This window comes from Streptomyces sp. CA-243310 (assembly GCF_050936775.1).
GTDB lineage: Bacteria > Actinomycetota > Actinomycetes > Streptomycetales > Streptomycetaceae > Streptomyces.
Genome location: NZ_JBNJMF010000002.1, coordinates 1193415 through 1251085, shown reverse-complemented (window position 1 = coordinate 1251085; position 57671 = coordinate 1193415). Strand labels below are relative to the sequence as shown.

The 57671-nt window shown below is 70.1% G+C and carries 49 protein-coding genes, 3 rRNA genes, 2 pseudogenes and 1 riboswitch (2 of these 55 cut by a window edge); of the genes and pseudogenes, 37 read left to right on the top strand and 17 right to left on the bottom strand.

Annotation, left to right across the window (positions count from 1 at the left end; translation table 11 throughout):
* The 4 genes in view from ACQEVM_RS23145 to ACQEVM_RS23130 are tightly spaced (at most 10 nt apart) and all read left to right on the top strand, a layout consistent with a single transcriptional unit that may run on beyond the window.
* Positions 1-2643, top strand: partial view of a sensor histidine kinase gene (locus ACQEVM_RS23145; protein ID WP_433082002.1) — the 3' portion only. The gene continues 270 nt to the left of window position 1, outside the view; 2643 of the gene's 2913 nt are visible here — the last part of the coding sequence; its start codon lies beyond the left edge, outside the window; it ends in the stop codon at positions 2641-2643.
* Positions 2640-3077 carry a roadblock/LC7 domain-containing protein gene (locus tag ACQEVM_RS23140; protein ID WP_053681826.1) on the top strand — a complete coding sequence of 146 codons (438 nt, stop codon included), beginning with the start codon at positions 2640-2642 and terminating at the stop codon, positions 3075-3077. Before ACQEVM_RS23145 ends, ACQEVM_RS23140 begins: the two co-directional genes overlap by 4 nt.
* 10 nt (positions 3078-3087) lie before the next feature.
* Positions 3088-3528 (top strand): DUF742 domain-containing protein, encoded by a 441-nt coding sequence (locus ACQEVM_RS23135; protein ID WP_266951553.1) that lies wholly within the window; start codon positions 3088-3090, stop codon positions 3526-3528.
* Positions 3509-4135 carry a GTP-binding protein gene (locus ACQEVM_RS23130; protein WP_053681827.1) on the top strand — a complete coding sequence of 209 codons (627 nt, stop codon included), beginning with the start codon at positions 3509-3511 and terminating at the stop codon, positions 4133-4135. The genes ACQEVM_RS23135 and ACQEVM_RS23130 overlap by 20 nt, the downstream gene beginning before the upstream one ends.
* 211 nt (positions 4136-4346) lie before the next feature.
* Here the strand turns inward: ACQEVM_RS23130 and ACQEVM_RS23125 are convergent, their stop codons facing one another.
* The 4 genes from ACQEVM_RS23125 to ACQEVM_RS23110 form a co-directional block, all read right to left on the bottom strand.
* Positions 4347-5537 carry a lipid-transfer protein gene (locus ACQEVM_RS23125; protein WP_433081999.1) on the bottom strand — a complete coding sequence of 397 codons (1191 nt, stop codon included), beginning with the start codon at positions 5535-5537 and terminating at the stop codon, positions 4347-4349.
* Complete coding sequence (locus ACQEVM_RS23120; RefSeq protein WP_433081997.1) at positions 5534-5989, bottom strand: Zn-ribbon domain-containing OB-fold protein; 456 nt, start codon at positions 5987-5989, stop codon at positions 5534-5536. Before ACQEVM_RS23120 ends, ACQEVM_RS23125 begins: the two co-directional genes overlap by 4 nt.
* A 63-nt stretch (positions 5990-6052) precedes the next feature.
* A complete protein-coding gene (locus tag ACQEVM_RS23115; protein ID WP_351375017.1) occupies positions 6053-6391 on the bottom strand; it encodes a DUF962 domain-containing protein in 339 nt (112 codons plus the stop codon).
* Positions 6392-6404: 13 nt separating this feature from the next.
* A complete protein-coding gene (locus ACQEVM_RS23110) occupies positions 6405-7121 on the bottom strand; it encodes a M15 family metallopeptidase (protein ID WP_433081994.1) in 717 nt (238 codons plus the stop codon).
* A 23-nt stretch (positions 7122-7144) separates the two neighbouring features.
* Between ACQEVM_RS23110 and ACQEVM_RS23105 the strand changes: the two genes are divergently transcribed.
* Positions 7145-7654 carry an NUDIX domain-containing protein gene (locus tag ACQEVM_RS23105; RefSeq protein WP_433081992.1) on the top strand — a complete coding sequence of 170 codons (510 nt, stop codon included), beginning with the start codon at positions 7145-7147 and terminating at the stop codon, positions 7652-7654.
* A gap of 18 nt (positions 7655-7672) precedes the next feature.
* On the opposite strand, the gene ACQEVM_RS23100 is transcribed toward ACQEVM_RS23105, so the two are convergent.
* A complete protein-coding gene (locus ACQEVM_RS23100) occupies positions 7673-10030 on the bottom strand; it encodes a glycoside hydrolase family 31 protein (RefSeq protein WP_433081990.1) in 2358 nt (785 codons plus the stop codon).
* A 221-nt stretch (positions 10031-10251) separates the two neighbouring features.
* On the opposite strand from ACQEVM_RS23100, the gene ACQEVM_RS23095 reads away from it, so the two are divergent.
* Both ACQEVM_RS23095 and ACQEVM_RS23090 read left to right on the top strand, forming a co-directional pair.
* Positions 10252-12228 carry an acetoacetate--CoA ligase gene (locus tag ACQEVM_RS23095; RefSeq protein WP_433081988.1) on the top strand — a complete coding sequence of 659 codons (1977 nt, stop codon included), beginning with the start codon at positions 10252-10254 and terminating at the stop codon, positions 12226-12228.
* Between the two features lie 58 nt (positions 12229-12286).
* A pseudogene (locus ACQEVM_RS23090) lies at positions 12287-13208 on the top strand (hypothetical protein).
* An 88-nt stretch (positions 13209-13296) separates the two neighbouring features.
* Here ACQEVM_RS23090 and ptsP read toward each other — a convergent pair.
* Both ptsP and ACQEVM_RS23080 read right to left on the bottom strand, forming a co-directional pair.
* Positions 13297-14968 (bottom strand): annotated as a pseudogene (gene ptsP, locus ACQEVM_RS23085) (phosphoenolpyruvate--protein phosphotransferase).
* A gap of 73 nt (positions 14969-15041) precedes the next feature.
* Positions 15042-15491, bottom strand: coding sequence for a PTS sugar transporter subunit IIA (locus tag ACQEVM_RS23080; protein ID WP_433081986.1), 450 nt, complete (start codon positions 15489-15491; stop codon positions 15042-15044).
* A gap of 742 nt (positions 15492-16233) precedes the next feature.
* On the opposite strand from ACQEVM_RS23080, the gene ACQEVM_RS23075 reads away from it, so the two are divergent.
* From ACQEVM_RS23075 to ACQEVM_RS23015, 13 genes are all read left to right on the top strand, one after another.
* Positions 16234-17758: ribosomal RNA gene (locus ACQEVM_RS23075) — 16S ribosomal RNA — on the top strand.
* A gap of 286 nt (positions 17759-18044) precedes the next feature.
* Positions 18045-21167 (top strand): 23S ribosomal RNA (locus ACQEVM_RS23070).
* Positions 21168-21241: 74 nt separating this feature from the next.
* Positions 21242-21359, top strand: a 5S ribosomal RNA gene (gene rrf / locus ACQEVM_RS23065).
* The 16S, 23S and 5S rRNA genes sit together here, the layout of an rRNA operon.
* A gap of 131 nt (positions 21360-21490) precedes the next feature.
* Positions 21491-22081, top strand: a complete 591-nt coding sequence (locus ACQEVM_RS23060; RefSeq protein WP_053683747.1) for a CDP-alcohol phosphatidyltransferase family protein — start codon at positions 21491-21493, stop codon at positions 22079-22081.
* Between the two features lie 100 nt (positions 22082-22181).
* On the top strand, positions 22182-24680 hold the full coding sequence (locus tag ACQEVM_RS23055; protein ID WP_329446799.1) for a mannose-1-phosphate guanyltransferase: 2499 nt from the start codon (positions 22182-22184) through the stop codon (positions 24678-24680).
* Between the two features lie 103 nt (positions 24681-24783).
* Positions 24784-25689, top strand: coding sequence for a DUF881 domain-containing protein (locus ACQEVM_RS23050; protein ID WP_433081983.1), 906 nt, complete (start codon positions 24784-24786; stop codon positions 25687-25689).
* The gene (locus ACQEVM_RS23045) at positions 25686-26018 is read left to right on the top strand and encodes a small basic family protein (RefSeq protein WP_003970459.1); all 333 of its coding nucleotides are present in this window, start codon (positions 25686-25688) and stop codon (positions 26016-26018) included. Before ACQEVM_RS23050 ends, ACQEVM_RS23045 begins: the two co-directional genes overlap by 4 nt.
* Positions 26019-26023: 5 nt before the next feature.
* Complete coding sequence (locus ACQEVM_RS23040; RefSeq protein ID WP_433081981.1) at positions 26024-26833, top strand: DUF881 domain-containing protein; 810 nt, start codon at positions 26024-26026, stop codon at positions 26831-26833.
* Positions 26834-26915: 82 nt separating this feature from the next.
* Positions 26916-27860, top strand: coding sequence for an FHA domain-containing protein (locus ACQEVM_RS23035; RefSeq protein WP_433085328.1), 945 nt, complete (start codon positions 26916-26918; stop codon positions 27858-27860).
* 19 nt (positions 27861-27879) lie between these two features.
* On the top strand, positions 27880-28641 hold the full coding sequence (ftsR, locus tag ACQEVM_RS23030; protein WP_433081979.1) for a transcriptional regulator FtsR: 762 nt from the start codon (positions 27880-27882) through the stop codon (positions 28639-28641).
* A gap of 52 nt (positions 28642-28693) precedes the next feature.
* Positions 28694-29167 carry a bifunctional nuclease family protein gene (locus ACQEVM_RS23025; protein ID WP_007262890.1) on the top strand — a complete coding sequence of 158 codons (474 nt, stop codon included), beginning with the start codon at positions 28694-28696 and terminating at the stop codon, positions 29165-29167.
* A 183-nt stretch (positions 29168-29350) separates the two neighbouring features.
* Entirely contained in the window at positions 29351-29995 is a 645-nt protein-coding gene (locus tag ACQEVM_RS23020) for a MerR family transcriptional regulator (RefSeq protein WP_433081977.1), read from the top strand.
* Positions 29996-30051: 56 nt separating this feature from the next.
* Positions 30052-31578, top strand: a complete 1527-nt coding sequence (locus tag ACQEVM_RS23015; RefSeq protein ID WP_433081975.1) for a DNA polymerase IV — start codon at positions 30052-30054, stop codon at positions 31576-31578.
* Here ACQEVM_RS23015 and ACQEVM_RS23010 read toward each other — a convergent pair.
* The gene (locus ACQEVM_RS23010; RefSeq protein ID WP_433081973.1) at positions 31575-31967 is read right to left on the bottom strand and encodes a PRC-barrel domain-containing protein; all 393 of its coding nucleotides are present in this window, start codon (positions 31965-31967) and stop codon (positions 31575-31577) included. The genes ACQEVM_RS23015 and ACQEVM_RS23010 overlap by 4 nt on opposite strands.
* A gap of 113 nt (positions 31968-32080) precedes the next feature.
* Positions 32081-32179: riboswitch (glycine riboswitch) on the top strand.
* A 197-nt stretch (positions 32180-32376) separates the two neighbouring features.
* Here ACQEVM_RS23010 and gcvP point away from each other — a divergent pair.
* Positions 32377-35262 carry an aminomethyl-transferring glycine dehydrogenase gene (gcvP, locus tag ACQEVM_RS23005; RefSeq protein ID WP_433081971.1) on the top strand — a complete coding sequence of 962 codons (2886 nt, stop codon included), beginning with the start codon at positions 32377-32379 and terminating at the stop codon, positions 35260-35262.
* Positions 35263-35357: 95 nt separating this feature from the next.
* On the opposite strand, the gene ACQEVM_RS23000 is transcribed toward gcvP, so the two are convergent.
* Both ACQEVM_RS23000 and ACQEVM_RS22995 read right to left on the bottom strand, forming a co-directional pair.
* Entirely contained in the window at positions 35358-35546 is a 189-nt protein-coding gene (locus ACQEVM_RS23000) for a DUF5999 family protein (protein WP_053683766.1), read from the bottom strand.
* Between the two features lie 285 nt (positions 35547-35831).
* Complete coding sequence (locus ACQEVM_RS22995) at positions 35832-36452, bottom strand: hypothetical protein (RefSeq protein WP_433081968.1); 621 nt, start codon at positions 36450-36452, stop codon at positions 35832-35834.
* 495 nt (positions 36453-36947) lie between these two features.
* On the opposite strand from ACQEVM_RS22995, the gene ACQEVM_RS22990 reads away from it, so the two are divergent.
* Positions 36948-38483 carry a glutamate-cysteine ligase family protein gene (locus ACQEVM_RS22990; RefSeq protein ID WP_433081966.1) on the top strand — a complete coding sequence of 512 codons (1536 nt, stop codon included), beginning with the start codon at positions 36948-36950 and terminating at the stop codon, positions 38481-38483.
* A gap of 123 nt (positions 38484-38606) precedes the next feature.
* Entirely contained in the window at positions 38607-39383 is a 777-nt protein-coding gene (locus ACQEVM_RS22985) for a CPBP family intramembrane glutamic endopeptidase (RefSeq protein WP_433085326.1), read from the top strand.
* A 17-nt stretch (positions 39384-39400) separates the two neighbouring features.
* Here the strand turns inward: ACQEVM_RS22985 and ACQEVM_RS22980 are convergent, their stop codons facing one another.
* Complete coding sequence (locus tag ACQEVM_RS22980; protein WP_433081964.1) at positions 39401-40219, bottom strand: PhzF family phenazine biosynthesis protein; 819 nt, start codon at positions 40217-40219, stop codon at positions 39401-39403.
* Positions 40220-40404: 185 nt separating this feature from the next.
* Between ACQEVM_RS22980 and ACQEVM_RS22975 the strand changes: the two genes are divergently transcribed.
* Positions 40405-41025, top strand: coding sequence for a PadR family transcriptional regulator (locus tag ACQEVM_RS22975; RefSeq protein ID WP_433081962.1), 621 nt, complete (start codon positions 40405-40407; stop codon positions 41023-41025).
* Positions 41026-41113: 88 nt separating this feature from the next.
* On the opposite strand, the gene ACQEVM_RS22970 is transcribed toward ACQEVM_RS22975, so the two are convergent.
* Positions 41114-41542, bottom strand: coding sequence for a type II toxin-antitoxin system Rv0910 family toxin (locus tag ACQEVM_RS22970; RefSeq protein WP_433081960.1), 429 nt, complete (start codon positions 41540-41542; stop codon positions 41114-41116).
* 171 nt (positions 41543-41713) lie between these two features.
* Here ACQEVM_RS22970 and ACQEVM_RS22965 point away from each other — a divergent pair, with 171 nt between their 5' ends.
* On the top strand, positions 41714-42670 hold the full coding sequence (locus ACQEVM_RS22965) for an EamA family transporter (protein ID WP_433081958.1): 957 nt from the start codon (positions 41714-41716) through the stop codon (positions 42668-42670).
* Between the two features lie 162 nt (positions 42671-42832).
* Positions 42833-43789, top strand: coding sequence for a DMT family transporter (locus tag ACQEVM_RS22960; RefSeq protein WP_433081956.1), 957 nt, complete (start codon positions 42833-42835; stop codon positions 43787-43789).
* Here ACQEVM_RS22960 and ACQEVM_RS22955 read toward each other — a convergent pair.
* Positions 43771-44487, bottom strand: a complete 717-nt coding sequence (locus tag ACQEVM_RS22955) for a pyridoxamine 5'-phosphate oxidase family protein (RefSeq protein ID WP_433081954.1) — start codon at positions 44485-44487, stop codon at positions 43771-43773. The genes ACQEVM_RS22960 and ACQEVM_RS22955 overlap by 19 nt on opposite strands.
* Positions 44488-44524: 37 nt before the next feature.
* Between ACQEVM_RS22955 and ACQEVM_RS22950 the strand changes: the two genes are divergently transcribed.
* Entirely contained in the window at positions 44525-45856 is a 1332-nt protein-coding gene (locus tag ACQEVM_RS22950; protein ID WP_433081952.1) for an aminotransferase class I/II-fold pyridoxal phosphate-dependent enzyme, read from the top strand.
* A 189-nt stretch (positions 45857-46045) separates the two neighbouring features.
* On the opposite strand, the gene ACQEVM_RS22945 is transcribed toward ACQEVM_RS22950, so the two are convergent.
* Positions 46046-47083, bottom strand: coding sequence for a DMT family transporter (locus ACQEVM_RS22945; protein ID WP_433081950.1), 1038 nt, complete (start codon positions 47081-47083; stop codon positions 46046-46048).
* Positions 47084-47156: 73 nt separating this feature from the next.
* Here ACQEVM_RS22945 and ACQEVM_RS22940 point away from each other — a divergent pair, with 73 nt between their 5' ends.
* Positions 47157-48056 (top strand): LysR substrate-binding domain-containing protein, encoded by a 900-nt coding sequence (locus ACQEVM_RS22940; protein ID WP_433081948.1) that lies wholly within the window; start codon positions 47157-47159, stop codon positions 48054-48056.
* 29 nt (positions 48057-48085) lie between these two features.
* On the opposite strand, the gene ACQEVM_RS22935 is transcribed toward ACQEVM_RS22940, so the two are convergent.
* Entirely contained in the window at positions 48086-48544 is a 459-nt protein-coding gene (locus ACQEVM_RS22935) for a pyridoxamine 5'-phosphate oxidase family protein (protein WP_433085324.1), read from the bottom strand.
* 91 nt (positions 48545-48635) lie between these two features.
* Here ACQEVM_RS22935 and ACQEVM_RS22930 point away from each other — a divergent pair, with 91 nt between their 5' ends.
* The 8 genes from ACQEVM_RS22930 (at position 48636) to ACQEVM_RS22895 (ending at position 55707) form a co-directional block, all read left to right on the top strand.
* Positions 48636-49250 (top strand): cysteine hydrolase, encoded by a 615-nt coding sequence (locus ACQEVM_RS22930; protein WP_433081946.1) that lies wholly within the window; start codon positions 48636-48638, stop codon positions 49248-49250.
* 327 nt (positions 49251-49577) lie between these two features.
* Positions 49578-50432 (top strand): HipA family kinase, encoded by an 855-nt coding sequence (locus ACQEVM_RS22925; RefSeq protein WP_433081944.1) that lies wholly within the window; start codon positions 49578-49580, stop codon positions 50430-50432.
* Complete coding sequence (locus ACQEVM_RS22920) at positions 50429-50812, top strand: DUF3037 domain-containing protein (protein WP_433081942.1); 384 nt, start codon at positions 50429-50431, stop codon at positions 50810-50812. The genes ACQEVM_RS22925 and ACQEVM_RS22920 overlap by 4 nt, the downstream gene beginning before the upstream one ends.
* Positions 50813-50986: 174 nt before the next feature.
* Complete coding sequence (gene fabG, locus ACQEVM_RS22915; RefSeq protein ID WP_433081940.1) at positions 50987-51748, top strand: 3-oxoacyl-ACP reductase FabG; 762 nt, start codon at positions 50987-50989, stop codon at positions 51746-51748.
* A 34-nt stretch (positions 51749-51782) separates the two neighbouring features.
* Positions 51783-52544 (top strand): SDR family oxidoreductase, encoded by a 762-nt coding sequence (locus tag ACQEVM_RS22910; RefSeq protein WP_433081938.1) that lies wholly within the window; start codon positions 51783-51785, stop codon positions 52542-52544.
* A 152-nt stretch (positions 52545-52696) separates the two neighbouring features.
* Entirely contained in the window at positions 52697-54280 is a 1584-nt protein-coding gene (locus ACQEVM_RS22905) for an ABC transporter substrate-binding protein (RefSeq protein WP_433081936.1), read from the top strand.
* 112 nt (positions 54281-54392) lie between these two features.
* Positions 54393-55061, top strand: coding sequence for a uracil-DNA glycosylase (locus ACQEVM_RS22900; RefSeq protein ID WP_433085322.1), 669 nt, complete (start codon positions 54393-54395; stop codon positions 55059-55061).
* Between the two features lie 97 nt (positions 55062-55158).
* On the top strand, positions 55159-55707 hold the full coding sequence (locus tag ACQEVM_RS22895) for a hypothetical protein (protein WP_433081934.1): 549 nt from the start codon (positions 55159-55161) through the stop codon (positions 55705-55707).
* Between the two features lie 53 nt (positions 55708-55760).
* On the opposite strand, the gene ACQEVM_RS22890 is transcribed toward ACQEVM_RS22895, so the two are convergent.
* Together ACQEVM_RS22890 and ACQEVM_RS22885 are read right to left on the bottom strand one after the other, a co-directional pair.
* Complete coding sequence (locus tag ACQEVM_RS22890; protein WP_433081932.1) at positions 55761-56312, bottom strand: hypothetical protein; 552 nt, start codon at positions 56310-56312, stop codon at positions 55761-55763.
* 133 nt (positions 56313-56445) lie between these two features.
* The gene (locus ACQEVM_RS22885; protein WP_433081930.1) at positions 56446-56967 is read right to left on the bottom strand and encodes a DinB family protein; all 522 of its coding nucleotides are present in this window, start codon (positions 56965-56967) and stop codon (positions 56446-56448) included.
* Between the two features lie 84 nt (positions 56968-57051).
* Here ACQEVM_RS22885 and ACQEVM_RS22880 point away from each other — a divergent pair, with 84 nt between their 5' ends.
* On the top strand, positions 57052-57671 hold the 5' portion of the coding sequence (locus ACQEVM_RS22880; protein ID WP_433081928.1) for a Gfo/Idh/MocA family protein. 286 nt of this gene lie beyond the right edge of the window; only the first 620 of its 906 coding nucleotides appear in the window; its start codon is at positions 57052-57054; the stop codon falls past the right edge of the window.

The following is a 57671-nucleotide window of genomic DNA, read 5'->3' as shown; positions in this document are numbered from 1 at the left end:
GCCACCGACGCCGCCGTGCGGACCATCACCGAGAACGCGAAGGACCCGGAGGTGATGGACGAGCTCGCCCCCGAGACCGCCCAACGCCTGCGTTCCATCCTCGAAGCCTTCCGGGGCATCGAGGCGCTGCGCCGCTCCGTCGACCGCAACAGCCTCGACACGAACCAGGCCCTGGAGCTCTACAGCCGCCTCGTCGACCCCTGCCACGAGTTCCTCATGAATCTCCACGCCCTGGAGAACGTGGAGATGGACAAGCAGGGCCGCGCGCTCGTCGGCATCACCCGGGCCCGCGAGACGCTCTCCCGTGAGGACGCCGTCGTCGCCGCGGCCCTGGCCGCCAAGGTCGTCAGCCCCGTCGACGTCCGCGGCGTCTCGGACCTCGCCGCCAACCGCGCGCTGCTGTACGAGTTCAACCTGGCCATCCTCCCGGCCGAGGACCGCAGCCTCTTCGAGAACTACTGGAACGGCCCCGAGACCAAGGCCCTGCGCGACGCCGAGGAACGGTTCATCACCGACGGCGCCCGCCGCAACCCGCGCGCGTTCACCGCCGCCCAGTGGGACGAGGCCGCCGGCAAGGTACTCGACGGCCTCGCCACGATGGGCACCGAGGCCGGAGACCGCTACCAGCGGCGCGTCGAACCCGCCGCCATGAACGTCCTCGTCCAGGCCGCCGTCGCCGGCATCCTCGGCTTCATCGCCCTGCTCGTCTCCCTCGTCCTGTCCGTACGCATCGGCCGCGACCTGATCCGCGACCTGTCCCGGCTCCGCAAGGACGCCCACGAGGCCTCCGGCGTCCGCCTCCCCGGCGTCATGCGCCGGCTCGCCGCCGGCGAACACGTCGACGTGGAGACGGAAGCCCCCCGGCTGGAGTTCGAGAAGGACGAGGTCGGCCAGGTCGCCCTCGCGCTCAACAGCCTTCAGCGCGCCGCCGTGGAGGCGGCCGTCAAGCAGGCGGAACTGCGCCGGGGCGTCTCCGAGGTCTTCGTCAACCTCGCCCGCCGCAACCAGGTCCTCCTGCACCGCCAACTGACCCTGCTCGACACCATGGAACGGCGCACCGAGGACACCGAGGAACTCGCGGACCTCTTCCGCCTCGACCACATGACCACCCGCATGCGCCGCCACGCGGAGGGACTGGTGATCCTCTCCGGCGCCGCCCCCTCCCGCCAGTGGCGCAAGCCGGTGCAGCTGATGGACGTCGTGCGCGCCGCCGTCGCGGAGGTCGAGGACTACGAGCGCATCGAGGTGCGGCGCCTGCCGCGCATCGGCATCGAGGGCCCCGCCGTCGCCGACGTCACCCACCTCGTCGCGGAACTCCTGGAGAACGCCACCGTGTTCTCGCCGCCGCACACCGCGGTCCAGGTGCACGGCGAACGCGTCGCCAACGGCTTCACCCTGGAGATCCACGACCGCGGCCTCGGCATGAACCCGGAAGCGCTCCTCGACGCCAACCTCCGGCTCGCCGAGACCCCCGAGTTCGAACTGTCGGACACCGACCGGCTGGGCCTGTTCGTGGTCAGCCGGCTCGCCCGCCGCCACGGCATCCGGGTCGTCCTCCAGCACAGCCCGTACGGAGGCACCACCGCGGTGGTCTTCCTCCCGGTCGAACTGCTCACCGAGGCCCCCGACACCAACGGCACCGGCATCCGCCTCGACGGGCTCAAGCCCGCCGCCGCCGCGAAGCTCGGCAAGGGCGCGGGCCGGCCGGGATCCACCGCCATCGAGGGAGCGCCGGCCGGTCGGTCGCTGCCCCCCGGCGTCCTGAACGGCCCGGTCGAGCTGGAGAGCCCCCTCGGCCTCCTGGGACTGGACGGCATCGACGAACCCACCGCCCCCGACGAGGTCACCGCCGGGATCACCGGCCTGACCGGAGTCGTCGGCCGGCCGCCGATGGCCACCCTCGACGACGAGACCCCGCCCGGAGGCATATCGCGCAGCGCCCTGCTGGGCCTGCGCCCCGCCGGCCGCCCGAGCACCGACCGGCTCGCGGAGCGCGGCGCGGCCTGGAAGGGCGACCGGATCGGGGAGCGCGGCGCGGCCCGCCGGCCGGACCTCAACCGGGAGCTCGACGGCGACCGCGAGCCGTCGGCCCCGACCGGCCCCGTACGGCCCCCGCGTCCGCGCCCGGACACCGTGTCCGCGGCCCACCCGGACGTCCCGCGCGGATCGGGCACGGTACCCCTGCCCCGCCGTCGTCCCGCCCCGACCCTGGTGGCGGAGCACGGCCGTCGGGTGGAACCGCGCCCGGCGGCCCCGTTCCCGCCGGTCGGCAAGGCCGGCCGGCTCCCGTCCGAGGCGCCTCCCCGGCCCGAGAGCCCCCGGCCCGAGGCGTCCGGATCCCCCCAGGCCTCGGGGGCCGCCCGGGTCCCCAGGCCGGCCCAGGCCCCCGCCGGCCTGCCCCGCCGGGTGCGCCAGGCCAACCTGGCGCCCCAGCTCAAGAACTCCCCGGCCGCCGCCCCGGCCGAAGCCGCCGTCGAACCGGTCGAGGACCGGGACGCGGAGGAGGTACGCACCCGCATGTCCGCCCTCCAGCGCGGCTGGACCGCGGGACGCAATCAGCACGCATCGCAGCAGTCCGCGGCCGCGGCGGGCACCCCCGCCGCCGCGGATCCCGGATACGAGAACGAAGGGGACGGTCGATGACCGCACCGCAGACCGGCAACGACACCAGGGGCCGCGGCTCCGGCCCGCTGAACTGGCTCCTCGACGAGCTGGTCGACAAGGTCGGCAGCATCCGCAAGGCGGTGGTGCTCTCCGGTGACGGCCTGCCCACCGGCAGCTCCAAGGACCTGACGCGCGAGGACAGCGAGCACCTGGCCGCCGTGGCGTCCGGCTTCCACAGCCTGGCCAAGGGCGTGGGCCGGCACTTCGACTCCGGCCGGGTCCGCCAGACCGTGGTCGAGCTCGACGAGGCCTTCCTGTTCGTCATGGCCGCCGGTGACGGCAGTTGCCTGGCCGTGCTCGCCGACGCGGAGTCGGACGTCGGCCAGGTCGCCTACGAGATGACCCTGATGGTCAAGCGAGTGGGCGATCACCTGGCGACCACCCCGCGCACCGGGCTGCCAGCCGGAGGGTGAGTAGGACGGCATGAGCGATTCAGGTCAGGACCACCCCGCCGACACCCCCGGCAGCGGCCCCGAGACGGCGCCCGAACCCACGCACTGGTTCGACGCCGACGCGGGCCCGGTCGTCCGCCCGTACGCGATGACCCGCGGCCGGACCAGCCACTCGGGTCAGCACCGCCTCGACCTGATCGCGCTCGTGGTCGCCGAATCGGCGGCCGACGACCCGGTCTGGGACGTGACCCTGTCCCCGGAACACGCCCACATCCTCGGGCTCTGCCGGGGGCGCCCCCAGTCGGTGGCGGAACTCGCCGCCGATCTGGACCTGGCGATCGGGGTCGTCCGCGTCCTGATCGGCGATCTCGTGGACGACGAACTGGTCCACGTGACCCGGCCGGTGCCCCCGGCCGAACTGCCCGACGAATCCATTCTGCGTGAGGTGATCAATGGCCTTCGGGCGCTCTAGCCGCACCGGCGCGATGCATGCCGTGTCGCCGGTCGAGCCGCTGACCTTGAAGATCCTGGTCGCGGGCGGCTTCGGGGTGGGCAAGACCACCCTGGTCGGTGCGGTGAGTGAGATCAGACCGCTGCGGACGGAGGAACAACTCTCCGAACCCGGCGTCGGCATCGACGACATCGGGGGAGTGGAGGGCAAGACCACCACCACCGTGGCCATGGACTTCGGCCGCATCACCCTCCGCGAGGACCTGGTGCTCTACCTGTTCGGCACGCCCGGACAGGACCGCTTCTGGTTCCTCTGGGACGAGTTGGCCCAGGGGTCCCTCGGCGCGGTCGTCCTCGCCGACACCCGCCGGCTCGCCGACTGCTTCGCCGCCGTCGACTACTTCGAGCGACGCGGCATCCCCTTCGTGGTCGCGGTCAACTGCTTCGACGGCGCCGACCGGCACCCGGTGGTGACCGTCCGGGAGGCCCTCGACCTCGACGCCGGGGTACCGGTTCTGTTGTGTGACGCCCGCGACCGCGAGTCCGTCAAGGACGTGCTGGTGGGGGTCGTGGAGCACGCGATGTCACTGGCCCGGGCCCGCCGCCGGATGACGACCGCCGGCGCCTGAACGACCGTCCCGAGGGGACGTCGCGGACCGGATCCCCACCCGGGCCCTCCCCGTGCATGGAGGCGGCCCGTACCCCCGCCGACTGGGGTACGGGCCGCAGCTCTCATGGGGGGTCACGGGATCCCGGTCGCGGCGCGGGACCGTGCAGCGAGTGTGAACCTGCCACCAGGGGTCGTCAAGCCCCCGGACCACGCTCGTCGTCGTACGCGGTTCACCGTACGACGACGACGGCCGATCCGTGCCCGAAGAGCCCCTGGTTCGCCGTGATCCCGGCCCGCGCGCCCGGCACCTGCCGCTCCCCGGCCGTACCCCGCAACTGCCAGGTCAGCTCGCACACCTGGGCTATCGCCTGCGCCGGCACCGCCTCCCCGAAGGAGCACAGCCCGCCGCTCGTGTTGACCGGAATCCGGCCCCCGAGCGCGGTCGCGCCCTCCCGGACGAGCTTGGCGCCCTCGCCCTCACCGCAGAGGCCGATGTCCTCGTACCACTCCAACTCCAGGGCCGTGGACAGGTCGTACACCTCCGCGAGCGACAGGTCGTCCGGCCCCAGCCCCGCCTCCTCGTACGCGGCGCGCGCGATGGACGCCCGGAACGACCCGGTTGCCGGCCGTACGGCGGTCATCGAATCGGTGGCGATGTCCGGCAGGTCGAGGACGGTACGGGGATAGGTGGGCGTCACCGTCGACACCGCCCGGATCCGTACCGGGTCCGCGACCCCGCGCGAGCGGGCGTAGTCCATGCTGCTCAGCACCAACGCGGCGCCCCCGTCGGAGGTGGCGCAGATGTCCAGCAGCCGCAGCGGGTCCGCGACGACCGCGGAGGCCGCCACCTCCTCGGCGGTCACGGTCTCGCGGTAGCGGGCGTGCGGGTTGAGCGCGCCGGCGACGGAGTTCTTCACCTTGACCCGCGCGAAGTCCTCGCCGGTGTCCCCGTACAAGGCCATCCGCCGACGGGCGTACAGCGCGAAGTACGCCGGGTTGGTCGCGCCCAGCACCCGGAAGCGCAACCAGTCCGGATCGTCCGGCCGGTTCCCGCCGGCAGGGGCGAAGAACCCCTTGGGGGCGGCGTCCGCGCCCACCACCAGCACCACGTCGGCCAGTCCGGCCAGGATCTGCGCCCGGGCCGCCCCGATGGCCTGGGCGCCGGAGGCGCAGGCCGCGTACACGCTGGTCACGCGGGCGCCCTGCCAGCCGAGCGCCCGCGCGAAGGTCGCCCCGGCCACGTAGCCGGGATAGCCGGAGCGCACGGTGTCGGCCCCGACGATCGACTGCACGTCGGTCCAGTCCAGCCGTGCGTCGGCCAGCGCCGACCGGGCGGCGATCCGCCCGTACTCGACGAACCCCCGACCCCACTTGCCCCACGGATGCATCCCGGCACCGAGGACGGCCACGTCGGTACTCACGCGCCCACCTCCACCGGCCGGAACCGCCATGTGGTCCAGACGGTCTCGGCGTCCTCGTCCAGCACCCCGCCGACCACCTCGACCTCCATCCCGACCGCGAGGTCGGCGACGGTCACCCCGGGCGCCGCCTGGCCGAGCACGACCATCCCCTCGGCCTCCAGCTCGACCGCGACCAGCGTGTACGGCTCCCAGGGCTCGGCGGGGTCGGACACGTAGGGCGCGGGGGGCCGGTACCGCCCGTCCGTGTAGGACCAGACCCGCCCGCGCGGGGACAGCGGCACCTCCGCGAGCCGCCCGTCAGCCGGGCAGTGCGGGTTGCGGCAGCAGGTGTCCTCGCGCGGGAAGAACACGGCGGCGCAGGCGGAACACCGGGTGCCGAGCAGCCGGAAATCGCCGCCCGCCTCCGTGCCCGTGAACCATCCGCTCACGACGGGTGTGCGTGTGCGTTCCAAGACCCCTCCCCGAATCGACTCCTGACGGATCGTCAGAAAGTCTCGCACGGGGCCCGCTCCCGGTCACCGGTTCTCGGCGAGCCACTTCCGGGCGATCTCGTCCAACTCCGCGTCCCGCCCGGCGAGCATCATCCGGATCATCCGCGCGTCCCCGCGCAGCGACCAGCCCGGATGCCCGAAGGTGGCCGGGTTGTTCCCCTCGATGAGGAAGTGCGCCGGCCAGGCCGTCCCGTAACCGATCAGCGGCAGGGCGGCGAGGAAACGCCTGCGACCGCGCGCCACCCCGTACACGGACAGGGCGAGCCCGCCGAGCGTCCCCGTGAGGTGCACCCAGCGGGTCGCGGCCTTGGAGTGCATCGCGACGTAGTAGGGCCAGAATTCCTCGTACGAACCGAAAGTCATGCGGGCACCGTACTCAGGGCCGCACCGCCGCGACAGAGACCGGGAAGTCGAAGTACCGGTCGGGGAAGGCCTCGGGCCGGTACGTGAAGTGCCACCACTCCTGCGGAAGGTTAACGAAGCCCTGCCCGGCCAGCGCCCGCCCCAGCGCCTCCCGGTTCCCCCGCGCCGCACCGACCACCCGAGGATCGTCGGTGTGGGAGAGCGGATCGAAGAAGTCGAACGCCGTCCCCATGTCCACCGGCCCCCCGCCCGGCACCCGCACCAGCGTCACGTCCACCGTGCTCCCGCGACTGTGCCCCGACCTCGGGGCCACATAGCCCTCCGGGATCAGCCGCGACTTGTCCACCCGCGGATAGAACTCCTCCTTGGTCGACCGGTCCCCCTCGTCCCCGGCCCACCGCACGAACCGGTCCACGGCCCGCTGCGGCCGATAGCAGTCGTACACGAGCAGCGACAGACCCCTGCGCGACAGACCGGCCTGAGCCCGCCGCAAGGCCTCGGCCGCGGGGCGCGCGAGCAGACAGACGGGCTCCTCGTACCCCTCGACGGGCCGGCCCGTGAAGTTCCGCGCCGACGCGTACCGCACGTCCTGACCGATCGTCGGATCCACGTCCGCCAGCGCCACGAACCCCGGCGGCGCCACCTCGTCCACCGCGAACCCCGGCGGCGGGGGCCCCGTCGGACCCGTCACCAGCGCACCCGACAACGCCACGACCACCATCGTCCTCATACGCCCTGGCATACCATCACCGGATGCCGGAACAGCCGAGGAACGCCCACTGCTCCACCTGCGGAGCACCGTTCGACACCACCGCCTGGCCCCGCAGGTGCGCCACGTGCGGCGCCACCACCTACCGCAACCCCCTCCCGGTGGCCGTCACCCTCCTCCCCGTCGAGGACGCCGACGGCACCGGCCTGGTCGTCATCACCCGCACCATCGAACCGGCCCTGGGCGGCGTCGCCCTCCCCGGCGGCTTCATCGACTTCGGCGAGGACTGGCGGGAAGCGGTGGTCCGCGAACTGCGCGAGGAGACCGGCATCGAAGCCACCGCCTCCGACGTCACCCTGGCCGACGCCAAGAGCTCACCGGCGGGCCACCTGCTCCTCTTCGGCCTGCTGCCCCGCCGCCCCGCCGCCGCCCTCCCGAAATCCGTCGCCACCGACGAGACCACCGGCTGGCACCTCCTGCGCGAACCGACCGACCTGGCCTTCCCCCTGCACACCGAAGCGGTGGCCGCCTGGTTCGCCGGCTCCTACGCCTGACACCCCCGCCGACGGTCCTCAGAGCCCCCGCACCACGACCCCCTCCACCACCTCCCCGCCCTCGTCCTCCACGACGACCGACTCCCCGACCCACCGCACGGAGTACCGCTCCACCACCCCCGGCTCGAACCCCGGCCCCGGATCCCGGATCACCACCCCGCCGCCCGTGCGCCCCCGCGCCGGAGCCCACACCTCCAACACCACCGACCCGTCCCCGCTTCGCACCGGCACCACCGAACCCGCCCGCGCCAACACCGGCATCCGGCCCGGCGGAGCGTCCAACAGCACCTGCCCGGGCCCCTCGTGCACCACCTCCGTCACCGTGTCGTACCAGCGCCCGCGCGGCAGCCGCACCGCCCGCCGGTCCGCCCCGCACTCCAACACCGGCGCCACCAACAGCGCGTCCCCCAACAGGAACGCGTCCTCGCAGTCCCGCAACACCCGGTCCTCCGGCGCCCCCCACCACAACGGCCGCACGTACGGGGCGCCCGTCCGCCGCGCCAGATGGGCCAGCGACACCAGGTAGGGCCGCAGCCGCTCCCGCTCCGCCAACACCCCCCGCGCGTGCTCCACCACCTGCGGCCCGAACTCCCACGGCTCCCGCCGCCCCGCCCAGATCGCCGAGTGGGTCCGGAACAACGGCAGGTACGCACCCAACTGCAACCACCGCAGGTACAACTCGGGGGAGGGCGAGCCGCCGAACCCCCCCACGTCCGGCCCCGAGTACGGCACCCCGCACAAGCCGAGCCCCAACACCAGCGCCAACGAGGCCCGCAGTCCCTCCCACCCGCTCTCCACGTCCCCCGACCAGGTACCCCCGTACCGCTGCATCCCCGCCCACCCCGAACGGGAGAAGAGGAACGGCCGCTCCTCGGGCCGCAGCCGCACCAACCCCTCCCAACCCGCCCGCGCCATCCCGAGCGCGTACACGTTGTGGGCGGCCCGGTGATCCCCGCCGGCCCCCTCCAGCGAGTGCCGCGCCGACCTCGGCAGGGTCGCGTCCCCGAACGGGGCGAACGACACCGGCTCGTTCATGTCGTGCCACACCCCGGCGAAGCCCTGCTTCAGCCGTTCCTCGTACAACCCGCCCCACCACTCACGCACCGCCGGATCGGTGAAATCCGGATACACGCACTCACCCGGCCACACCTCGCCCCGGACCTCCTCACCCGCCGCGTCCCGGACGAAGGCCCCCCGCGGCCCCACCTCCCGACCCGCGTCGTGCAGCGCGTCCCCGGTCTTCACCGCCGGGTCCACGATCGACACCAGCCGCACCCCCTGATCCGACAACTCCCGCGCCAGGCCCGACAGATCCGGGAACCGCTCCCGGTCCACCGTGAACACCCGGTGCCCGTCGTAGTGGTCGATGTCCAGGTGCACGGCCGACAGCGGCAACCCCCGCGACACGTACCCCGCCACCACCCGCCGCACCTCCGCGGCGCTCCCGAACCCCCACCGCGCGTGCTGGTACCCCAACGCCCACTCCGGCGGCACCGCCGCGGACCCCGTCAGCCCCGCCCAGCCCTGCGCCACCCGGGCCGGCGTCCCCACCAACACCCAACAGCGCAACGGCCCGCCCTCCAGGCGCAGTTCGCTCGTACCGGGCCGATCCGCCCCCGACCCGGCCCCCTCCTGGCCCTCGCGCAGCAGCACCCGCCCGTCCCACGTGTTGTCGTGGAACGCCAGGTGCGTGCCCGCGTCCGCCACCACCCACTGCACCGGCATGGTGATGTACAGCGGATCGTCACCCGGCCCGAACCCACCCTTCGGATCGGTGTTCCACAGCCGGTACGACCCGTCCCGCAGCCGGGGCCCGCCCGCCCGACCACCCAGCCCGAAGAACCGGGCGTCCGCCGGCACCTCCGCCCGCACCTGCCACCGCGCCCCGCCGGCCCCCTGGCCCGCCGCCCCCTCCACCGGCTCCCACCAGCGCGGCGGCAGCTCCCGCCGCAACACCACCCCGCCCGGCGTACGCACCTCCACCGCCCCGAGCCGGGACACCGCCACCGTCACCCGCTCCGACACCACCCGCCGGCCACCCCCGGTGTCCGGCTCCAGCACCGCCCGCGGATCGGGCTCCGGCCCGCCGCCCAGCACCGCGTGCGACGGAGACGCCTCCGCCCCGTCCCAGCCCCAGAACACCGCCCCGCCCACGGTCACCCGCACCAACAGCTCCGCCCGCGCGAACCGCAGCACACCACCGCCCGGCCGAGGCTCCGAACCGGTCAGCACCCCCGGCACCCGCGCCCGCTCCGCGCCCCGGCGCGCAAGCCCCGCCGCGTCCGCGCGCCGGTGGCGCAACGCCGAACGCCAGGCGCGCCTCCCGCCCGCCGTACCGATCTCCATCACCGCACGCACCAGATCACGACCGTCCATGCCGCTCACCCTGCCACCGCCCCTCGGCCGCGCGGGCGGCGTTCAGCTGCCGTTCACCCGCCGGCGGGGCGACGCGGGGGAACAACGCGCCGCCCATGACGACCCTGGTGCTGATGTCGATCACATGGCATGGTCCCTGTGAGCCGCCGCGCGCGCACCGAACGCACGACGGCACCCACGCACACGAAGCGCGAACCACAGACTCGACCGGGAGCCGACCCATGACCTCAGCCACCCAGCCGGAACCCCTCTGGTCCCCGAGCCCCGACCGGATCGCCGCGGCCAGGATCACCGCCTTCCAGGCCTGGGCCGCCGAGCGCTTCGGAGCCCCCGCCGACGGCGGCTACCCGGCCCTGCACAGCTGGTCCGTCGACGCGCTCGACACCTTCTGGCAGGCCATCGCCGAATGGTTCGACGTACGGTTCACCACCCCGTACACCTCCGTGCTCGCCGACCGCTCCATGCCCGGCGCCCGCTGGTTCACCGGCTCCACCCTCAACTACGCCGAACACGCCCTGCGCGCCGGCGAGGACCCGGCCCGCGCCGACGACCCCGCCCTGATCAGCGTCGACGAGACCCACGAGCCCACCCCCGTCACCTGGGCCGAGCTCCGCCGCCAGGTCGGCTCGCTCGCCGCCGAACTGCGCACCGCGGGCGTACGCCCCGGCGACCGCGTCAGCGGCTACCTCCCCAACATCCCCGAAGCCGTCGTCGCCTTCCTCGCCACCGCCTCCGTCGGCGGGGTCTGGACCTCCTGCGCCCCCGACTTCGGCGCCCGCAGCGTCCTGGACCGCTTCCAGCAGGTCGAACCCGTCGTCCTGTTCACCGTCGACGGATACCGCTACGGCGGCAAGGAACACGACCGCCGCGAAACCGTCGCCGAGCTGCGCGCCGAGCTCCCCTCCCTGCGCGCCGTCGTGCACATCCCCCTCCTCGGCACCCCCGCCCCCGAGGGCACCCGCGCCTGGGCCGACCTCACCGCCGCCGACACCGAGCCCGTCTTCGAGCCGGTCCCCTTCGACCACCCGCTGTGGGTCCTCTACTCCTCCGGCACGACCGGGCTGCCCAAGGCCATCGTCCAGTCGCAGGGCGGCATCCTCCTCGAACACCTCAAGCAGATCGGCCTGCACTGCGAGCTGGGGCCCGAGGACCGGTTCTTCTGGTACACCTCCACCGGCTGGATGATGTGGAACTTCCTCGTCTCCGGCCTGCTCACCGGCACCACGGTCGTCCTCTACGACGGCAGCCCCGGTTTCCCCGACACCGGCGCCCAGTGGCGGATCGCGGAGCGGACCCGGGCCACCCTGTACGGCACCTCCGCCGCGTACGTGATGGCCTGCCGCAAGGCGGAGGTCCATCCCTCCCGGGACTTCGACCTCTCCTCCGTGAAGGCCGTGGCCACCACCGGCTCCCCGCTCCCGCCCGACGGCTTCCGCTGGCTGCACGACGAGGTGGCCGAGGACCTCTGGATCGTCTCCGTCAGCGGCGGCACCGACGTGTGCAGCTGCTTCGCCGGCGGCGTCGCCACCCTCCCCGTGTACATCGGCGAACTCCAGGCGCCCGGCCTCGGGACCGACCTCCAGGCCTGGGACCCCTCGGGCAAGCCGGTCATCGGCGAGGTCGGCGAGCTCGTCGTCACCAACCCCATGCCCTCCATGCCGATCCACTTCTGGAACGACCCCGACGGCAGCCGTTACCACGAGAGCTACTTCGAGATGTTCCCCGGCGTCTGGCGCCACGGGGACTGGATCACCCTCACCGACCGCGGATCGGTGATCATCCACGGCCGCTCCGACTCCACCCTCAACCGGCAGGGCGTCCGGATGGGTTCCGCCGACATCTACGAGGCCGTCGAACGCCTCCCGGAGATCAAGGAGTCCCTGGTCATCGGCCTTGAGGAACCAAACGGCGGCTACTGGATGCCGCTGTTCGTCCACCTCGCGCCCGGCGCCACCCTCGACGACGACCTGCGCGACCGCATCAAGGCGACGATCCGCGCCGAACTCTCCCCGCGACACGTCCCCGACGAGATCATCGAGGTCCCGGCGGTCCCGCACACCCTCACGGGCAAGCGCATCGAGGTCCCCGTCAAGCGCCTCCTCCAGGGCGCGCCCCTGGCCAAGGCGGTCAACATCGGCTCGGTCGACCGTCCGGAACTCCTCGACTTCTACGCGAAGCTGGCCCGCACCCGAAAGTGACTGTCAGTGGTCATGGTTACGCTGAGTGAGCGAATCGTCGCGTCACTCAGGGGGAGCCATGCCACCGAAGAACATCCGCTCGAAGGACACTCCGGGCACCCGGCACCGCCGGTCCCCGCGCCGCACCCTGCGTCGTGAAGTCCCCGGCACGGTCGGCCTCCTGGCCGACGCCGGGGACTTCGCGGCCATGCGCGGCTACCGGAGCTTCACCTTCGACGACCACCAGGACTACCTCCGCCACATGGACGCCCTGCTCCGCTCCCTCGCGGCCCAGGGCATCCACACCACGGTCGCCCTCTTCGATCCCGAGGAGTACGCCGACTACTGCGCGCACCACGGCCTGGACCCGGACACCGCCGACACCCGCACCCGCTACACCGCCGGGCTCGCCGGCAGCGGAGCCGGCCTGCCGTACCAGGGCCAACCCATCGACGAACTGGTCCCGCTCCTCCTCGACGAGGCCGTCCGGCAGGCCACGTGGGAGTACGCCGGCACCCTCCTCGCCGAGGCCGGCACCTGCGCGGACTGCGGCGAGGACATCGGCCGGGCCTCCTTCGAGCGGGCCGCCGACGCGGTGAAACGCCTGGTCGACGGAGCCGGCTCCGGCCACCACCACCTCGTGTGCAGCATCCCCACCGACACGGAACAGCTCGTCGCCGTGCTGCACGCGGACACCACCGCCGACCAGGACCGTCCACCCCGGATCGAGGGCCGCGAAGGCCTCGACTTCATGACCGTCCTGGCCGCCGGCATCGCCCTGGGCGGATCCGGGGGACTGGTCCTGCGCAGCACCACCGAGGAGTTCCGGGACCGGGTCCACGGCTGGCGCCTGGACCGGGGCCGACTGGTCCCCCTCTCCGCGGCGGCGGTGTTCAAACGCCTACTGCACCGACGCCGACACCGGTGAGCCGGTGGCTCCCGAACCGGGCGTCGAGTACTGCCCCGGCTACGAGGTGGACGATCCCGGCCCCCACCACTGACCCGGACGCGTGGGGGGAGACGACAGCGGAAACGACCGAGGGGCCCTCGCCACCGGCGAAGGCCCCTCCATCGAACGACATGCCCCGGCTACTCGCCGGACAGCACCGCCTGGGCGGCCGCGCGGGCCTCCTCGGCGGTGTCCGTCGCACGCGCCGCCGCGGCGGCCCGCTCACACTGCGCGAGCGTGTGCTTGGCGAGCGTCGCCCGCACGTAGGGAATGGAAGCAGCACCCATGGAAAGAGAGGTGACACCCAGACCCGTCAGCACACAGGCGAGCAACGGGTCCGAGGCGGCCTCGCCACAGACACCACAGCTCTTGCCCTCGGCCTTGGCGGCGTCGGCCGACATGGCGATCAGGTCGAGCAGCGCGGGCTGCCACGGGTCCTGCAAACCGCGACACGGCCCCGACCTGACGGTCGGCGGCGAAGGCGTACTGCGCCAGGTCGTTCGTGCCCAGCGACAGGAACTCGACCTCCTGGAGGATCGAGCGCGCCCGGAGCGCGGCGGAGGGGATCTCCACCATCGCCCCGAACTTCGCCCGCAGCCCGGCCTCGCGGCACGCGTCCGCGAACGCCTTGGCGTCGATCCGGTCGGCCACCATCGGGGCCATGACCTCAAGGTAGACCGGCAGCCCCGCGGAGGCCTTCGCCAGTGCGGTGAGCTGCGTGCGCAGCACGTCCGGGTGGTCCAGCAGCGACCGGAGCCCGCGCACACCCAGCGCCGGGTTCGGCTCGTCGCCCGGGGTCAGGAAGTCCAGCGGCTTGTCCGCGCCGGCGTCCAGGACACGGACGACGACCCGCCCCTCGGGGAAGGCCTCCAGCACCTTGCGGTACGACTCGACCTGCTTCTCCTCGGACGGCGCCTTCTTGCTGTCGTCCAGGAACAGGAACTCGGTGCGGAACAGGCCCACGCCCTCGGCCCCGGCCTCGACGGCCGCCGGCACGTCCGCCGGACCACCGACGTTGGCCAGCAGCGGCACCTTGTGACCGTCGGAGGTGGCGCCCGGACCGGACGAGGCGGCGAGAGCCGCCCTGCGCTCTGCTGCCGAGGCCTCCAGCTCGGCCCGCTTCTCGGCCGACGGCTCCACGAACAGGTCACCCGTGCTGCCGTCGACGGCGATCAGGGTGCCCTCGGCGATCTCACCGGCACCCGGCAGCGCCACGATCGCGGGTACGCCCAAGGCGCGCGCGAGGATGGCGCTGTGGCTGGTCGGCCCGCCCTCCTCGGTCACGAAACCGAGGACCAGCGCCGGGTCGAGCAGCGCGGTGTCGGCGGGAGCGAGGTCCCGGGCGATCAGCACGTACGGCTCGTCGCTGTCGGGCACGCCCGGCATCGGCACGCCGAGCAGGCGCGCCACGATGCGGTTGCGCACGTCGTCCAGGTCGGCCACACGCCCGGCCATGTACTCACCGGCCCCCGCGAGCAGGTCGCGGTAGGAGGCGAACGCGTCGTAGACGCCGCGCTCGGCCGTGCTGCCGACGGCGATCCGCCGGTCGACGTCCGCCATCAGCTCGGGGTCCGTCGCGATCATCGCCTGGGCCTCCAGCACGTGCTGGGCCTCGCCGCCGGCCAGTTGGCCGCGCGCGACGAGGTCGGCCGACACAGCCTCCACGGCCTGACGGGCGCGCCCCTGTTCGCGCTCCGCCTCGGCCGCGGTGATCTGCTTGGCCGGCGGTTCGAGAACGGCCGTGCCCATGTGCCGGACCTCGCCGATCGCCACCCCGTGGCTCACGCCGACGCCTCGCAGCGTTGTCTCCATTTCACCCGTCTCCGATTGAGCGACGGCCCCGCCGCCGCGATGAATGTCCGACCCACCTGTGAAGGCGGACACGTCACTGCCAGCTGAAGAGAACGTCCGAGGTCTTGACGTCACCGTCGTCGACGACGTCGGAGAGAGAGTCGGCAGTCGCCTCGAGCGCCACGACGGGGCAGACCGCGGACTTGCCGGCGGCCTCGACCGCGGCGGGGTTCCAACGGATGACGGCCTGGCCGCGCGTCACGGTGTCGCCCTTGTTCACGAGCAGCTCGAAGCCCTCGCCGTTGAGCTGAACGGTGTCGATGCCGAGGTGCACGAGCACCCCGTGGCCTTCGCCGTCGACGACCACGTACGCGTGCGGATGCAGGGAGACGACCACACCGTCGACGGGTGACACCGCCTCCGAGGGCTCGCGCACGGGGTCGATGGCGGTGCCCGGTCCCACCATCGCGCCGGAGAACACCGGATCGGGCACTGCCGCGAGTCCGATGGCGCGCCCGGCGAGTGGGGACGTCACGCTGGTCATGGAGGGCCTCCCAGGGGGTGGGGCTTCTTCGTGTCGCCGTCACAACCTGTCCTGGACGGCATACTTTGAGAAGGGTAAGTCATGAGATGTCCCGGTTCCGCACGAAGCGCACCCCTGGAAAGGGGCTGCGACGTGCGGCCGCGACACCAACGTAGTGGACTAGACCATACGCCTGAATCGATTTGCCTGGGCACTGGTCGACCTGTACTGTCGTGACTCCCGCCGGGACGCACCGCGTGAACATCTCGCGAACTGCTGATGGACGGGAACCCCCTCTCCAGTATCGATCTTCACTCTCTGCCCTTCCGTGTGCCTTTTGGCGAAACGGCAAGTGGTCGGAGTCGCGAAAATCCACTGGTAGAGTCGGAATCGCCGAAAAGGGAAAACGCGAAAGCGGCCCCCTGGAAGGCAAAAGCAAAACCCGCTTCGACCGGGAATCGGACACGAAAGAGTCTGATAGAGTCGGAAACGAAGGAAGCGCACGGAGGAAAGCCCGAGAGGGTGAGTACAAAGGAAGCGTCCGTTCCTTGAGAACTCAACAGCGTGCCAAAAATCAACGCCAAAAGTTGATACCCCGTCCATTTCGGTGGATGAGGTTCCTTTGAAAAAGACCTGTAAGGTCGCAATCTTCGGGTTGTGGTGCTTGCAGGCGGTTACACAGCGAGGACGCAGTGGTCGATCGGTCTTATTCCGACATGATCGGCCCGCTCTAAGTGCGTGTGCACCCGATTACGGGTAAACATTCATGGAGAGTTTGATCCTGGCTCAGGACGAACGCTGGCGGCGTGCTTAACACATGCAAGTCGAACGATGAAGCCCTTCGGGGTGGATTAGTGGCGAACGGGTGAGTAACACGTGGGCAATCTGCCCTTCACTCTGGGACAAGCCCTGGAAACGGGGTCTAATACCGGATAATACTCCTGCCTGCATGGGTGGGGGTTAAAAGCTCCGGCGGTGAAGGATGAGCCCGCGGCCTATCAGCTTGTTGGTGGGGTAATGGCCCACCAAGGCGACGACGGGTAGCCGGCCTGAGAGGGCGACCGGCCACACTGGGACTGAGACACGGCCCAGACTCCTACGGGAGGCAGCAGTGGGGAATATTGCACAATGGGCGAAAGCCTGATGCAGCGACGCCGCGTGAGGGATGACGGCCTTCGGGTTGTAAACCTCTTTCAGCAGGGAAGAAGCGAAAGTGACGGTACCTGCAGAAGAAGCGCCGGCTAACTACGTGCCAGCAGCCGCGGTAATACGTAGGGCGCAAGCGTTGTCCGGAATTATTGGGCGTAAAGAGCTCGTAGGCGGCTTGTCACGTCGGATGTGAAAGCCCGAGGCTTAACCTCGGGTCTGCATTCGATACGGGCTAGCTAGAGTGTGGTAGGGGAGATCGGAATTCCTGGTGTAGCGGTGAAATGCGCAGATATCAGGAGGAACACCGGTGGCGAAGGCGGATCTCTGGGCCATTACTGACGCTGAGGAGCGAAAGCGTGGGGAGCGAACAGGATTAGATACCCTGGTAGTCCACGCCGTAAACGTTGGGAACTAGGTGTTGGCGACATTCCACGTCGTCGGTGCCGCAGCTAACGCATTAAGTTCCCCGCCTGGGGAGTACGGCCGCAAGGCTAAAACTCAAAGGAATTGACGGGGGCCCGCACAAGCAGCGGAGCATGTGGCTTAATTCGACGCAACGCGAAGAACCTTACCAAGGCTTGACATATACCGGAAAGCATTAGAGATAGTGCCCCCCTTGTGGTCGGTATACAGGTGGTGCATGGCTGTCGTCAGCTCGTGTCGTGAGATGTTGGGTTAAGTCCCGCAACGAGCGCAACCCTTGTCCTGTGTTGCCAGCATGCCCTTCGGGGTGATGGGGACTCACAGGAGACCGCCGGGGTCAACTCGGAGGAAGGTGGGGACGACGTCAAGTCATCATGCCCCTTATGTCTTGGGCTGCACACGTGCTACAATGGCCGGTACAATGAGCTGCGATACCGTGAGGTGGAGCGAATCTCAAAAAGCCGGTCTCAGTTCGGATTGGGGTCTGCAACTCGACCCCATGAAGTCGGAGTTGCTAGTAATCGCAGATCAGCATTGCTGCGGTGAATACGTTCCCGGGCCTTGTACACACCGCCCGTCACGTCACGAAAGTCGGTAACACCCGAAGCCGGTGGCCCAACCCGTAAGGGAGGGAGCTGTCGAAGGTGGGACTGGCGATTGGGACGAAGTCGTAACAAGGTAGCCGTACCGGAAGGTGCGGCTGGATCACCTCCTTTCTAAGGAGCACAGTACCGATTGCAGACAAATGTTCTGCACGGTCAGCTCATGGGTGGAACGTTGATTATTTGGCACGGTCTTCCAGATGGATCACGAGTACTGCTTCGGCGTGGAAAGTGACTCACTGACGGAGGGTCGTGCCTGGCACGTTGTTGGGTATCTGAGGGTACGGCCGTAAGGTTGTATCTTCGCGATGCCGGCCCCAGTGAACTCGCCAGCTTGTCTGGTGGGGTGATGGGTGACTGGTCGTTGCTTGAGAACTACACAGTGGACGCGAGCATCTGTGGCCAAGTTTTTAAGGGCACACGGTGGATGCCTTGGCACCAGGAACCGATGAAGGACGTGAGAGGCCGCGATAGGCCCCGGGGAGCTGCCAACTGAGCTTTGATCCGGGGGTGTCCGAATGGGGAAACCCGGCAGTCGTCATGGGCTGTCACCCACTGCTGAACACATAGGCAGTGTGGAGGGAACGAGGGGAAGTGAAACATCTCAGTACCCTCAGGAAGAGAAAACAACCGTGATTCCGGGAGTAGTGGCGAGCGAAACCGGATGAGGCCAAACCGTATGCGTGTGATACCCGGCAGGGGTTGCGCATGCGGGGTTGTGGGAATTCTTTTGATCGGTCTGCCGGCCGGTCGGCGAGTCAGAAACCGTTGATGTAGTCGAAGGACATGCGAAAGGTCCGGCGTAGAGGGTAAGACCCCCGTAGACGAAACATCAGCGGCTTGCTTAAGAATCTCCCAAGTAGCACGGGGCCCGAGAAATCCCGTGTGAATCTGGCGGGACCACCCGCTAAGCCTAAATATTCCCTGGTGACCGATAGCGGATAGTACCGTGAGGGAATGGTGAAAAGTACCGCGGGAGCGGAGTGAAATAGTACCTGAAACCGTGTGCCTACAAGCCGTGGGAGCGTCGCTGTATGTGCTTGCACATACAGTCGTGACTGCGTGCCTTTTGAAGAATGAGCCTGCGAGTTAGCGGTGTGTAGCGAGGTTAACCCGTGTGGGGAAGCCGTAGCGAAAGCGAGTCCGAATAGGGCGATTGAGTTGCACGCTCTAGACCCGAAGCGGAGTGATCTAGCCATGGGCAGGTTGAAGCGGAGGTAAGACTTCGTGGAGGACCGAACCCACCAGGGTTGAAAACCTGGGGGATGACCTGTGGTTAGGGGTGAAAGGCCAATCAAACTCCGTGATAGCTGGTTCTCCCCGAAATGCATTTAGGTGCAGCGTCGTGTGTTTCTTGCCGGAGGTAGAGCACTGGATAGGCGATGGGCCCTACCGGGTTACTGACCTTAGCCAAACTCCGAATGCCGGTAAGTGAGAGCACGGCAGTGAGACTGTGGGGGATAAGCTCCATGGTCGAGAGGGAAACAGCCCAGAGCATCGACTAAGGCCCCCAAGCGTACGCTAAGTGGGAAAGGATGTGGAGTCGCAGAGACAACCAGGAGGTTGGCTTAGAAGCAGCCACCCTTGAAAGAGTGCGTAATAGCTCACTGGTCAAGTGATTCCGCGCCGACAATGTAGCGGGGCTCAAGCGTACCGCCGAAGTCGTGTCATTTCAGCAATAGGGCCAACGCCCGCTGGGATGGGTAGGGGAGCGTCGTGTGCCGGGTGAAGCAGCAGCGGAAGCTAGTTGTGGACGGTTCACGAGTGAGAATGCAGGCATGAGTAGCGATACACACGTGAGAAACGTGTGCGCCGATTGACTAAGGGTTCCTGGGTCAAGCTGATCTGCCCAGGGTAAGTCGGGACCTAAGGCGAGGCCGACAGGCGTAGTCGATGGACAACCGGTTGATATTCCGGTACCCGCTTTGAAACGCCCAATATCGAATCCTCTAATGCTAAGGCCGTGAAGCCGTTCCGGACCCTTCGGGGAAAGGAAAGTGGTGGAGCCGCCGATCCAAGGTGGTAGTAGGTAAGCGATGGGGTGACGCAGGAAGGTAGTCCAACCCGGGCGGTGGTAGTCCCGGGGTAAGGGTGTAGGCCGAGGGGTAGGCAAATCCGTCCCTCATTAAGGCTGAGACCTGATGCCGAGCCGATTGTGGTGAAGTGGATGATCCTATGCTGTCGAGAAAAGCCTCTAGCGAGTTTCATGGCGGCCCGTACCCTAAACCGACTCAGGTGGTCAGGTAGAGAATACCGAGGCGTTCGGGTGAACTATGGTTAAGGAACTCGGCAAAATGCCCCCGTAACTTCGGGAGAAGGGGGGCCATCACTGGTGATCGGATTTACTCCGTGAGCTGGGGGTGGCCGCAGAGACCAGCGAGAAGCGACTGTTTACTAAAAACACAGGTCCGTGCGAAGCCGTAAGGCGATGTATACGGACTGACGCCTGCCCGGTGCTGGAACGTTAAGGGGACCGGTTAGTGCGCTTTCGGGCGTGCGAAGCTGAGAACTTAAGCGCCAGTAAACGGCGGTGGTAACTATAACCATCCTAAGGTAGCGAAATTCCTTGTCGGGTAAGTTCCGACCTGCACGAATGGCGTAACGACTTCTCGACTGTCTCAACCATAGGCCCGGTGAAATTGCACTACGAGTAAAGATGCTCGTTTCGCGCAGCAGGACGGAAAGACCCCGGGACCTTTACTATAGTTTGATATTGGTGTTCGGTTCGGCTTGTGTAGGATAGGTGGGAGACTTTGAAGCAGCCACGCCAGTGGTTGTGGAGTCGCCGTTGAAATACCACTCTGGTCGTGCTGGATGTCTAACCTCGGTCCGTGATCCGGATCAGGGACAGTGTCTGATGGGTAGTTTAACTGGGGCGGTTGCCTCCCAAAGAGTAACGGAGGCGCCCAAAGGTTCCCTCAGCCTGGTTGGCAATCAGGTGTTGAGTGTAAGTGCACAAGGGAGCTTGACTGTGAGACCGACGGGTCGAGCAGGGACGAAAGTCGGGACTAGTGATCCGGCGGTGGCTTGTGGAAGCGCCGTCGCTCAACGGATAAAAGGTACCCCGGGGATAACAGGCTGATCTTCCCCAAGAGTCCATATCGACGGGATGGTTTGGCACCTCGATGTCGGCTCGTCGCATCCTGGGGCTGGAGTCGGTCCCAAGGGTTGGGCTGTTCGCCCATTAAAGCGGTACGCGAGCTGGGTTTAGAACGTCGTGAGACAGTTCGGTCCCTATCCGCTGTGCGCGTAGGAATATTGAGAAGGGCTGTCCCTAGTACGAGAGGACCGGGACGGACGAACCTCTGGTGTGCCAGTTGTCCTGCCAAGGGCATGGCTGGTTGGCTACGTTCGGGAGGGATAACCGCTGAAAGCATCTAAGCGGGAAGCCTGCTTCGAGATGAGTATTCCCACCTCCTTGAGAGGGTAAGGCTCCCAGTAGACGACTGGGTTGATAGGCCAGATGTGGAAGCCCGGTAACGGGTGGAGCTGACTGGTACTAATAGGCCGAGGGCTTGTCCTCAGTTGCTCGCGTCCACTGTGTTAGTTCTGAAGTAACGAACTGTGTTCATATCCGGTTGGTTAACTTCATAGTGTTTCGGTGGTCATAGCGTTAGGGAAACGCCCGGTTTACATTCCGAACCCGGAAGCTAAGCCTTTCAGCGCCGATGGTACTGCAGGGGGGACCCTGTGGGAGAGTAGGACGCCGCCGAACAATCATTGTGGGAAAGCCCCGCACCCTTCAGGGTGCGGGGCTTTTCTGCGTTCCGGGCCAGGTCGAGGTCTCCTGTAGGGTCAGGGGGCAATCGTCTTCAATATTTCTACAGTCACAGTGGAGGCCCCCGGGTGGAGGTCCAGGAGACTCGGGTTCAGACCGACCGAATTTTCACCATTCCCAACATCCTGAGCATGGCGCGCCTCGCGGGCGTGCCGTTGTTCCTCTGGTTGATCCTGGCGGGGCACGACGGCTGGGCCCTGGCTGTTCTCATGCTCAGCGGGATCACCGACTACCTGGACGGGAAACTCGCGCGTCGCTGGAATCAGATCAGCAATCTGGGCCGGCTGCTCGACCCGGCAGCGGACCGCCTGTACATCCTGACGACGCTGTTCGGCCTGACCTGGCGCGAGATCCTGCCCATCTGGCTCACCGCGGCCCTGCTCGCGCGAGAGCTGATGTTGCTGGTCATGGTGTGGATCCTGAGACGACACGGCTATCCGCCGCCCCAGGTCAACTTCCTGGGCAAGGCCGCGACCTTCAACCTGATGTACGCGTTCCCCTTGCTGCTGCTCAGTGACGGAACCGGCTGGTTGGCCTGGATGGCGTCAGTTTTCGGATGGGCGTTCGCCGGATGGGGTACAACCCTCTATTGGTGGGCAGGAATCCTTTACGTGGTGCAGGTCCGCCGTCTGGTCAAGGCGGATGCCACGGCCGATTGAACTTGCTCGACGCCGGTACTGACGCGGAGGAGTTGCGAAGTCACCGTCCGAGACGGGTGAGGTCGGCTGACCGTCATCTCTCAAGGAGGACTCTTCCGACATGAAGGCCGTCGTGATGGCCGGTGGCGAAGGTACGCGTCTTCGCCCGATGACCTCAAGCATGCCCAAGCCGCTCCTTCCGGTCGCCAACCGGCCGATCATGGAGCACGTGCTCAGGCTGCTCAAGCGGCATGGGCTCAGCGAGACCGTGGTTACCGTTCAGTTCCTGGCGTCCCTCGTCAAGAACTACTTCGGTGACGGCGAAGAGCTCGGAATGGAACTCACGTATGCCAACGAGGAGAAGCCACTCGGCACCGCCGGCAGCGTGAAGAATGCCGAGGAGGCCTTGAAGGACGACTCCTTCCTCGTCATTTCCGGCGACGCGCTCACCGACTTCGACCTCACCGACCTCATCAATTTCCACAAGGAGAAGGGCGCACTCGTCACGGTGTGCCTCACTCGCGTGCCGAATCCCCTGGAATTCGGCATCACCATCGTGGACGAGGAAGGAAAGGTCGAACGCTTCCTGGAGAAGCCGACGTGGGGACAGGTGTTCTCGGACACCGTCAACACCGGCATCTACGTCATGGAGCCCGAGGTCTTCAACTACGTCGACCCGGACGTATCGGTGGACTGGTCCGGCGACGTATTCCCTCAGCTCATGAAGGAAGGCCGGCCGATCTACGGCTACGTGGCCGAGGGCTACTGGGAGGACGTCGGCACCCACGAGAGCTACGTCAAGGCGCAGGCCGACGTACTCGAGGGCAAGGTCCAGGTGGACATGGACGGCTTCGAGATCTCTCCCGGGGTGTGGATCGCCGAAGGCGCGGAGGTGAGCCCGGACGCGGTACTGCGCGGGCCGCTGTACATCGGCGACTACGCGAAGGTCGAGGCCGGCGTCGAGATCCGCGAGCACACGGTCATCGGATCGAACGTGGTCGTCAAGAGCGGGGCCTTCCTCCACAGGGCCGTCATCCACGACAACGTGTACATCGGGCCCCACAGCAATCTGCGCGGCTGCGTGATCGGCAAGAACACCGACATCATGCGGGCCGCCCGGATCGAGGACGGGGCCGTCATCGGTGACGAGTGCCTCGTCGGTGAGGAATCCATCGTCCAGGGGAACGTACGCGTCTACCCCTTCAAGACGATCGAAGCAGGCGCCTTCGTCAACACGTCGGTGATCTGGGAGTCGCGAGGACAGGCACATCTGTTCGGCGCGCGCGGGGTCTCCGGCATCCTGAACGTCGAGATCACCCCCGAGCTGGTGGTACGGCTCGCCGGCGCCTATGCGACGACCCTGAAGAAGGGCGCGATCGTCACCACGGCCCGAGACCACTCCCGAGGCGCGAGAGCACTCAAACGCGCCGTGATCTCGGCGCTCCAGGCCAGCGCCATCAACGTCCGCGACCTGGAGAACGTGCCGCTGCCCGTGGCCCGCCAGCAGACCGCGCGAGGAAGCGCCGGCGGCATCGTGCTCCGTACCTCGCCCGGCGTGCCGGACTCGGTCGACATCATGTTCCTCGACGAGCGCGGAGCCGACCTGTCGCTCCAGCAACAGCGCAAGCTGGACCGGGTGTACGCACGTCAGGAGTACCGGCGCGCGTTCCCCGGCGAGATCGGCGACCTGCAGTTCCCGGGCAGCGTCTTCGACGCGTACACGGGCTCGCTGCTGAGACGTGTGGACATCACCGGCGTCGCGGACTCCGGGCTCAAGGTGGTCGTGGACGCCTCGAACGGCAGTGCGGGCCTGGTCCTGCCGAGCTTGCTCGGTCGGCTCGGTGTGGACGCGCTCACCGTGAACCCCGGCCTCGACGAATCCCGACCGACCGAGACGAGGGAATCCCGACGGGCCGGGCTGGTGCGGCTGGGCGAGATCGTGGCGTCCTCGCGGGCCGCCTTCGGCGTGCGCTTCGACCCGGTGGGTGAGCGGATCTCGCTCGTCGACGAGCGCGGGCGCATCATCGAGGACGACCGGGCCCTCCTGGTCCTCCTCGACCTGGTCGCGGCGGAGAAGCGCAGTGGCAAGGTGGCGCTGCCCGTCACCACGACCCGGGTCGCCGAGCAGGTGGCGGCGTACCACGGGACCCAGGTGGAGTGGACGACGACCTCGCCGGACGACCTGACGCGGGTGGGCCGGGCCGAGAACACCATCTTCGGCGGCGACGGCCGGGGCGGATTCATCGTTCCGGAGTTCAGCAGCGTCTTCGACGGTTCCGCGGCCTTCGTGCAGCTGATCGGGTTGGTGGCGCGCACGCAGCTCACCCTCAGCCAGATCGACGCCCGCATTCCGCGGGCGCACGTGCTCAAGCGCGACGTCCCGACGCCGTGGGCGGTCAAGGGGCTCGTCATGCGACGGGTCGTGGAAGCCGCCGGCGACCGTCAGGTGGACACCACCGACGGTGTGCGGGTGGTCGAGGCCGACGGGCGATGGGCACTGGTCCTTCCCGACCCGGCCGAAGCCGTCACGCACCTCTGGGCCGAGGGGCCCGACGACGCGTCCGCACAGGCACTGCTCGACGAGTGGGCGGCGGTCGTGGACGGTGCCGGCGATCACTGAGCGAAGCGTGTGAGACACCGGTCCGGCGGGCCGGCACGGGAAAGCCCTCCGTGCCGGCCCGCCGGACGCCCGCATTCGGTGGCAACGGTGGTGACATGCGACGATGTGGGGCATGTCGCAGCCGCCCAACAACCGGAGTTCGGCCACGCCGCCCGCGCGCCCGGACGCTTCCATGTCGCTGCTGACGCACGTGATGGACCACAGTCTCGACGAGGGCTATGCGGAAGCCTCGGCACGGCGCGCGGCGGACGGCACGGCGGGCCTTCCGCGCAGCCTCAAGGCCAAGCTGGGCCTCGCCGCCGGACTGGTGATCGCCGCCATGGTCGTCACCCTCGGAGCGGCCGAGGCGCGGATATCGGCGCCGGTGCTGGCCAAGGAGCGCCAAGAGCTCATCGACCGGGTGGAGCGGGCCGACGAGCACGCGACCACCGTGGAACGGGACATCGAGCGGTTGCGCACCGAGGTCGCGGACAGCCAGCGCGAGGCACTCAAGCAGCACGGCGGGGACCAGGGGCAACTCGTGGCCCTGCTGGCCGGCGCCACCGACGTGCGCGGGCCGGGTGTCAAACTCACCGTGGACGACGCCAAGGGGGCGTCCTCCGGAGGCGGCGGAGGGCCGCGCGAGAGCGCCGGGTTCGCGAACACCGGCCGGCTCCGCGACCGGGACATGCAGAAGATCGTCAACGGCCTCTGGCAGTCCGGTGCGGAGGCGATCTCGATCAACGGTCAGCGCCTCACGGCCCTCTCGGCGATCAGGGCGGCGGGTGACGCGATACTGGTCGACAACAAGCCGCTGGTACCGCCGTACGAAGTGCTCGCGGTGGGCGACAAGAAGAAACTCGGGGCCGCGTTCCAGGACTCCGTGGGCGGTCAGTACCTGCACGTGCTGCAGGAGAGCTACGGGATCCGCTCCAGCCTGGCGCCCGCTGACGACATCCGCCTGCAGGCCGCGTCGAGCCTGACCGTACGTACAGCTACAGCAGCAGAGCCGAAGAAGGGTGCATCGTGATCGCGGTACTGGGCCTCGTGGTCGGAGTGGTGGTCGGGCTTCTGGTCCGACCCGAAGTGCCGGCCGTGGTGGAGCCTTATCTGCCGATCGCCGTGGTGGCGGCGCTGGACGCGGTCTTCGGCGGTCTGCGGGCGATGCTGGACGGCATCTTCGTCGACAAGGTCTTCGTGGTGTCGTTCCTGTCCAACGTCGTGGTCGCCGCGCTGATCGTCTTCCTCGGGGACAAGCTGGGCGTCGGCGCGCAGTTGTCCACCGGTGTGGTCGTCGTCCTCGGCATCCGCATCTTCTCCAACGCCGCGGCCATCCGCCGCCACGTGTTCCGGGCGTGACGCCGATGACTACGGAGAACACCCCGCCGGAGGAACCGAACGTCCCCGAGCAGCCTCTTAAGGAGGGGTCGGCGCAGGCAGCCGAGCCCGAGGAGACCGGTCGGCAGCGCCTGGCGGCCGGTCTGTGGCCGCCGAGGGTGAGCCGCGCCCAACTGATCGTCGCGCTGTTGCTCTTCGTCCTCGGCCTGGGCCTGGCCATCCAGGTCCGTTCGAACAGCGACTCGGGCGCTCCGCTGCGCGGGGCCCGTCAGGAGGACCTCGTACGGATCCTCGACGAGCTCGACGGTCGTACCAAGCGCCTGGAGGACGAGAAACAGAGGCTGGAGGACCAACGCAAGGAGTTGGAGAACAGCTCCGATCAGGCCGAGGAGGCGCGCAGGCAGACCGTGGAGAAGGAACGCCAACTGGGCATTCTGGCCGGTACGGTGGCTGCCCAGGGACCGGGCATCACGCTGCGGATCACCGACCCCACGGGGCAGGTGCAGCCGGACCAGCTCCTGGACACGCTTCAGGAGCTGCGGGCGGCCGGGGCCGAGGCGATCCAGATCAACGGGGTGCGGGTGGTGGCCGGGTCGTTCTTCTCGGACGAGGGCGGTGGGGTCGGCATCGATGGGAAGAAGATCACACAACCCTATGAATTCAGGGTGATCGGCAAGCCGCAGGACCTGGAGCCCGCGCTGAACATCCCCGGCGGCGTTGTACAGACGTTGGAGAAGGAACAAGCCACGGTTGCCGTCACACGGTCGGCGAAGATCGTTGTGGACGCCTTGCGGGCTGCGAAGCAGCCTGACTACGCTCGGTCGTCATCACCGTGACACGGGGCGTAACGTGGAGCGGCTCACGCGGGTGGATGCCTGCGGGGGGTCGAGGCACCGAAGTCGCGGTGCGTGGTGGAAACTGTCTGGTGGTTACGGACGTTGTGAGAATGTCCGGATCGGCAGGTGTGTGCATTCGGAGTTCGTCCTGCCCCACGGGCGGGTCTGTTTCGGTCAAGGGGAATCGCCCGTGAAGTTGTTTGAGAAGTTGTTCGGCAAGAAGAACCGCGAGGAAGGCGGTGCCGCGAGGCATCGTGCGGGGCACGGAGACGGGGAAGGGCAGGGCGACCGGCCGCTCTTCCGCGACGAGGTCGCCGGCTCGGGTGATGTTTCGGGTGCGCAGGGCGCGTCGACTGTTGACCCTGCCGGTACCGGCCGCATAGGTTTCGGTGAACCATCAACCTCAAGTGCGGGTGGAGGGTTTGCCTCCGACCCGTATGCCACCAATGCCTCCGCGGGGCAGCCGCGGCGCGAGGAGCCGTCCATGTCGGCCGAGCAGATCTGCAGCAGGTGCGGGCACCGCAGCGATGCGGCCAGCCGGTTCTGCTCCAGCTGCGGCGCGCCGCTGCGGCCGGGTCTGACGCCGGAGCGTGCTTCGGAGACCACGTCCACGATCTCGATCTCGGGCCTCGAGGCCTACGAGGCCGAGGTCTCGGGGCAACAGCACGTGTCGTCCTCGCTCTCTCCCGAGGCCCAGGCCGCGGTGGAAGCGCTGCCCCCGGGTTCCGCTCTGCTGATCGTGCGGCGCGGCCCCAACTCCGGCAGCCGGTTCCTCTTGGACGGCGAACTGACCACGGCCGGCCGGCACCCGCAGAGCGACATCTTCCTGGACGACGTCACCGTCTCCCGGCGGCACGTCGACTTCCGCCGGGGCCAGGACGGTGGCTTCACCGTCTCGGACGTGGGCAGCCTCAACGGCACGTACGTGAACCGAGAGCCGATCGACTCCGTCGCCCTGCACAACGGCGACGAGGTGCAGATCGGCAAGTACCGGCTGGTCTTCTACGCGAGCCTGCGGGGCATCTGACCCGTCAAGGGAAGGTCCCATGCTGCGCACCCCGACAGGCGGTGCCGGAAACGGCACCGCCGCCTCGGCCGGGCGGCTGGTGAGCATCGGCACGGTGCTCACCATGCTGCGTGACGAGTTTCCCGACGTCACGATCTCGAAGATCCGCTTTCTGGAGGCGGAGGGGCTCGTCGAGCCCCGGCGCACACCTTCCGGATACCGCAAGTTCAGCACCGACGACGTCGATCGGCTGAGCCGGATCCTGCGCCTCCAGCGGGACCACTACATGCCGCTGAAGGTCATTCGCGAACAGCTCGACGCGCTCGACCGCGGCGAGCAGGTCCGCATCCCGTCGCCCACCATGCACGGGGACTCCGTCGACCCCGCGAGCCCCGCCGCCGTGTACGGCGAGGTGGGGCGAGAGCGCTCCACCGCGGCCCGGGTGGGCCGCGCCGAGCTGATCTCCGCCGCCGAGGTGGACGAGGTGCAGCTCGGCGAGTGGGAATCGTACGGGCTCATCACCGAGGCGCCGGACGGCGGATTCGACGCCGAGACGGTCACCGTGGCCCGGTTGATCGCGGGTCTCGGTCGATTCGGGCTTGAGCCCCGCCATCTGCGCGCCATGAAAGCGGCCGCGGATCGGGAGGCCGGTCTGGTCGAACAGCTCGTGGCCCCACTGCGCCGGCACCGCAACCCGCAGACCAGGGCCCATGCGGAGGCCACCATGAGGGAGCTCGCCGGGTTGTCCGTACGGCTCCACGAAGCCCTGGTACAGACCGCCCTCGGGGTCCGGCTCAACTGACCAGGGGGAGCCCGACTACCCAAACCTGCCGGGCAGGTCCTAGGGTTGCTGTGTGAACGAGCTCGACGTTGTGGGTGTCCGGGTGGAAATGCCCTCCAACCAACCGATCGTGCTCCTGCGTGAAGTGGGAGGCGATCGGTACCTCCCCATCTGGATCGGACCCGGGGAGGCGACCGCCATTGCCTTCGCTCAACAGGGCATGGCCCCTGCCCGTCCGCTGACGCACGACCTGTTCAAGGACGTGCTGGAAGCGGTCGGTGAGGAGCTCACCGAGGTTCGGATCACGGATCTGCGGGAGGGCGTCTTCTATGCGGAGCTTGTCTTCGCCAGCGGGGTCGAGGTGAGCGCGCGGCCCTCCGATGCCATAGCGCTGGCCCTGCGGACGGGAACGCCGATCTACGGCAGTGACGGCGTGCTCGACGACGCGGGCATCGCCATCCCCGATGAGCAGGAGGACGAGGTGGAGAAGTTCCGCGAGTTCCTCGACCAGATCTCGCCCGAGGACTTCGGCACCGGGCCACAGTGAGGCGGCGCGCGCCGTGTCACCCTCCGTGAAGATTCAGCCCATTCGAGTAGCCTTTCCCCGTAAAGGGACACGGGAAACCACTCTCAGGGTGATTATCACTCGGCGTGCCGAGTGTGGCGATCGTTGACGCACCCCTGGTGACTGCCTACCTTCGAGGAGGCAGGTCAAGGACGGAGGGTCGGCGTGAGGATCACGGGCGACGGTACGACCGGGGGCATCCCCGCACGGAGTGACGGCGGGCCGTACCCGCTGCACGGCGGTGCGGCGGGTTCCGCGCGCCGTCAGCCGGAGTCGGTTCCGACGCCGGTCGGACCGGTGAGCGAGGAGCAGGCGCCCGAGCAGATCGGCTACAGGGGGCCGACGGCGTGCGCCGCCGCCGGCATCACCTACCGGCAACTGGACTACTGGGCCCGGACCGGGCTGGTGGAGCCGAGCGTCCGACCCGCGTACGGCTCGGGCACGCAGCGGCTGTACAGCTTCCGGGACGTGGTGGTCCTCAAGATCGTCAAGCGCTTCCTGGACACCGGGGTGGCGCTGCAGAGCATCCGCACCGCCGTGCAGCACCTGCGCGAGCGGGGGTTCTCGGACCTGGAGCGCATGACGCTGATGAGCGACGGCGCCACCGTCTACGAATGCACCTCGCCAGATCAGGTGGTCAGCCTGCTCCAGGGTGGACAGGGCGTCTTCGGCATCGCGATCGGCGTGGTCTGGCGGGACGTGGAGAACGCGCTGTCCCAGCTCCACGGCGAGCGGATCGACACCGGCGAGACACTGGTCGGGCAGAACCCCGCGGACGAGCTGGCGGCGCGCCGCAACCGGGCGGTCTGAGGCGCCCCGGCGGGCTCCCGGCGGGATTGTCAGAGGCGTAGGGCAGCATCGGGGCTGTGAGAGCCGCGCCGACCATCCTGCATCTGGACATGGACGCCTTCTACGCATCTGTGGAGCAGGCGTCGAAGCCGAGTCTGCGCGGCAAGGCCGTGATCGTCGGCGGGCTCGGGCCGCGCGGGGTGGTGGCCACGGCCTCCTACGAGGCCAGGCGCTTCGGTGTGCACTCGGCGATGCCGACGGCGCAGGCCAGACGGCTCTGCCCGAACGGCGCCTACCTCACCCCCCGGTTCCGCCTCTACCAAGCGGTCAGCGAGCGCGTCATGGGGCTTCTGAGGGCCCTGTCGCCCCTCGTGGAGCCGCTCAGCCTGGACGAGGCCTTCGTGGACCTGGAGGCGGGCGGGATCGCCTTCGACGCCGCCGGTGCCCGGGCGGCGGGGGAGCGGCTGAGGGCCGACATCATGGCCGCGACGGGGCTCAGCGGGTCCGTGGGGCTCGCCGGATCCAAGATGCTGGCCAAGGTGGCCTCCGAGGAGGCCAAGCCGGCAGGGCTGCTGCTGATCGAGCCGGGGACCGAGCGCGCGCACCTCGCGCCGATGACCGTGCGGACCCTGCCCGGTGTGGGTCCGGTCACCGGGGAGCACCTGCGGCGTGCCGGGATCACCACCGTGGGGGAGCTGGCCGAGGCCGGCGAGGACGAGTTGATCCGGATGGTGGGGCGCTCGCACGGGCTGGGGCTGTACCGGATGGCGCTGGGACTGGACGACCGCCCCGTGGTCGCCGAACGCGACGCGAAGTCGGTCTCGGTGGAGGACACCTTCGACGTGGACCTGCACGACCGGGTCCGGATCCGCGGCGAGGTGCAGCGGCTCGCCGACCGGTGTGTGGGGCGGCTGCGGTCCTCCGGGCACTCGGGCCGCACGATCGTGCTGAAGGTACGGCGCTACGACTTCTCGACTCTGACGCGCTCGGAGACGCTGCGGGGGCCCACCGACGATCCGGGAGTGGTCCGGGAGGCTGCCGCGCGGCTGCTGGAGGGTGTGGACACCACGGGCGGGGTGCGGCTGCTGGGGGTCGGGGTGACGGGGCTCGCGGACTACACGCAGGAGGACCTGTTCGCCCAGGCGGAGGCCGAGGCCGAGGCGGAGGAGGGCGCGGAGGCGGTCGGGCCCGCCGGGGATCCGGTGGCGGAGGACCCGGAGCCGTCGGGTGGGGACGCGGCGGACGGTGCCGGGGCCCCGGACGGGGCTGCGGTCGATCCGGCGGGGGCAGGAGAGGCCCCACGGGGCACGGAGGGCGACGGGGCCGTCGGGACGCCGGGGGAGCCCGTGATCGCCCTCGGGCGGTTCTGGCCGGCCGGCAGCGACGTGCGGCACGCGGTGTACGGGCCGGGGTGGGTCCAGGGCAGCGGGGTCGGGCGGGTGACCGTACGGTTCGAGCGGCCGGGATCGCCGCCCGGGCGCGTGCGCACCTTCAAGGTGGACGATCCGGAGCTGGAGCCGTCCGATCCGTTGCCGCTGGTCGGGGGAGACGGAGGGGGAGTGGTGGGCGAGCGGGCGCGCCCGCGTGGCGCGGGGGCCCCTTAGCCCTCGCCCGCGAGCCGGCCGAAGTCGCGGGGGGTGTTCTTCGGCGGGGGCGGCGGGTGATGGAACTCCGTGGGCAGGGTCACGTCCAGTCCGTAGTGGTGGTAGAGCTGCAGCTCCTGCTCGGGAGAGAGGTGGCGACCGACGCCGAAGTCGGGTGCGTCCCTGATCAGGGATCGTTCGAAGGGGACCCGAAGGGTGTCCCCGACCATCTCGCTGGGCTCCAGGGGGACGAAGGCGTCCCGGCTGAACAGGCCCGTCCGGACCGCGGCCCATTCCGGTACGCCCGTGGCATCGTCGAGGTAGACCTCGTCCACGGTTCCGATCTTGGCTCCGTTGCGGTCGAATGCCTTGCGGCCGATCAGGCTGCGCGGATCGATGTCGGTCTGCACGGTCCCTCCACATGGTCGCAACTCCTCCGTATTCACTACAGAAGTGCATATTCGGAGAGGGGGCCACTCGAGGGAGGGTTCGGAACCTCGCTGGTAGGCTGGGTGACGGCTGTCGACCCTGTGCGGGAGAGTCCTCCGAGTGAACGTGACGGAGGCGCCGAAGGAGCAAATCCTCCCCGGAATCTCTCAGGCATACGTACCGCACGTGGTGAGGCCACTCTGGAAAGCAGGGGCGGGTACCGGATGATGTGTGCCGGTTCCTCTCCTCACCGACGGTGAAAGCCGGATCTCGTGGGCGAACCCCAGGAGACCCGGTGAAGCTCTCAGGTTGAGATGACAGAGGGGGAGGCCGTTCGGGTGCCCGCGCCGTGGTGCCCCTCGCAGGTCATACGACCAGGAGGCCTCCGTCATGACCGCCAACCGCATTCCGCTCTCCCAGCTGGAGCGAGGCATCCCCTTCGAGCAGCGCCACATCGGCCCGGATGCCGAGGCGCAGGCGAAGATGCTCGCCCACGTGGGCTACGGCTCCCTGGACGAACTGACCGCCGCAGCGGTCCCCGATGTGATCCGCAGCGCCGAGGCGCTGAACCTGCCCGAGGCGCGGACCGAGGCCGAGGTGCTCGCCGAGCTCCGTGAGCTCGCCGACCGCAACCAGGTCCTCTCGTCCATGATCGGTCTCGGCTACTACGGGACCTTCACGCCGCCGGTGATCCTGCGCAACGTCATGGAGAACCCGGCCTGGTACACGGCCTACACGCCGTACCAGCCCGAGATCTCGCAGGGCCGCCTCGAAGCGCTGCTGAACTTCCAGACCGTCGTCGCGGACCTGACCGGCCTGCCGACCTCCGGGGCCTCGCTGCTCGACGAGGGCACCGCCGCCGCCGAGGCCATGTCGCTGGCCCGCCGCGTCGGCAAGGTCAAGAACGGCGTCTTCCTGATCGACGCGGACGCGCTGCCGCAGACGATCGCCGTGATCGAGACCCGTGCCGAGCCGACGGGCGTCGAGGTCGTGGTCGCCGACCTGTCCGAGGGCATCCCCGCCGAGATCGCCGAGCGCGGCGTCTTCGGCGTACTGCTCCAGTACCCGGGCGCCTCCGGCGCCGTACGGGACATCAAGCCGGTCATCGACCAGGCGCACGAGCTCGGTGCCATCGTCACCGTCTCCGCGGACCTCCTCGCGCTGACCCTGCTCACCTCCCCGGGCGAGCTGGGCGCGGACATCGCCGTCGGCACCACCCAGCGCTTCGGCGTGCCGATGGGCTTCGGCGGACCGCACGCCGGCTACATGGCCGTCCAGGCCAAGCACGCCCGCTCGCTCCCCGGCCGCCTCGTCGGCGTCTCCGTGGACGCGGACGGCAACAAGGCGTACCGCCTCGCGCTCCAGACGCGTGAGCAGCACATCCGCCGCGAGAAGGCCACCAGCAACATCTGCACCGCGCAGGTGCTGCTCGCCGTCATGGCCGGCATGTACGCCGTCTACCACGGTCCGGACGGGCTGCGGACGATCGCCCGCCGGACCCACCGCTACGCGGGCGTGCTCGCCGCGGGGCTGGCGGCCGGCGGGGTCAAGGTCGTGCACGGCTCGTACTTCGACACCCTCACCGTCCGGGTGCCGGGCCGGGCCGGCGAGGTCGTCGCCGCCGCCCGCGCGGGCGGGGTCAACCTGTACCGCGTGGACGCCGACCTGGTGTCGATCTCCTGTGACGAGACCACGCTGCGCGCCGACGTCGAGGCCGTCTGGGCCGCCTTCGGCGTCACCGCGGACATCGAGGCGCTGGACGAGATCACCCCCGAGAGCCTGCCCGAGGGCCTGCTGCGCTCGGACGAGTACCTGGCCCACCCGGTCTTCCACCAGCACCGTTCCGAGACCGCGATGCTGCGCTACCTGCGCAGGCTCTCGGACAAGGACTACGCGCTGGACCGCGGCATGATCCCGCTGGGCTCCTGCACGATGAAGCTCAACGCGACCACCGAGATGGAGCCGGTCACCTGGCCCGAGTTCGGGCAGCTGCACCCCTTCGCGCCGATCGAGCAGGCCGAGGGGTACCTCACGCTCATCAACGAGCTGGAGGAACGTCTCTGCGAGGTCACCGGCTACGACAAGGTGTCGATCCAGCCGAACGCCGGCTCCCAGGGCGAGCTGGCCGGTCTGCTGGCCGTCCGCGCGTACCACCGGGCGAACGGCGACGAGCAGCGCACCATCTGTCTCATCCCGTCCTCCGCGCACGGCACGAACGCGGCCAGCGCCGTGATGGCCGGCATGAAGGTCGTCGTCGTCAAGACCGCCGACGACGGCGAGGTGGACGCGGACGACCTGCGCGCCAAGATCGAGCAGTACCGCGACGAACTCGCCGTGCTGATGATCACCTACCCGTCCACGCACGGTGTGTTCGAGGAGCACGTCGCGGACATCTGCGCCCAGGTGCACGACGCCGGCGGTCAGGTCTACGTGGACGGCGCGAACCTCAACGCCCTCGTCGGTCTGGCCAAGCCGGGTCACTTCGGCGGCGACGTCTCGCACCTGAACCTGCACAAGACCTTCTGCATCCCGCACGGTGGCGGCGGTCCGGGCGTCGGCCCGGTGGGTGTCCGGGCGCACCTGGCCCCGTACCTCCCCAACCACCCGCTCCAGCCGACCGCCGGTCCGGAGACGGGCGTCGGCCCGATCTCGGCCGCCCCGTGGGGATCGGCCGGCATCCTGCCGATCTCCTGGTCGTACGTGCGCCTGATGGGCGGCGAGGGCCTCAAGCGCGCCACCCAGGTGGCCGTGCTCGGCGCCAACTACATCGCCAAGCGTCTGGAGCCGCACTACCCGGTGCTCTACACCGGTCCCGGCAACCTGGTCGCCCACGAGTGCATCATCGACCTGCGTCCGCTGTCGAAGGCCACGGGCGTCAGCGTCGACGACATCGCCAAGCGCCTGATCGACTACGGCTTCCACGCGCCGACGATGTCGTTCCCGGTCGCCGGCACGCTGATGATCGAGCCGACGGAGTCCGAGGACCTCGCCGAGATCGACCGCTTCTGCGACGCGATGATCGCCATCCGTGCCGAGATCGAGCGGGTCGCCGGCGGCGAATGGCCGCTCGACGACAACCCGCTGGCCAACTCCCCGCACACCGCGGCGGCGCTGGGTGGCGAGTGGAACCACCCGTACACCCGCGACGAGGCCGTCTTCCCGGGCGGGGTCACGGCCGCCGAGAAGTACTGGCCGCCGGTGCGCCGGATCGACGGCGCCTTCGGCGACCGGAACCTGGTGTGCTCCTGCCCGCCGCTCGACGAGTACGACAACTGAGTCGTGATCGTGGCGGTGTGAGCCGATGAGGAAGGGGCCGGTCCCGGAGCGATGCTCCGGGACCGGCCCCTTCCCCGTGTCCCCTGTCGTCCCGTCTAGGCGACCGCGAGCGGCCGGTGCGGGGCGATGATCTGGCCGTCCGGCAACAGCTCCCCGGTGTCCTCGAAGAGCAGGACGCCGTTGCACAGCAGGCTCCAGCCCTGTTCCGGGTGGTTGGCCACCGGCAGCGCGGCCTCCCTGTCGGCGGAGTCTGACGTCGGGCAGGCTGGCTGGTGCTGGCACATGGATGCGTTCTTTCGCTGCGATGTGGTCTGTGTGCTACGGCTCGATGCGTGATTCATGGCCGTCCCCCTGGGTCATCCCCGCGCCTGCGGGGAGCATGTCCCTCAGTGTTCCCCCACGACGGCTGCTTCGTAGGTATTTCCCGGCAGCTGTCCTCATACATTGATGACGCATCACTCGTGCGGGCGGTTCAGGCCAACTCCCCTGTCATTTCGGGTGGTTCACCAGTGGTCCTAGCGGGCTAGGCCGAATGGGCAGCTTGGGCCATGCCGGTCGGGGAGCGCTGGTCAGGCCGCCGGTGCGGCCACCGCGGGCGGTGCCGGAGGGGCGGGCGGGGTGAGTCGACGGGTCAGCACGGGCAGCAGCTCGGACACGGTGTGCGGTCGGAAGGGCGCGATCCCGGGAGGCGCCGGCGCCAGGGGGATCAGCAGGTCGGCGGCGTCCGGCAGGCCCGCCGAGGCGTCGGCGTTGACCGCTCCGTGCAGCCAGAGGGTCAGCATGTACAGCTCCGGTACGGACAGGAGTCTCGGCTGGTGGTTCCTGCCGAGCGACTCGGCCTGACGCAGGGCGCGTTCGGTCGCCGTCACGTAGGGGCCCTCGAAGAAGTGGGAGAAGGCCCAGCCGTCCGCGGTGAGCCGGGTGTCGGCCGCGGCGACGAAACGGTCCCCGCTGCGGATCATGAACCGCCAGCCGGTCAGCCGCGTGCGGGGCGGCCGGCCGCCGGTCGTGAGCGGCGAGGCCTGCAACCGGTCGAGGACGTGGACCGGCAGGGGGAGTTCGGCGGTCAGGGGGCCCTGGATCTTGCGCAGGGCCGGGGTGTGCGCCTCGTGCACGGCGGTGGGGGAGCGGAGTGCCGCGAGGACGCAGCGCAGGGCGGGCGCGGGAGCCGGAGGGACGTGCAGCGGCATGGTGGGTCGCCTCTCACTTGGGAGACCTGGGGTGCGGGGGAAGGTGCGGACGGCGCTGTCGCATTCTGGGGCCAGAGGGGGGCTGAGGGGCAATGGCCGCGCGCCAACTCTCTGCCTCGTTTGCGGAGTTTATACGACATGTGTTCACGCAGTGTTTCGGCTAGCCGTCCCGTCCATTGCCGACAAGGCGCTTACCGGTCCCTCTGGCATGGCTTTCATGCCGGTTGCGCGCGAACATGCCGCGCTGACCTCGGAGGTTACCGGACGGGGGCTCGGCTGGAAAGCGTCGGTTATGTGGAATAGGCAAAGTCGAGGCGGAATTTGCGCTTTCAGGCTTGCCAGGTGAATGTGCCGAAGCGCCCTTCGGGCCAAACCGGCGCGCGCTGTCCGCCAGGGGCGTCCCCGCCGCGTTATCGATCACTCCGCCGGGGCATCATCGACCGTAACGCGCGCCTGGGTGCACCGGGCCAGGCCCATTCGAGGAGGGACGCTTCGATGGGGGAGAAGGTCGTGGCAGGCGGATTCGACCTGTCCGATCGGCATCGGTATCGAAGGAAGCTCCACGAGTGCCTGGAGGGGCTGGAGCGCCTTCTGGCGGAGAAGAGGTTCGATCGGCCCAAGAACATGATGGGACTGGAGATCGAACTGAATCTCGCGGGTGCCGACGGGTTGCCGAGAATGGTGAATGCCGAGGTTCTGGAGCGTATAGCGAGCCCCGATTTCCAAACCGAACTCGGAATGTTCAACCTGGAGGTGAACGTACTCCCGCACCGCCTCGGCGGACGGGTATTCGACCAGCTCGCCGAAGAACTCGGGGCCGGGTTGAACTATGCCCACCGGCAGGCCGCCGCGATCGACGCCGGGGTGGTGATGATCGGCATCCTGCCGACGATCACCCGCTCCGACCTGGCTCTGGCCAACCTCTCCGCCGTGGACCGGTACTCGCTGCTCAACGAGCAGATCCTGATGATGCGCGGCGAGGACTTCATCCTCGACATCGACGGCGTCGAGCGGCTGACCTGGACCTCCGGATCGATCGTGCCCGAGGCCGCCTGCACCTCCGTGCAACTGCACCTCCAGGTGACCCCGGCCCGGTTCGCGGACGTGTGGAACGCGGCCCAGGCGGTGTCCGCCGTACAGACGGCGGTCGGCGCCAACTCGCCGTTCCTGTTCGGGCACGAGCTGTGGCGGGAATCGCGGCCGCCGCTCTTCACCCAGGCCACCGACACGCGCCCGCCCGAACTCCAGTCGCAGGGCGTGCGGCCGCGGACCTGGTTCGGGGAGCGGTGGGTGGACTCGGCGTACGAACTCTTCGCGGAGAACGTCCGCTTCTTCCCGTCGCTGCTGCCGATCTGTGACGAGGAGGAGCCGCTGCGGGTGCTCGCCGAGGGAGGCGTGCCGAGCCTGCAGGAGCTGGTGCTGCACAACGGCACGGTCTACCGCTGGAACCGGCCCGTGTACGGGGTCGCCGACGGGGTGCCGCACCTGCGGGTGGAGAACCGGGTGCTGCCGGCCGGGCCCACCGTGGCCGACGTGGTCGCCAACGCCGCCTTCTACTACGGGCTGGTGCGCACGCTCGCGGACGAGCAGCGGCCGGTCTGGACGAGGCTGCCGTTCGCGGAGGCCGAGGCCAACTTCGACGCGGCCTGTCGGTACGGGATCGACGCGCGGCTGCGCTGGCCGCGTCGGGGCAGGGGCGGAGGTCTGGCGAGCGTGCCGGCGGTACGGCTGGTGCTCGACGAGCTGCTTCCGCTGGCGGCGGCCGGGCTGGACGCCTGGGGGATCGCGCCGGCGGACCGGGACCACTACCTGGGAATCATCGAACAGCGCTGTCGGCTCCGGGTGAACGGTGCGACCTGGCAGGTGGACACCTTCCACCGGGCCGTCGCGGCCGGCCTGGGACGCGACGACGCGCTGGCGGCCACCACCCGGCGCTACAGCGAGCTGTCGCACCGGGGCGAGCCCGTGCACACCTGGCCGGTCGGGCTCGCCGGGCAGGAGGTGGACGCCGCCGCGGCGGCCCGTCTCTGACCCCGATCGAGTCCGGTGATCCCGTTCCCCCGCCGAGGAGGCAGTATGGGGGTGTCGTGACGGCACGTCGCGACACCGATCGCGGCGGGACGGGAGTCGGGCGTGCGGGTGGAGCCGGAGCCGATGGTCAAGGACCTGCGGGAAGAGAGCCGCGGATACCTGCGGACCGAGACGCTGCTCGTCCTCGCGCTGTCGCTGGGGGCGAGCGGGGTCTCGGCCCTGATCAGCTTCGTCGGTTCGCTGACCAAGCCGGGTGGGCTCAAGGACCAGGCGGCCACGCTGAACGGGTCGTACGCGCCCGGGCGGCCCTGGCTGGACCTGGCCTGGCAGCTCTTCGGGATCGCGAGTGCGCTCGTCCCCGTACTGCTCGTCGCGCACCTGCTGACCCGCGAAGGCGCGCCGGGGCTGCGTGCGCTGGGCTTCGACCGGACCAGGCCGCTGTTCGACCTGAGTCGCGGCGCTCTGGTCGCCGCCGGCATCGGCAGCGCCGGCCTCGCCTTCTACCTGGCGGCCCGCGCCACCGGCTTCAACCTGACCGTGGTGCCGGAGGCACTGCCGGACGTGTGGTGGAAGTTCCCCGTACTGATCCTCTCCGCGCTGCAGAACTCCGTGGTCGAGGAGGTCATCGTGCTGGCCTACCTGCTGCGCCGGCTCGACCAACTGGGCTGGTCCCCGACGGCGTCGCTGCTGGCGAGCGCGGCACTGCGCGGTTCCTACCACCTCTACCAGGGCATCGGCGGCTTCATCGGCAACATGGTGATGGGCGTGGTGTTCGTGCTGGCCTACCGCCGTTGGGGGCGGGTCGGACCGCTCGTCGTCGCGCACGCGCTGCTCGACATCGTGGCCTTCGGCGGCTACGCCCTGCTCGCGGGCAAGGTGGGCTGGCTGCCGACTCCCTGAGGCCTCTTCGGGGGTCCTCAGGGGCGGGTGAGGAGCTCCCCGTCCAGGACCGTGACGGCGTGACCGGTCAGCAGGGTGCGCTCACCGGCGAGGGTGACGCGGACCAGCCCCGTGCGCGATCCGCCCTGGAGGCCCGTCAGCGTGGTGCTGCCCAGGCGACGCGCCCAGAAGGGGGCGAGCGCGGTGTGGGCGCTGCCCGTGACGGGGTCCTCGTCGATGCCGAACGCCGGGAAGAAGCCGCGGGAGACGAAGTCGTGGCCGCGTGAGGGGTCCTCGGCGGCCGCGGTGACGATCACCCCGCGGCGGGCGTAGCCGCGCAGGGCGGCGATGTCGGGGGTGAGTTCCCGTACGGTCCGCTCGTCCGCGAGTTCCACCACCAGGTCGCCGACGTGGGCGGACGTGTCGTGCACCGAGACGATCGCGGCGCCCAGCGCGCGCTCCACCTCGGGCACGGGCTCGACCTCCGTCAGCGAGGAGGTCGGGAAGTCCATGGTGATCGTGCCGTCCTCGGCGGTCCGCGCCGTGAGGATCCCGCAGCGGGCGGCGAAGCGGATCAGCCCGCTCGCCCGACCGGTCGTCGCGAGGACGTGGGCGGTCGCGAGGGTGGCGTGGCCGCACATGTCCACCTCGGCGGCCGGGGTGAACCAGCGCAGCTCCCAGTCGGCCTCCCCGCCCGTCGGCAGCGGCCGGGCGAAGGCGGTCTCGGAGAGGTTGACCTCGGCGGCGACCTGCTGGAGCCAGGAGTCCGGGGGGAACGCGCCGTCCAGCAGCAGGACCCCGGCGGGGTTCCCGTGGAACGGGCGGTCGGTGAAGGCGTCGACGATTCGGATGCGCATGACCTCGACCGTAGGGCGGGGCGTGGAACGGCGCCAAAGGCCAATCCGGGGTGCCTGGCTCTATCGTCGAGAAGTTTCCGATATATCGTTGACGCATCGCGAGCGATCAGTGATAGTGGAGACATCGAAGCCGTCGGACACCGGGTCGGACGGCGAGGACACTCGATGACGAAAGGAGCGCAGTCATGCGTTCACACGGACAGCACGGACACGACCACGGCCACGAGCACGGACGGGGTCACGGCCACTGCGGGCCGGACCGTCGGGAGGAGTTCGGCGGGCGCCGCGCCGCCTTCGGCCCGTTCGGACCGCCCTTCGGCGGTGGACCCTTCGGAGGGCGCGGCGGACGCGGCGGACCGCGCGGCCGGGCCCGGCGGGGTGACGTGCGCGCCTCCATCCTGGCGCTGCTCGCGGACCGGCCGATGCACGGCTACGAGATGATCCAGGAGATCGGGGAGCGCAGCGGAGGGGCCTGGAAGCCCAGTCCCGGCTCGGTCTACCCGACCCTGCAACTGCTGGAGGACGAGGGCCTCATCACGAACGAGAGCGAGGGCGGCAAGAAGCTGTTCACGCTCACCGACGCCGGCCGCACCGAGGCCGAGTCGGGGCCGGACGCCCCTTGGGCGGACGCCGGGCGGGGCTTCGACTTCGAGGCGATGCACGAGGTCCGGACGGCCGGAATCGGCCTGATGGAAGCCTTCGGGCAGGTCTTCAAGACCGGCACGCCCGAGCAGCGCGAGAAGGCGCTCGGGGTCATCAACGACGCGCGCAAGAAGCTCTACCTGATCCTGGCCGACGAACACTGAGCCGGCCGACAACACGCGAGGGCGCGCCCCGCAGGAATCCTCCCGCGGGGCGCGCCCTCGCGCGTACCGGCGTGCGGGGCGGCGCGGGTCAGGTGACCAGGCCCGCCAGCTTGCGCAGCGACTCGTTCAATGCGGCCGTGGCCGAGTCCTTGAGCTTGCCGGCCATCAGCGACACGGCGGCTCCGGTGAACTCGCCGTCGATCTTGACGGTGGTGGCCCCGCCGTCCGGGATCAGGGTGTACCGGGTGAGGACGGCCACGCCCATCGGGCCCTTGCCGGTGATGGCGAAGAGACGTTCGTCCTCCAGCTCCGAGACGGTCCAGAGGACCTCGGCCGGGAAGCCCATCATCTTCATGTTCTCCGCGAAGGTCGATCCGACCGCCAGGGTCTCCGGTCCGCCCTTCGGGAAGTTGGTGTGGGTCATGCTCCACCGGCCGTACGCGTCCCAGTCCGTCAGCTGCGCCCAGAGCTTCGCGGCGGGCGCCTCGATGCGTGATTCCGCGGTGACTTCGGCCATGCGACCACCCCTTCTCGTCGGGTACGTGCGGCGGAAGGTAGCCCCGGCGGGCGGAACATTCAATACTGACGACCTGTCAGATTCGGTGGGTCGGACCAGGGTGGGTGTCGGGTGCGTCTCAACAGGTGTCATGACGATGACGGTCCTGACGCCTCCTGCCATCATGTGGCCATGCAAGCGTCAGGGAAGAACGCCGGACTGGGCCTCGCCCTCGTCTCGGCGTGTGCGTTCGGTGGTTCGGGCGTCGCGGCGAAGCCGCTGATCGAGGCGGGTCTGGACCCGTTGCACGTGGTGTGGTTGAGGGTGGCGGGTGCGGCGCTCGTGCTGTCGCCCCTGGCCTGGCGCCATCGCGACCTGGTGCGCCGCAAACCGTTCCTGCTGGCCGGCTTCGGACTCGTCGCCGTCGCCGGTGTGCAGGCCTTCTACTTCGCCTCCCTGTCCCGGATCCCCGTCGGCGTGGCACTCCTGCTGGAGTACCTGGGGCCCGCCCTGCTGCTGGGCTGGATCCGCTTCGTGCAGCGCAAGCCGGTGACCCGGGCGGCTGCCGCCGGGGCGACGGTGGCCGTCGTCGGGCTGGCATGCGTCGTGGAGATCTGGGCCGGGCTGAGCCTGGACCCGCTCGGGGTGCTGCTCGGCCTCGCCGCCGCCTGCTGCCAGGCGTTCTACTTCGTGTTCGCGGACCAGGGGACCGACGGGGACGACGTCCCCGACCCGCTGGGCGTGATCGCGTTCGGCATGATCGTCGGCGCCCTGGTCATGACCGTGATCGCCCGGCCCTGGCGGATGGACTGGGCCGTGCTGGGCTCCGAGGCGGCGCTCGGCGACACGGCGGTGCCGGCGGTGGTGCTGCTCGGCTGGGTCGTGCTGATCGCGACCGTGTTCGCGTACCTGACCGGGGTCGTCTCGGTGCGCCGGCTCTCGCCGCAGGTGGCGGGCGTGGTGGCCTGCCTGGAAGCGGTCATCGCGACCGTGCTGGCCTGGGTTCTGCTGGGCGAGCACCTCTCCTCCTGGCAGATCGCGGGCGGTGCGCTGGTCCTGGGCGGGGCCTTCATCGCGCAATCCGCGCGGCCCACCCCGCCGGGGGCGGCCGACCCGGCCGTGTTGGACCTCGAACCGGCCAAGGCTTAGGGTTTCGAGCATGCCTTCGACCGTGCTTCCGCCTCCCGCCGCCTAGCGCGGGCGGCCTTCGAGCGAACGAGTACCCGCACCGGGGAGATCCCGGGCGGATTCGCGCTGCCCGCGAAGCGATGACCCCTTTCCCTCATCCTTCACGCATGCGCGGAGTCACACGTGTCGAACCATTCGCCCGCTACCGGGCGCAGTCTCCTCTCCCTCGTCGTCGCCGGAGCCGCCTGGGGAACCGCCGGGGCGGCCGCCTCGCTGTTGTTCCTCGCCAGTGACCTCGGACCGCTGGCCCTGTCGTTCTGGCGGTGCGCGGGCGGATTGGCGGTCCTGCTCGCCGTCCTCGCGGTCCGTCGCCCCGCTGCCGCCCTCCCGCGGCCCTCGGCCGGCTCGCTGATCGCCACCGGGCTGATGTTCACCTTGTTCCAGGCCGCGTACTTCGCCGCGGTGCGTGAGACCGGTCTGGCCGTCGGGACCGTGGTCACCCTGGGGGCGGGGCCCGTCCTGATCACCGTCGGCGCCCGGTACTGGATGGGCGAGCGGCTCGGACGCGGCGGGATCGTCGCCGTCGGCGGGGCGCTGGCCGGGCTGGCGGTGCTGGTACTGGGCAGCGGTGGCGGCGAGGTGCGGCCGATCGGCGTCGGCTGGGCGCTGTTGTCGGCCGCCGGTTACGCCGCCATGACCCTGCGGGCCCGCCTGCTGGGGCAGCGCGGGGCCGGCGGGGACCCGCTGGTCACCACGGCGTGGTCGGTGGCGGTGGGCACGGTGTGCCTGCTGCCGCTCGCCGCGGTGGAGGGCCTGCTTCCGCACACCGCCGAACTCGGGCGGGTGCTCTGGCTGCTCGTGTACGTGGCCACCGTGCCGACGGCCCTGGCGTACGCGCTCTACTTCCACGGCGCCGCCGCGGTACGGGCCGCCACGGTGTCGGTGATCATGCTGATCGAGCCGGTGAGCGCGGCGGTGATCGCCGTCCTGCTGCTCGGAGAACGGCTGACCGGCGCCGTGATCCTCGGCACCGTCCTGCTGCTGACGGCCGTCGGGGCGCTGATCTTCGCCGAGGCGCGGAGGCCGGCGGGCGGGCCGGTGGCCAGGCCCGCCCCGGTGGCTCAGAGCGCGGCGAGGTAGTCCGGGACGGCGACGCCGGGGGACAGGTCGGCGGCCGGGATCGGCGTCCCGTACGTCGGGGCGACCGGGACCACGCCCGACCAGAAGGGCAGGCCCAGGTCCTCGGCGTCGTCGCTCGGCCCGCCCGTGCGCAGCTTGGCGGACACCTCGGTCAGGTCCAGTCGGATCACGGCGGTCGCCGCGAGTTCCCTGGCCGTGGGGGGCCGGCAGTCGGCGGACCGGCCGGGCACGACCTGGTCGACGAGGGCGTCGAGCGCCGTCCGGCACTCCTGCTCGTCGGTGACCTGGTGGGCGGTGCCGTGGATGACCACCGAGCGGTAGTTCAGGGAGTGGTGGAAGGCCGACCGGGCCAGCACCAGGCCGTCGACGTGCGTCACGGTCACGCAGACCGGCAGGCCCGGATCGGTCCTGCCCGCCGCGAGCAGGGGGCGGGACCCGGTCGAGCCGTGGAGGTACAGGGCCTCGCCGATCCGGCCGAACAGCGTCGGCAGGACCACCGGCGCGCCGTCGCGCACGAAGCCGAGGTGGCAGACGAAGGCCTGGTCGAGTATCGCGTGCACGGTCTCGCGGTCGTAGCGTGCCCGGTCCCGGGAACGGGTCGGGACGGTGCGGTCGGTGGGTTCGTACGCGGAGGTCGTCCGCGCGGCCGGCTGCGCGGTGGTCGGCGTGGTCGGCTCGGTGGCGGGCGTGGCGGTCATGGTGCGAACTCCGTTGCACTAGTGCATACTGTGGTTTGTGCTAGGAGACTATCGGATCGCAGGGCGTCGCGCATCGGACATCGCGGCCAGTGTCGAAGCGGGGATCGGATCGGGCGCGCTCGCCCCGGGAGCGCTGTTGCCGCCGATGCGGGAGCTGGCCGGAGTGCTCGGGGTGAACCCGAACACCGTGGCCGCCGCCTACCGGACCCTGCGCGAGCGCGGGGTCATCGAGACGGACGGCCGGCGCGGCAGCCGCGTCAGGTCGCGGCCGGCGAGCGCGCCCCGCGACGCGCTGCGGATGGACATCCCGCCCGGCGTGCGCGACGTCGCCTCGGGCAACCCGGACGTCTCGCTGCTGCCCTCGCTGGACGGGGCCCTGGCCGCCGCCGCCCGACGGTACGCGCGGACGCCCACCCTGTACGGAGCCGACCCGGTCGCCCCGGAGTTGGCGGCCCTCGCCCGCGCCGGCTTCGACGCCGACGGGGTGCCGGCCGGGCCCGTCGGGCTCACCTCGGGGGCCCTCGACGGCATCGAACGCGTACTGGCCGCCCACCTGCGCCCCGGCGACGCCGTGGCCGTGGAGGACCCGGGCTGGGGGAGCGTGCTGGACCTGGCGCCCGCGCTGGGGCTGCGGGTGCTGCCGGTCGCCGTGGACGACGAGGGGCCGCGGCCGGAGGCGGTGGCGCGGGCCCTGGCGGACGGGGCGCGGGCGCTGGTGGTCACGGCCAGGGCGCAGAACCCGACGGGCGCGGTGGTGAGCGCGCGCCGGGCCGGGGAGCTGCGGGAGTCGCTGGCCCGGCACCCGGAGGTGCTGGTCCTCGACGACGACCACGGACACGGGATCGTGGACCTGCCGTTGCAGAGCCTGGGCGGGGTCACCCGACACTGGGCGCTGGTCCGGTCCACCGCCAAGGCCTACGGGCCGGACCTGCGACTCGCGGTGCTGACGGGAGACACGGTCACGATGGACCGGGTGCGCGGGCGGCAGCGCCTGGGGCCGGGTTGGGTGAGCCGGCTGCTCCAGTACGCGGTGGTCGAACTGTGGACCACGGGCGCGGTGGACGCGGCAGCGGTGGCGCGGTCGTACGGGGAACGGCGGGACGGGCTCGTCGCGGCCCTGGAGCGGCGCGGGGTGCGGGCGTACGGGCGCAGCGGGATGAACGTGTGGGTGCCGGTCGCCGACGAGACGGGAGCGGTGGCGCGGCTGCTGGGTGCGGGCTGGGCGGTGGCGCCGGGGGCACGGTTCCGGGTGGACAGCGGGCCCGGGGTGCGGATCACCGTGTCCGGGCTCGGGGCGCAGGAGGTGGCGGGGCTCGCGGACGCGGTGGCCGACGGGGTGCGGCCGGCGGTGGGAGGGCGCTTCGGTTGAGGCCCCGGCGTGGGGGTGCTCCGCGGTGGGATCGGTGGGTGTGCGGGCCGGGTCAAGCGGGGGCCGGGGCGGTGGTCGGCCCGGCCCCGCTGTTGCGACGTCCGGCTGGTGGGCGGGTGCGGCGCCGTTGCCGGGGGCTCCGCACCCGGACCCGCCTTGCCGGGGGCTCCGCACCCGGACCCCCGCGCCTCAAACGCCTGCGGGGCTGGATGGGGCGGGGTCGGAGACGGCGGGGGCCGAGGTGGTGGGCTTCGGGGGGCGGGTCTGGGTGAGGGCCGCGCCGGCCAGGACGATCGCCGCGCCGACCGGGGTGTTCCAGTGGAGCTGCTCGCCCAGGACCAGGACGCCCGCCGTGGTGGCGATGACGGGGATGAAGTAGGTGACCATCTGTGCGGTGGTCGGGCCGACCTCCGTCACGAGTCCGTACTGCATCTGCAGGGCCAATCCCGTGCCGAGGGCGCCCAGGGCGATCACCGACAGGGTCGGCCAGAGCGGGAAGGAGTGCGGCGCCGAGGTGAACAGGGCGCTGACCAGCAGCAGTTGAACCGTCGAGATGCCGAGCTGCGCGCCGGTCAGGGCCACCGGCGAGCCGGGCGTGCCGGCCAGGGTGCGGCGGACGTAGATCCAGCCGATGGGGTAGCACAGCGAGGCCAGCAGGGCGAGCGCGGTGCCCCTGGCGTCGACCCCCGAGAAGCCCTGCCAGGCTCCGAGGACGGTGAGCACGCCGAGGAAGCCGAGACCAAGGCCGGCGAACCGGCGGCGGGTGGGGCGGTCCTCGGACAGGGCGACCAGGGAAAGGGCCATGCCCCACAGGGGGGAGGTCGCGTTGCAGATGCCGGCCAGGCTGGAGGGGATGCTCAGCTCGGCGTACGCGAAGAGCGAGAACGGCGCGGTGTTGAGCAGGAGCGCCGCCACCGTCAGGTGGGCCCAGGTCCGCCGACCCCGGGGCAGCCGCTCACGGCGCAGCAACAGGACCGTGAGCAGCGCGAGGGCGCCGAAGGCGACCCGACCGAGAGCGACCTGGAACGGGGCGTAGGCCTCCGTTCCCACCTTGATCAGCAGGAAGCTGAAGCCCCAGATCACCGAGAGGACGGCGAAACGGATCCGCCAGTCGAGGCCGGCCCGGCGAGGGACGGGCGGTGTGGTGACGGTCGCAGCGGCGGCGGCGGTCGGCTGGGGATCGGGGAGGGCCTCGGTTGTCGGTCTCGGGGCGGTGGGTGCGCTCATGGGTTTACTCTGTGGCGTCCGACGCATTAGAACAAGCGAGAATATGTGGCGCTCTCGTCGTAGCATTGCTTACATGTTGAACCTGGAGCGCCTGCGCACCCTCGACGCCTTCGCCCGCCACGGCTCGGTCGGCGGCGCGGCGGACGGGCTGCACGTCACCACCTCCGCGGTCTCCCAGCAGATGGCCAAGTTGGAGCGGGAGGTGGGCCAGCCGCTGCTGGCCAAGAACGGGCGCGGAGTCCGGCTGACCGACGCCGGGCGTCTGCTCGCCGACCACGCGGCCCGGATCCTCTCCCAGGTGGAACTCGCACAGGCCGACGTGGAGGCCCAACGTGGTTGCGCGGTGGGGGAGTTGCAGATCGCCGCCTTCCCCACCGCCATGCGCGGACTGTTGCCCGGGGCGCTGACGGCGCTGCGCACCGGGCATCCCGATCTCCGCACCCGGGTGCGGGAGCAGGAGCCGGGGGAGAGCATGGCCGCGGTGGTGCGCGGCGATCTCGACCTGGCCCTGGCCATCGACTGGCACAACAAGCGGATGCCGGTGCCCGTCGAACTCACCCGCTGCCATCTGCTGGAGGACTCCGTCGACATCGCGGTGCCGGCCGGTCACCGGCACGCGGGGCGCTCCCTGGTGTCACTGGCCGACTTCGCCGACGAGGAGTGGATCTCCTGGAATGAGGGCCAGTTCTGTCACGAGTGGCTGGTGTTCACCCTGCGCGGCATCGGCATCGAGCCCCGCATCGCGCACATCGCCGAGGAGCACCACACCCAACTGGCCTTCGTCGAAGCGGGACTGGGCGTGTGCGTGACCCCCCGGCTGGGACGTGGGCCCGTCCCGTCCGGGGTGCGACTGCTGCCGGTGAGCGACGCCGTCCGCCGGCACGTGTACGTCGTCTGGCGGGCGGACGCCGACCGGCGGCCCTCCGTCCGGGCCGCCGTCGACGCCCTCAAGGCGACCGCCTCGACGCTGTAGGGCCGCCGCGTGCGGCCCGGAGCACGGTTCTAGAGCTTGCGGAAGTCCCACGAGACGATCGACTCCGGGGTGAGTCGGATCCAGGCGTGGCGCCCGTCGTGCGGCATCTCGTCGATCCCGAAGTTCTTCACCGGGAAGAGGCGTTCGGCTTCCGCCAGTTCCGGGCACGGCTCTCCCGTGCGGGGGGCCTCGCCGACGAAGACCGCGCTGCCGGACAGTTCGACCCCGCGCAGTTCGTCGTACGCCTCGCCCGCGTCCACGACCACCGAGATCCGAGGGTCCTTGCGCAGGTCGGACCAGCGGCGGCTGCGCGTGATCGAGTAAAGCCACAGGGAACTCCCGTCCCACGCGAACCACAGGGCCCCCACGTGGGGGCGTCCGTCCGGGGAGACGGTGGCCACCCGGCAGGTGCGCTGCTCGCGCAGGAAGGCGTCCACCTCCTCGTCGGTCATCATGATGCGGCGGCCCCGCCGTTGCGTCCGATCCACGCGTGCCTCGTCCATCCGTCCCGCGCCCCTTCACATCTGACTGTGTGTCAGGAATCATGCGGGCTCTTCGGCCGTCACGCCAGGGGGAGCCATGCCGGAACTCGATCCCGCCACCACCGCCCTGCTCACCGTCGAATGCCAGAACGGCGTCGTCGGCGAGGAGAGCGCCCTGCCCGAGCTGGCCAAGGAGGCCCGCGACTCGGGGATGCTGGACCGGGTGGCCGCGCTGGTCGACGCCGCCCGGGGAGCGGGCGTACAGGTGCTGCACGCCGTCGCGGAGCGGCGGGCGGACGGACTCGGCGCCAACGCCAACGCGCGGCTGTTCCGGGCCGCAGGGAAGCTCCCGGTGCGTCAACTCAGCGGGAGTCGCGCGGTCGAGGTCGCCGCCCCCATCGTGGTGGCCGAGCGGGACCTGGTCGTGCGCCGGCTCCACGGCCTCTCCCCGATGGCCGGTACGGATCTGGACCCCCTGCTGCGCAACCTCGGTGTCCGCACCCTCGTCGTCACCGGTGTCTCCTCGAACATCGCGATCCCCAACACCGTCTTCGACGCGGTGAACCTCGGCTACCGGGTGGTGGTCCCGTCCGATGCGATCACCGGGGTACCCGCGGCGTACACCGCCGAAGTGATCCGCAACGCACTGGCACTGGTCGCCACCATCACCACGACGCGGGAGTTGCTCGACGGGTGGGCCGGGCCGCGCTGACCCCCGCAACCTCGGCGGACGCCCCCGGCGCCCACGTCACGCAGGCCCGGGTCCGGGTACGGCCCCGCAGGCCGCACCCCGACGGGGGGTTCGGGCAGCGCGACGCATCGCGTTCGGCTTCGAGGCCCCCACCGGAGACACGCGCCGCCGGGAAGGGCGTCGGTGCCGACTCGGCAGGTGCAACGACGAGCCGTCCCGCGCCGATCGAACCGTCCGGCCCCATGCCGCTGACCTCGGCACGCGCGTGTCCCATGACGCACCCTCGGGGCCGCTGGTCGTCGCACCCGTCAGGGCGGACTGACTGCCGCCGCCCGTTAGCCTGGGAAAATGCTCACAGAAGTGATCGCGACCCGTTACGTCACGCCCCTGCGTGAGGGCGGCTCGCTGCCGGGGATCGTCGAGGCCGACGATCTCGGCACCTACGTCATGAAGTTCACCGGGGCCGGCCAGGGGCGCAAGACCCTGGTCGCCGAGGTCGTCTGCGGCCGACTGGCCCAGCGGCTGGGCCTGCGGGTCCCGCGGCTGGTGCAGATGCAACTCGACCCCGTCATCGGGCTCGGCGAGCCCGACCAAGAGGTTCAGGAGCTGCTGAAGGCCAGCGGCGGATTGAACCTCGGGATGGACTACCTGCCCGGTTCGATCGGCTTCGACCCGCTCGCGTACCAGGTGGACCCCGTCGAGGCCGGACGCGTGGTCTGGTTCGACGCCCTGATCAACAATGTCGACCGTTCCTGGCGCAACCCGAACCTTCTCGTCTGGCACGGCGACCTGTGGCTCATCGACCACGGCGCCACCATGATCTGGCAGCACAACTGGCCGACCGCGGCGGCCGCCGCCGCCAAGCCCTACAACGCCTCCGACCACGTCCTGGCCCCCGTCGGACCCGACATCGCGGCCGCCGCCGCGGAGCTCGCGCCGCTGGTGACGAGGGAGCTGCTCGCCGAGGTGACCGCCGACGTGCCGGACGAGTGGCTGGTCGACGAGCCCGGGTTCGACTCCACGGACGCCGTGCGACGCGCCTATGTGGACGCGTTGCTGCCGCGCGCGGCCGGCATCCACGAGAGGATCACCATGAAGGCCGAGGTTCGGCCGAGGTCGGGTCCGCCCGGGTGGCTGGCCGAGCGCCTCGCGCCGCCGCGCGCCAAGACCGAGCCCGACGAGAAGAAGAGCGACAGCGAGTGATCAAGCGGGACGTGTTCGAGTACGCGCTGGTGCGTGTGGTGCCCCGGATGGAGCGCGGCGAGTGTTTCAACGCCGGCGTGATCGTCTACTGCCGGGCGCACTCCTACGTCGCCGCGCGCATCCACCTCGACGAGGGCAAGCTGCTCGCCCTCGACCCCGGGGCCGACGTGATCGGTGTACGGGCTGCGCTGCTCGGGGTCGAGGGGCTGTGCGCGGGCGGCGAGTCGGCCGGTCAGGCGGCGGGCGACGAGCCCGGCCGCAGGTTCCGCTGGCTGATCGCGCCGCGCAGCACCGTGGTGCAGCCGGGCCCGGTGCACACCGGCCTGACGGCCGACCCGGAGGCCGAGGTGGAACGGCTGCTGGAGCTGCTGGTGCGCTGAGCGCGGCGGACCCTCCGAGGATCGGCGCACGACCCGGGGAGCCCCGCGGGCCGGTGCCGTTGACACCGGGTGCCAGGGCTCCTAGCGTCTGTCCAGCCGAAGCTACTAAGCGGTTGCTCACCCACGAGGGGCCGCGTCGGCGCACCGAGGATTCCAAGCGCGAGGAGATCCAGCATGTCCACCACCGAGCAGCGCGTCGCGATCGTGACCGGGGCGGCCCGGGGCATCGGCGCGGCCACCGCCGTACGCCTGGCCGCCGAAGGCCGTGCGGTCGCCGTACTCGACCTGGACGAGGCGGCCTGCAAGGACACCGTCGAGGCGATCACGGCGGCCGGCGGCAGGGCCGTCGCCATCGGCTGCGACGTCTCCGACAGCGCGCAGGTGGAGGCGGCCGTCGAGCGCGTGGCGAGCACGCTCGGCGCTCCGACCATCCTGGTCAACAACGCGGGCGTGCTCCGCGACAACCTGCTCTTCAAGATGAGCGCCACCGACTGGGACACGGTCATGAACGTGCACCTGCGGGGCGCCTTCCTGATGGCCCGGGCCTGTCAGAAGTACATGGTCGAGGCCGGGTTCGGCCGCGTCGTGAACCTCTCCAGCAGCTCCGCCCTCGGCAACCGCGGCCAGGCCAACTACTCCGCCGCGAAGGCTGGTCTGCAGGGCTTCACCAAGACCCTGGCCATCGAGCTCGGGAAGTTCGGCGTGACCGCCAACGCCGTCGCGCCCGGTTTCATCGCCACCGAGATGACCGCGCAGACGGCCGCCCGGGTCGGCATGGGCTTCGAGGACTTCCAGGCCGCCGCCGCCACCCAGATCCCGGTGCAGCGCGTCGGCAACCCGGACGACATCGCCAACGCGATCGCCTTCTTCACGGGCGACGCCGCCGGCTTCGTCTCCGGGCAGGTCCTGTACGTGGCCGGCGGCCCGCTCAACTGACGCGCGGCGACGAACGAGAGGCAGGGCGTACGGCATGACGTACAGCGGCAACGACAGCGGCAAGGTCGCACTCATCACCGGGGCGAGCCGGGGCATCGGCTACGGCATCGCGGAGGCACTGGTCGCCCGGGGCGACCGGGTGTGCATCACCGGGCGCAACGAGGACACCCTCAAGGAGGCCGTCGAGCGGCTCGGGGCGGACCGGGTGCTCGGCGTCGCGGGGAAGGCGCACGACGAGGCCCACCAGGCCATCGCCGTGGAGCGGACGATGGAGGCCTTCGGGCGGGTCGACTTCCTGATCAACAACGCCGGCACCAACCCGGTCTTCGGGCCGATCGCGGACCTGGACCTGGGCGTCGCGCGCAAGGTCTTCGAGACGAACGTGATCTCGGCGCTCGGTTTCGCGCAGCGGACCTGGCGCGCCTGGCAGAAGGACAACGGCGGGGCGATCGTGAACATCGCCTCCATCGCCGGCGTCTCCGCCTCCCCCTTCATCGGCGCGTACGGAATGAGCAAGGCCGCGATGGTCAACCTCACCCTCCAGCTCGCGCACGAGATGGCGCCGGGCGTGCGGGTCAACGCCATCGCCCCCGCGGTGGTGAAGACCAAGTTCGCGCAGGCGCTCTACGAAGGTCGTGAGCAGGAGGCCGCGGCGGCCTATCCGCTCGGCCGACTCGGGGTCCCGGAGGACATCGGGGGCGCCGCGGCCTTTCTTACATCTGCACAAGCGGAATGGATCACGGGACAAACTCTGGTCGTCGACGGGGGAATGTTCCTCAATGCCGGGGTGCACTGACCGATAACCGGACGCATTTGCCTCCCAGGAGGAGGCAAATGCGTACCTAAAGCGCACGTAATCGGTCAAGTGCCTCACGAAACCTGCCCATTGGATTTGTGAGGCACTGCGGTAGGGTCTGCCGCACCCCTGGCTGATCGAGGAGCGTGCAAGTGTTCAACCGGACCAGATGCCTGCAGATCACTGCGGCCCTTGCGTCCATATCCCTGCTCGCCGGATGCGGTCTGCTTTCCGACGACAGCGGCGACGACAAGAAGCGGATAGTCGTCGGTACGATGAGCCAGCCGAGCACCCTCGACCCCGCCGCGGCATGGGACGGCTCCTGGGAGCTGTACCGGAACATCTACCAGACGCTCTTGGCGTTCCCCACGGGCTCCACCAAGCCCCAACCGGACGCCGCCCAGGCCTGTGAGTTCACCGACTCCCGCAGCGAGTCCTACCGCTGCACCCTGAAAAAGGGCCTCAAGTTCTCCAACGGGGAACCGCTGGACTCCAAGGCGGTCAAGCACTCCCTCGACCGGATCCGGACGATCAACTCCCAGGTCGGTCCGAAGGACCTCTTCGGCAGCCTGGACAAGATCGAGACCCCGGACGCGACGACGGTCGTCTTCCACCTGAACACCCCGGACGCGACCTTCCCGTACGTCCTCGGCTCGCCGGCCGCCTCGCTCGTCCCGCCCAAGGAGTACCCGGCGGACAAGGTGCGCGAGGAGGGCAAGACGATCGGCTCCGGCCCCTACGTCCTCGACTCGTACACCGAGGGCAGTGAAGCGGTCCTCAGCGGCAACGCGAGCTACTCGGGCTTCGCGACCCGTCGCAACGACGCGGTGACCATCCGCTATTTCGCGGACTCCAAGAAGATGGTCGCGGCCCTCAAGGCCAAGGAGATCGACGCCACCTACCGAGGCCTGTCCGCCGCGGAGGTCAAGGACCTGCAGACGCCCGCGTCCCACGAGGCCGGCATCCAGGTCGTCGAGAACGTCGGCGCCGAGATCCGCTACCTCGTCTTCAACCCCAAGGACCCGCAGGTCGCCAAGCTGCCGGTGCGCCAGGCCATCGCCCAGGTCATCGACCGCGGCGCGCTCGTGGCCAAGGTCTACCAGGGCACGGCCGAGCCGCTGTACTCGATGGTCCCCAAGGGCACCGTCGCCCACCGGACGCCGTTCTACGACCTCTACGGCCACTCGGACGTCGAGAAGGCGAAGAAGATCCTCCGGGAGGCCGGGATCACCCAGAAGGTCGAGCTGACCTTCTGGTACACGACCGACCGGTACGGCCCCTCCACGGCCGAGGAGTTCACCGAGATCAAGCGGCAGCTGGAGGAGAGCGACCTCTTCAAGATCAACCTGCGGGGTCAGCCCTGGAAGGCCTTCCAGGCCGGATACAAGAAGGGCGACTACCCGGTCTTCGGCCGAGGTTGGTTCCCCGACTTCCCGGACCCGGACAACTTCATCGCCCCGTTCGTCGGCAAGCAGAACGCGGTCGGCACCCCGTACGAGTCCGCTCCCATCCTGAACGATCTGCTGCCCAAGTCCCGCCGCGAGAGCGACCGGGGCGCCGGCGTCAAGGAGTTCGAGGAAGCCCAGCAGATCTTCGCCCAGGACGTCCGGCTGCTGCCGCTGTGGCAGGGCAAGCTGTACGTCGGCGCGCGCGAGGACATCGCCGGCGCCGAACGGGCCCTCGACCCGCAGACCGTCATGCAGATGTGGGAGCTGTTCCGCAAGACCAGCTGGTAGCGGCTTCGGGCGGGCAGGCGGACGACGCGTTGTCAGTGGCTCCCGGTAGGTTCTGGGCAGTTGCACCACGCAGTTGCACGATCCCGTACCGGAGGTTGTAGACGTGACCCAGATGCTGCCCGAGTCCTGGCTCCCCGCTGTCGGCGGGGAGCTGGACCAGCCCTACTTCAAAGAGCTCGTCGAGTTCGTCGAGAAGGAGCGGGCGAACGGGCCGGTCTACCCGCCCCGCGACCAGGTCCTCGCGGCCCTGGAGGCCACGCCGTTCGACAAGGTGAAGGTCCTGGTCCTGGGCCAGGACCCCTACCACGGCGCCGGCCAGGGGCACGGCCTGTGCTTCTCCGTGCGGCCCGGGGTCAAGACCCCGCCCTCGCTGCGCAACATCTACAAGGAGATGAAGGAGGAGCTCGGCCTCCCCGTCCCGGACAACGGGTACCTGATGCCGTGGGCCGAGCAGGGCGTCCTGCTGCTCAACGCGGTGCTCACCGTCCGCGAGGCCGAGCCCAACTCGCACAAGGGCAAGGGGTGGGAGAAGTTCACCGACGCGGTGATCAAGGCCGTCTCCGCGCGTCCCGACCCGGTCGTCTTCGTGCTCTGGGGCGCGTACGCCCAGAAGAAGATCCCGCTGATCGACGAGGACCGGCACGTGATCGTCAAGGGCGCCCACCCCTCGCCGCTGTCGGCCAAGAAGTTCTTCGGGTCCCGCCCCTTCACGCAGATCAACGAAGCCGTCGCCGCCCAGGGGCATGAGCCGATCGACTGGCGTATCCCGGACCTTGGCTGACGCCACACCCCGCCTGGGCGTCGCAGGCGGTGCATGCGGTTAGCGTCGTGACGATCAGACCGGAGAGCAGGTCTGGCGGAGCCAGCCGGAGGCCGCGTTGACGGAGCAGCAGGAGGCGTCCGAGGACGCCGTCATGACCAGGATCGGCCAGGCCGTGATCCTGCTGCACGCCGGGGACCGCGAGGAGGCCCGCAATCGCCTGGGGAAGATCTGGTCCGAGATCGGCGAGGCGGGCCCCCCGCTCCACCGGTGCACCCTCGCCCACTACATGGCCGACGCGCAGGACGATCCCGCCGACGAACTGGCCTGGGACCTGCGGGCACTGACCGCCGCCGACGGGCCGACCCCCGCCGACGGGCCGACCGCGGGCCCACCCGGCGCCCGGTCCCCGCGCGGTGCCCGCGATGCACATCCGGCGGTCCGGGTGTTCTACCCGTCGCTGCACCTCAACCTGGCCGCCGACTACGTGAAACTGCGTCGACCCGAGGCGGCCCGGGCCCACCTCGCCCGGGCCCGGGCGGCCACCGGCGCGCTCGCCGACGACGGGTACGGCGACCGGGTCCGGGCCGCCATCGCCCGGCTGGAGCTGCGGCTCGCGACGGAGCCGGGCGAGCGGCCCCGAACCTTCCCGGAGCAGTCTCCGTAGGCTTCCGGGGCCCGGGAGGCGTCCACGGGCCGCGGAGGCCGTACGGGAGGGCCTCAGCCGCCCTGGACGCCCGCGCAGATCCGGGCCTCCGGGCTGTCGGGGTGCCAGCGCCCGTGGCGACGGCCCATGGCGCACACGTCCGCCGGGCGCACCGGCAACTCCCGCATCAGCTCCCGCGGCGCCTTCGCGTCGGGCCGGGGGCGGTGCGGCCGGTCCCCCGGACGGCCATCGGCGTGCCCCGGGGGATGCTCGCCCCGCCGGCGGGGCTCAGGGATGTCCGGGACCGGCGGCGCGGCCCGCCCGGGCTCCGCGGGCGTACGCGGCGCGCTCGGCGCCTCGCCCCGGCTGCCGGTCGTCGAAGCGGTCGAAGCCGCCGGATGCCCCGGCTCACGCGGGACCGCCCGCAGCGCCTCCAGGGCGGGCGCCTGGACGACCACCGGGAGGGCTCCCGGCCCGCCGCGCGGCTCGTACCGCGGCGGCAACCCGGCGGGGGGCACCGCGGCGGGGTGCGCCGGAGCCGGGGTCACATTCACGCAGCCGGAGACAGCCGAGACGGCACAGGCCACTCCGAGCAGCAGTTTCGTCGTGGTTCGGGTTGGATGCACGCGCGCAACTCTGCTGTGCGAGGACCCGGTTGCGAAAACCCTGGGGCGATATTGCCCCCGCACGGGTGACGGCCGCCCGCCGGTGCGCCGCCAGTTGACGGCCGGAGCGCGATCCGGGTCGAGACCGGGTCCGCTACTCGCCCGTGGCGCCGTCGATGTGCTCGCGCAGCAGGTCCGCATGACCGTTGTGGCGGGCGTACTCCTCGATCATGTGGGTGTACACCCAGCGCAGGCTGAACACCTCGCCCCGGCGGTGGCTCTCGGGTCGAGAGACCAGGTCCAGGGAACAACCCTGCACGGACTGCCGGGCCAGCTCGATCTCGGTCTGCCACACCCGCTCGGACTCGCTCCAGGTGTCCTCGGCGGTGAACCGGAAGTCGCCGTCCACGTCGTCCGGCGTCGAGTACAGGTCGGGGAGCTCCTCGCCGTGCATGATCTCGCGGAACCAGTAGCGTTCGACCTCGGCCATGTGCCGGACGAGGCCCAACAGGCTCAGTTCGGACGGCGCGAGCGCGCTGCGGCGCAGTTGCTCGTCCCCGAGTCCCTCGCACTTCCAGGCCAACGTGGAGCGGTGGTAGTCGAGCCAGCCGTCCAACATGTCCCGCTCGTTCGCGGTGGTGGAGGGTTCGGGGCGGTGGGATCCGGAGTTGGTCATGTGCCCCATCCTCAGCGACCGCAGCCCCTGTCACCAGGGATTAAGCTGCGAGCGTCCCACAAGGAACGAACCTGGAGGCTCCCGGTGAAGGTTGGCGTCATCGGACTCGGCGACATCGCCCGCAAGGCGTACCTGCCCGTCCTCACCGCCCGTCCGGGAGTGGAGCTGCACCTGCAGACCCGCACCCCCGCCACGCTGGAGCGGATCGGCGCGATCCACCACGTCCCGGCCGAGCGCCGGCACACCACGCTCGACGCACTGCTCGCCGCGGGACTCGACGCGGCCTTCGTGCACGCGCCGACCGAGGCCCACCCGCAGATCGTGGCGCGTCTGCTGGAGGCGGGCGTGCCCACCTACGTGGACAAGCCCCTGGCCTACGAGTTCGAGGACTCGCGGCGACTGGTGGAACTGGCCGAGGAGCGCGGGATCTCCCTCGCCGTGGGCTTCAACCGGCGCCACGCTCCCGGGTACGCGCAGTGCGTCGACCACCCGCGCGAGTTGATCGTCATGCAGAAGAACAGGGTCGGGCTGCCCGAGGACCCGAGGACGCTGGTCCTGGACGACTTCATCCACGTCGTCGACACCCTGCGGTTCCTGCTGCCCGGGGACGCCGACCACGTCGACGTCCGGGCCGTGGTCCGCGAGGGGCTCATGCATCAGGTGGTGCTCCAGATGTCCGGCGACGGGTTCACCGCCCTCGGCAT

Bases quoted from the DNA above. Each gene is read 5' to 3' on its own strand.
- ACQEVM_RS23140 (WP_053681826.1), top strand. From the start codon at position 2,640: ATGACCGCACCGCAGACCGGCAACGACACCAGGGGCCGCGGCTCCGGC.
- ACQEVM_RS23135 (WP_266951553.1), top strand. From the start codon at position 3,088: ATGAGCGATTCAGGTCAGGACCACCCCGCCGACACCCCCGGCAGCGGC.
- ACQEVM_RS23130 (WP_053681827.1), top strand. From the start codon at position 3,509: ATGGCCTTCGGGCGCTCTAGCCGCACCGGCGCGATGCATGCCGTGTCG.
- ACQEVM_RS23115 (WP_351375017.1), bottom strand. From the start codon at position 6,391: ATGACTTTCGGTTCGTACGAGGAATTCTGGCCCTACTACGTCGCGATG.
- ACQEVM_RS23110 (WP_433081994.1), bottom strand. From the start codon at position 7,121: ATGAGGACGATGGTGGTCGTGGCGTTGTCGGGTGCGCTGGTGACGGGT.
- ACQEVM_RS23105 (WP_433081992.1), top strand. From the start codon at position 7,145: ATGCCGGAACAGCCGAGGAACGCCCACTGCTCCACCTGCGGAGCACCG.
- ACQEVM_RS23100 (WP_433081990.1), bottom strand. From the start codon at position 10,030: ATGGACGGTCGTGATCTGGTGCGTGCGGTGATGGAGATCGGTACGGCG.
- ACQEVM_RS23095 (WP_433081988.1), top strand. From the start codon at position 10,252: ATGACCTCAGCCACCCAGCCGGAACCCCTCTGGTCCCCGAGCCCCGAC.
- ACQEVM_RS23080 (WP_433081986.1), bottom strand. From the start codon at position 15,491: ATGACCAGCGTGACGTCCCCACTCGCCGGGCGCGCCATCGGACTCGCG.
- ACQEVM_RS23055 (WP_329446799.1), top strand. From the start codon at position 22,182: ATGAAGGCCGTCGTGATGGCCGGTGGCGAAGGTACGCGTCTTCGCCCG.
- ACQEVM_RS23050 (WP_433081983.1), top strand. From the start codon at position 24,784: ATGTGGGGCATGTCGCAGCCGCCCAACAACCGGAGTTCGGCCACGCCG.
- ACQEVM_RS23040 (WP_433081981.1), top strand. From the start codon at position 26,024: ATGACTACGGAGAACACCCCGCCGGAGGAACCGAACGTCCCCGAGCAG.
- ftsR (WP_433081979.1), top strand. From the start codon at position 27,880: ATGCTGCGCACCCCGACAGGCGGTGCCGGAAACGGCACCGCCGCCTCG.
- gcvP (WP_433081971.1), top strand. From the start codon at position 32,377: ATGACCGCCAACCGCATTCCGCTCTCCCAGCTGGAGCGAGGCATCCCC.
- ACQEVM_RS23000 (WP_053683766.1), bottom strand. From the start codon at position 35,546: ATGTGCCAGCACCAGCCAGCCTGCCCGACGTCAGACTCCGCCGACAGG.
- ACQEVM_RS22995 (WP_433081968.1), bottom strand. From the start codon at position 36,452: ATGCCGCTGCACGTCCCTCCGGCTCCCGCGCCCGCCCTGCGCTGCGTC.
- ACQEVM_RS22990 (WP_433081966.1), top strand. From the start codon at position 36,948: ATGGGGGAGAAGGTCGTGGCAGGCGGATTCGACCTGTCCGATCGGCAT.
- ACQEVM_RS22985 (WP_433085326.1), top strand. From the start codon at position 38,607: ATGGTCAAGGACCTGCGGGAAGAGAGCCGCGGATACCTGCGGACCGAG.
- ACQEVM_RS22980 (WP_433081964.1), bottom strand. From the start codon at position 40,219: ATGCGCATCCGAATCGTCGACGCCTTCACCGACCGCCCGTTCCACGGG.
- ACQEVM_RS22975 (WP_433081962.1), top strand. From the start codon at position 40,405: ATGCGTTCACACGGACAGCACGGACACGACCACGGCCACGAGCACGGA.
- ACQEVM_RS22970 (WP_433081960.1), bottom strand. From the start codon at position 41,542: ATGGCCGAAGTCACCGCGGAATCACGCATCGAGGCGCCCGCCGCGAAG.
- ACQEVM_RS22965 (WP_433081958.1), top strand. From the start codon at position 41,714: ATGCAAGCGTCAGGGAAGAACGCCGGACTGGGCCTCGCCCTCGTCTCG.
- ACQEVM_RS22955 (WP_433081954.1), bottom strand. From the start codon at position 44,487: ATGACCGCCACGCCCGCCACCGAGCCGACCACGCCGACCACCGCGCAG.
- ACQEVM_RS22945 (WP_433081950.1), bottom strand. From the start codon at position 47,083: ATGAGCGCACCCACCGCCCCGAGACCGACAACCGAGGCCCTCCCCGAT.
- ACQEVM_RS22940 (WP_433081948.1), top strand. From the start codon at position 47,157: ATGTTGAACCTGGAGCGCCTGCGCACCCTCGACGCCTTCGCCCGCCAC.
- ACQEVM_RS22930 (WP_433081946.1), top strand. From the start codon at position 48,636: ATGCCGGAACTCGATCCCGCCACCACCGCCCTGCTCACCGTCGAATGC.
- ACQEVM_RS22925 (WP_433081944.1), top strand. From the start codon at position 49,578: ATGCTCACAGAAGTGATCGCGACCCGTTACGTCACGCCCCTGCGTGAG.
- fabG (WP_433081940.1), top strand. From the start codon at position 50,987: ATGTCCACCACCGAGCAGCGCGTCGCGATCGTGACCGGGGCGGCCCGG.
- ACQEVM_RS22910 (WP_433081938.1), top strand. From the start codon at position 51,783: ATGACGTACAGCGGCAACGACAGCGGCAAGGTCGCACTCATCACCGGG.
- ACQEVM_RS22900 (WP_433085322.1), top strand. From the start codon at position 54,393: ATGCTGCCCGAGTCCTGGCTCCCCGCTGTCGGCGGGGAGCTGGACCAG.
- ACQEVM_RS22885 (WP_433081930.1), bottom strand. From the start codon at position 56,967: ATGACCAACTCCGGATCCCACCGCCCCGAACCCTCCACCACCGCGAAC.